This is a genomic window from Methylobacterium sp. J-070 (assembly GCF_022829385.1).
GTDB lineage: Bacteria > Pseudomonadota > Alphaproteobacteria > Rhizobiales > Beijerinckiaceae > Methylobacterium.
On sequence record NZ_JAKSXX010000123.1, the window covers coordinates 277,436 to 331,304 of the forward strand.

Here is a 53,869-nt window from a genome sequence, read left to right on the forward strand (position 1 = left end):
GCGCGAAGGAAGCGGAGGGGATTCATAAAGGCTGTACCCGGACCAGGGCTGCAACCATAACGTGAGTTCATTAAGAGCGGCTTGCCGGGGAAGCGCGGGTGTTCGCGATCCGATGCCGGTATCCGTCCGTGTGCAGATCTGCACAGACGATCCGGCCGCCGGTCGATTCGCCGGTCGGCGGAATGCCGGGAAACCCCGCCGCAGAATTTCGCTCGGCCGTGGGCGGCAGGGACTGTGTTGGATGGATCCGGATCGCCGTGCCGGTCGCGGCGAGAACGGAGCCCGCCCGTCCCCTGCTTTTGCGCGCGATGCGCTGGAACCTGCGCACGCGGCACCGAGAACCGGACCGCGTCAGGTTGATGCCGGCGAATTCCCGCGTAGTCTGCGAACCGATAAGGCCCTGCCGAAACGGGCCGCGTGGAGGAGGCGCACATGCGTTCCAAGTGGTCGCGGCGCGCGGTGCTGACGGTCGGGGCCGGCGCGGGCGCGGCGCTGCTGTCGCGGCCCGCACTGGCGCAGACCTACCCGATGCGCCCGATCCGCTTCGTCGTCGGCTACGCCCCGGGCGGCACGACCGACGTGCTGGCCCGCCTCATCGCCGAGCCGCTCGGACGGCGCCTCGGCCAGCAGGTCATCGTCGAGAACCGGCCGGGGGCCGGCAACAACATCGGCACCGATGTCGTCGTCCGAGCGGAGCCGGACGGCCACACGATCCTGCTGGTCAACCCCGCCAACGGGATCAACGACAGCCTGTACAAGAAGCTGAGCTTCAACTTCCAGCGCGACATCGCCCCGGTGGCGGGGATCACGCGCGCGCCCAACATCATGGAGATCAACCCGCGGCTGCCGGTCCAATCCGTGCAGGCGTTCATCGACTACTGCAAGGCGAACCCCGACTCGGTGAACATGGCCTCGTCGGGGATCGGCACGTCGCTGCACATGTCGGGCGAGCTGTTCAAGGCGATGACCGGCGCCCCGATGGTGCACGTGCCCTACCGCGGTGCCGGTCCGGCGATCATCGATCTGCTCGCCGGCCATGCCGACGTGCTGTTCGACAATCTGCCCTCCTCGATCGGGCACGTGCGCGGCGGCAGCCTGCGCGCCCTCGCGGTGACGACCGCCGAGCGCTCGCCGGCCTTGCCCGACGTGCCCACGGTCGCCGAGACGGTCCCGGGCTACGAGGCGAGCGCCTGGTTCGGCATCGGCGCCCCGCGCAGGACGCCGCCGGAGCTGATCGCGCGTCTCAACAAAGAGGTGAACGAGATCCTGGCGGAGCCGGCCATGGAGCGGAAGCTCGCCGACCTCGGCGGCACGCCGTTGCGCCTCTCGCCCGACGGTTTCGGCACCCTGATCGCCGAGGAGATCGCGAAGTGGCGCAAGGTCGTGGCGTTCGCCAACGCGACGGTCGACTGACCGGGCGCCCCGCGGATCAACGGGGCGACGCCGCCGGCACGCCGGGAGTCTCGACGACCGCGACGGGCTCCGGCGCGTCCCGCTCCCCGTGCCCGGGCTGCGGGCCGCCCGAGCGCCTGCGCGCGACCGCGTAGGCGATCTGCACCGCGATCAGGACGCCGATGAAGGCGAGCAGGGTCGCGCTGATCGGCTGCGTGACGAAGACCCTGAAGCTGCCCCGGCCGAGAAGCATGGCGCGGCGAAAGTTCTCCTCCAGCATCGGGCCCAGGATGAAACCCAGCATGAGCGGGGCCGGATCGAGGCTCAGGCGCATGAGGATGTAGCCGAGCAGGCCGAACGCCGCGGTGATGAAGACGTCGTCGAGGTTGTTGTTGACGCTGTAGGTTCCGACGCAGCAGAAGAACAGGATCGAGGGAAACAAGACCGTATAGGGCACCTTGAAGATCGACAGCCAGAAGCGAACGAGCGGCACGTTCAGGATCAGCAGGAAGCAGTTGCCGATCCACATGCTGGCGACCAGCCCCCAGAACAGGTCCGGGTGCTTGGCGATCATGTTGGGGCCGGGCTGGATGCCCTTGATGATGAAGGCGACCATCATCAACGCCATGACGGCGTTCTCGGGGATGCCGATGCTCATGAGCGGGATGAAGCTCGTCCGGGCGGCGGCTTCGTCCGCCGCGGCCTGGCCGGCGACGCCCTCGATCGCGCCGCTGCCGATCTCGTGCCGATACCGGCTCACCTTCTTGTCGATCGCGTAGGCGGCGAATTGCGCGATGACGGGGCCGCCGCCGGGCAGGATCCCCAGGACCGAGCCCACCACGCTGCCGCGCAGCGCGCTCGGGATGATGCGCTTGAATTCCGGCCAGCTCGGCATCAGGCGGATCTTGCCGTTGAACGGGGTGCGCTCCTCGCGCGCGTCCAGGTTCCGGCAGATCTCGGCGATGCCGAAGCAGCCGAGGGCGACGCTCACGACGCTCACGCCGTCGGCGAGGGGCGTGAGGCCGAGGGTGAAGCGCAGCGTCCCGGATTCGAGGTCCGTCCCGATCTGGCCGAGCAGAACCCCGAGCAGGCACATGGCGAGCCCGTTCAGCAGGTTTCCGGTGGTGACGAGGCTCACGCACACGAACCCGAGCAGCATGAGGGCGAAGTAATCGGCCGGCCCGAACAGGAAGGCTACCTGACCGAGAAGCGGCGCGAGGAAGGCCAGGACGACGATCGCGACCGTGCCGCCGATGAAGCTCGACACGCCCGCGGTGAACAGCGCGAGGCCGGTGCGCCCCTTCAGCGTCATCTGGTAGCCGTCGATGCAGGCCACGATGCTCGAAGCGTGCGGGATCTTCATCGTGATGGCGCTGACGCTGTCGCCGTACTGCGCCCCGTAGTAGATCCCGGCCAGCATGATCAGCGCGCCGTTGACCGGGATGGAATAGGTCAGCGGCAGCAGCAGGCTGATCGTCGCGAGCGGCCCCAGTCCGGGCAGCAGCCCGATCATGGTGCCGATCACGCAGCCGATCGCGCAGTACAGCAGGTTGCTCCAGGTGAGCGCCTGCTCGAACCCGAAGGCGAGGTTCGTGATCACATCCATCAGATCACCTGCAGGTTGAGGCCGAGCAGCTTCTGGAAGGCGAGCGCGATGACGACGAGCGCCACCGCGATGGCGAGCGACCGCTTCCACGACCGCGAGGTCGCCGCCGCGGAGGAGACGGCCACGAGCAGCACGATGCCCAGCACGATGCTCACGAACTTGGCCGCCACGACGAAGCAGACGAGGCTGAGCAAGATGACGCCGATGTTCCGCCACGCGAAGTCGAACGGCTTCGCGGGCTCGAACCGGGATTTGACCAGCGTGATCAGGCCCAGGAGGAGGAGCAGGGAACTGACCAGCAGCGGGAACAGGCCCGCGCCGGCATGGGCGAAGCTGCCGATCGGGTAGCGCAGCGCCGTCAGCCCGAAGCAGAGGGCGATGCCGCTGAGAACGACCCCGCGGACGGCATTCTGGTTGGCCATATCGGCGCTCCGGGCTGGGCGACGGCGCTGGCGCCGACGGTTCCGAACGAGGGAGGTGCCGGGCTCGGCCCGCCACCCGGGGGTGTAGGTCAGCCGAGGGACGGGCCGCGCGCCGTCGCCGCCAGGCCGCCGTCGATCAGGAGCTCGGTTCCGGTCACGTAGGCCGCGCGGTCCGAGGCGAGGAACAGCGCGGCCTCGGCGACGTCGAAGGCGTTGCCCATCCGGCCGAGCGGGCATTGGGAGGCGCGCAGCGCCTTCATCCGCTCCAGATCGCCCGCATAGGCGCCCGCGACCGTCTTCTCGATCCGGGGCGTGTCGATGAGGCCCGGGACGATCGTGTTCGCCCGGATGCCGTAGGGCGCGTTCTCCACGGCGAGCAGGCGCAGGTACTGGATCACCGCCGCCTTGGTGGCGCCGTAGGCGAGATGCGGATAGCCGACGTCCCGGAGGCCCGCGATCGAGGCCGTGGCGAGGATCACGCCGCGGTGGCGGGCGCGCATGCTCGGAACGACGGTCATCGCCGCGAGATGGAGCGCGGTGAGGTTCGCGTCCGATATCCGCCGCCAGTCGGCCGGCGAGGTCTCGGTCGACGGCCCCGCCTTTCCGATGCCGACGTTGAAGTAGAGGATGTCGATCCCACCGCGCTCCGCGATCACGGCCGTGAGGCAGGCGGCGAGGCCGGCATCGTCCGCGACGTCGACGCCCACGGCTTGCGCGCTTCCGTCCTCGCGGCGGATCAGGTCCCGGGTCTCCTCGGCCGACGCCAGGTCGCGGTCGGCGGCGACGACATGCGCGCCGGCCCGGGCGAAGAGCAGGCAGACGGCCTTGCCGATGCCCCAGCCGGCGCCGATCGAGCCGGCGCCGAGCACGACCGCGGTGAGCCCTTCCAGGTCGCGGGGACGCGCCGGCACGGTCCCGGCCGGCGTCACCGCGGCCTCCCCGTCGCGAAGCGGGCCTGTCGTGTCTGTCGGGCGGATTCCACGTGCACCCCCTGGTTGATAGCGGTGAGACCCCGAGCGGCGGCGTCGCGGGTGCGGCGCGCTACTGTTTCGGCACGCCGGCCCGCTCGATCACGGCCTTCCATTTCGTCAGTTCCGTATCGACCAGCCGGCCGAGATCCTCCGGCGTCCCGCCCTCGGGCGCGCCGCCGTTCTCGACGATGAACTTCGCGAAGCCGGGCTCCTTGAGCATGGCGTTCACGGCCGCGTTGACGCGCTCGACGATCGGCCGCGGGGTGTTGGCCGGCGCGAACAGCCCGAACCAGGCGCTGACGTCATAGTTCGACAGGTCGGCGCTCTTGGCGGATTCGGCGACGGTCGGAAGGTCGGGGGCCTGCGGCGAGCGCTTCAGCGTAGTCACCGCCAGCGCCTTGAGGTTGCCCGCCGTCACGTAAGGGTAGGCGGACGGCATGTTGTCGAAGATCATCTGGGTCTGGCCGCCCATGACCGACACGATCGCCTGAGCACTGCCGTGGAACGGCACATGGGTCATGGTCACGCCGGCCATCGACTTGAACATCTCGCCGGACAGGTGCGTCGAGGCACCGGTCCCGGAGGAGGCGAAGTTGAGCGTGTCGGGGTGGGCCTTCGCGTACGCGATGAGCTCGTCGATCGAGTTCACCGGCAGGGCCTTGTTGACGACCACGATGTTGGGGATCGTCTCGACGGACACGATCGGCACGAAGCTCTTGACCGGGTCGTAGCGCAGCTCCGTGTAGAGGTTCGGCGCGATGCCGTGAGACGAGACCTGTCCGAGGAAGAGGGTGTATCCGTCGGGCTTCGCGTTGGCGGCAAGCGCCGTGCCGAGCGTGCCGCCGGCGCCGGGCCTGTTGTCGACGACGACGGTCTTTCCCAGGGCGTTGGAGAGCCCCTCGGCGACCTTGCGGGCCAGGATGTCCGTGGCGCCGCCGGCCGAATAGGGAACGATGATCGACACCGTCCGCGCAGGCCAAGCCGGCTGGGCCCGCGCGGCGAGCGGCGCGAGCGCAGCACATCCGAGCGCCAGGCCCCCGAGGCCGCGCCGAGTCAGAGATGCCACGATGTCCTCCCGATGAGATCTGGTGTTCTTGGGTCTTGATGGTCTTGGGTCTTGATCGTCTTGGAACTTGATGGTTCTGGATCTTGGCGTTGCCGAATCTTGCGCGCGTCAGACCGAGCCGATCGTCATTCCGCCGCACACGTAGAGGACCTGGCCGGTCACGAAGCCGGCGCGGTCGGACACGAAGAAGCTGACGGCGTCGGCGACGTCGTCCGGGGTCCCGAGGCGCACCATCGGAACCTTGCCGATGATCGCGTCCGTGCGCGGGTCGCCCGGCGGGTTCACCGTGTCGAACAGGCTGGTCCGGATCGGGCCCGGCCCGACGGCGTTCACCGTGATGCCGTCCCGCCCGAGTTCCAGGGCCCAGGTCTTGGTCATCCCGTGCAGGCCCGCCTTGGTCGCCGCGTAGACGGTGCGGAGCTCCTTGCCCAGCGCGACCCGGCTCGAGATGTTGACGATGCGCCCGCGCCCGGCCGCCCGCATGCCCGGCAGCAGGGCCTGCGCGCAGAGGATCGGCGCCTTGAGGTTCACCGCCGCGACGGCATCGAGGCTCGCGGGATCGGTGTCCTCGAGGGCGGCGGGCGCCACGATGCCCGCGTTGTTGACGAGGCGGGTCACGGTCTTGCCCGCGATGGCGTTCGCGAGCGTCCGCGGCAACGCGGCCGCGTCGGACAGATCCGCTTCGACGAAGCTGTCGAGGTCGTCGTGCTCGGGTTTCACGATGTCGAGCACGATCACCTTGAAGCCGTCCGCGGTGAGCCGCCGGGCGATCGCGCCGCCGATGTTGCGGCTGCCGCCGGTGACGAGGGCGTAGTCGCGCATCGTCAGGCCTCGTACGGGATGGACTTGTCGACGAGGTCCCAGATGAAGCGGCCGCTCGGGCGCTGCTGCTCCTCGGCGATGTGCGCCACGAGCCCGGCCGTGCGGCCGATCAGCGAGAAGCCGCGCATCAGGTCGACGGGCACGCCCATCTCGCCGAGCAGGGCCGCGGTGGCGCCGGTCGCGTTGATGGTGATGTGCCTGCCGGCCCTCTGGTCGACCACCTCCGACAGGAGGCGGAGGGCGGCGATGTGACCGCCGTCGAGCCCGTTCTCCGCGCCGATCTCCAGGAGGCGGACCGCCCGCGGATCCTCCGGGCGGTGCAGGTGGTGTCCGAAGCCCGGCATGTGCACCTTGCGGGCCTTGTGGTCGTCCACGACGCGTTCCGCCAGGGTCCGCTGGGCGTCGGCGGGCAGGGCGACGAGTTGGTTCAGGATGCGGGCGTTGTTCTCGACCGTGCCGACGAACTGGCTGCCGACCGCCAGCAGGCCGGCGGCCACCGCGCCCTGCATGTTCTCCGGCGCGCTCATGTAGATCGAGCGGGTGGCGATGGCGCTCGGCGTGAAGCCGTGCTCCATCATGGTGATCATGATCGCGTTGAGGACGCGGCGCTCGCCCTCCGAGACGTCGCGCCCGAGGATGTGGGCGGCGGCCTCCGCGACGAAGTCGGGCGCGGCCCCGGGCTTCAGGATCTCGGCGACGAGATTCTTCTCGCGATAGTAGATCGCGTCCGTTGTGTGATGGCTCAGGGCCGTGGTGGGTGTCTTGGGGCTCATGGCTCCTGCCTCTTCTGAGCGGCGCGCGCGATGTGGTCTTCGACCAGGACCTGCTTCTGCAGCTTTCCGTAGTTGTTCCGCGGCAGGGACTTGTAGACGACGATCGATTTCGGCGTCTTCACCGAGCCGAGCCGGTCCTTGACGAAGCGGATGATCTCCTCGGGATCGGCCGTCATGCCGTCGCGGAGCTCGATCGCCCCGTGGACCGCCTCGCCCCACTTGTCGTCGGGCACGCCGAAGATCGCGCAGTCCGACACCGCGGCGTGCTGGCCGAGCACCGGCTCGACATCGGCCGGGTAGACGTTGAACCCGCCGGTGATGATCAGGTCCTTGGCCCGCCCCTTGATCGACAGGAAGCCGTCCGCGTCGAAGCTTCCAAGATCGCCGGTGTGCAGCCACCCGTCCCGGATCGTCTCGGCGGTCTTGTCCGGCTGTTTCCAGTAGCCCGTCATCACGAGGTCGCCCCGGATGGCGATCTCGCCGTACGCGCCGGTCGGCAGGATCGTGCCCTCGGGATCGAGGATCGCCACCCGGGTCAGCATCGTCTCCCGGCCGACGGTCGCCCGCTTGTCCGGGCGCGCCAGTTCCGCGGCCGAGATCATGGTGGCGATCTGCGGCGCTTCCGTCTGGCCGTAGGTGGAGGCGATGCAGGGGCCGAACACCGACTGCGCCTCGGCGATGGCGTCCGGACGCATCGCGGCCGAGCCGTAGACGAGGTTGCGCAGGTGCGGGTACGCGCCGCGCCGCGCCGCGGGCAGCGCCATCATCATGTAGATCACGGTCGGCGGCAGGAAGGTCGTGGCGATCTCCCCCTCGGCGAGGCAGTGCAGGATCTCGTCCGGCCGCGGCTGATCGAGCAGGACGAGGGTCCCGCCGGTGCCGAGCGTCGGCAGGATGTAGGTGGAGGTGCCGTGGGTGATCGGCGCCGCCGCCAGCAGGCGATCGCCGGCCTGCAGGCCCCAGGCGGCGACCTGAGTGGCGATGTTGGTGTTCCACGCGCGATAGGGTTGCATCACCCCCTTCGGCTTGCCCGTCGTCCCGCCCGTGAACTTGATCGCCTGCGTGGCGTGGAGCGGGAGCGGGTGGAAGCGCGGCGCCGACCCGGCGTGGTCGCCCGCGAGGCCCCCGGTCGTTCCCGCCCGGCCGTTCCGGTCCGCCACCAGGATCGTGCCCCCGGCGCCTTCGACCAGCGATCGGGCCGGTGCGTCCGCGATCACGATCGAGGCCTCCGTGAACGCGATGCCGAGCCCGATCTCGGCCGCCTTGTTCTTCGGATAGAGCGGGACCCAGACCTTGCCGGCCGCCAGCACCGCCAGCCACGCGACCACGTGCTCGACATGGTTGAAGCAGCAGATGCCGACGCGGGATTGCGGTTCCGGGTCGATCGCCTGCAGCCCGGTCGCCAGTGCGCCGACGCGCGCGGCGAGATCCGCGTAGGTCATCCGCGCGTCGCCGAACTCCACGGCGATGCGATCCGGGGTCCGGGCCGCCTGACGATGGAAGAGATCGATCGGATACATCGGTCAGGCCGCCTCGGTGCTGAAGCCGGCGTCCACGACGGCCCGGCGAAGGGTCTCGGCGATCCCGGCCCGACTGTCGCAGCGCAGATGGGAGATCGTGTTGGTGACGGACACCGCGCACACGACGGCCCCCGCCTCGAAGACCGGGATCGCCAAGGCGCCGATGTCCGGAATGATCAGCGCCTCGTTGACCACGTAGCCGTCGGCGAGGAACCGCGTGCAGGCCTCGGTCACGAGCGTGGCGGACAGGTGCCCGTATTTGAGGTAGCGCTCCGCCTCGCGCGCGATGATCTGTGTCCGGCTGGCGAGCGGGTGCGTCGCCAGCAACGCGAGGCTGGCGGCCCCGACCCCGAGGGGGCGCCGCGCTCCGACCTTCAGCGTGCTGACGAGGATCTGGGCGCGGCCCTCGATCACGTCGATGCACAGGGCTTCGCCGCACGAGGGCACGGACAGGTTGATGATCCCGCCGAGCCGCCTCTGCGCGCTCTCCAGCATCGGACGCAGCTTCTTGCGCAGTTGCAGGAATTCGAGATCCGGTCCGGCCCGGTTGACGATCTCGTAGGGCATCAGCCCCAGGACATACCGCTTCGTGTAGGGATCGAAGTTCAGGAAGTTCTCGTCGACGAGCGCGCCGAGCAGCCGATGGGCGGTGGCAACGTGGAGACCGGTGCGGGCCGCGGCCGAACTCAGGCCGACGCCCTTCTCGCTCCGCTCGGCGACAACAACCAGCAACGCGAGAGCTTTGGAGAGCGACGATCGAGAGCCTTCCTCGCGCGCTGCAGCTGTCTCCAGCAGCATCGTTCCTCCCGTTTACTCTTGTTCGTTGGCAGCAGTGTGCAGTCCCGCGTCCGGCACTGTCCAGCGCCGACTTTCCAGATTTCGAAAATTCCTTCTCGCCCTGCGAGAAGGTATCCCCGCCGGCCACACGCGTTCGCGGTCCGGTTCGACGGGACCGGAGGCGGAGCGGGATGCGGCCGGGGACGGGGAGACGGGATCCGGGTCGGGGGGGAGGTATTTCAGCGGCCGGGCTCAAGGTGAGCCGGCCGAGCCGCGACTGCCGCCACGATCACGCGGGTCCGATAATCCCGCCGCGCGTGTATCGGAATGGAATTTTTTTCGACGATGTTGCTTTCCCGAGGGTCGTCCCCGGACACTCCGTATTGATCGTCGTGACTTTATCGATCCTGCAGCTTGACGGCCCGCGGCAACTCAAGGAGATCTGCCATCCAGAGTGCCACGACGAAGGGCACACCGCGCGAGCGGCAGCTTGGAGGGGAAACGATGATCTTCGCAAGTCGTGCGGCAGCCGCCGCGCTGGTGATCACGCTCGCGGCGACGCCGGCACGGGCGGCGGATCCGATCAAGATCGGATTGACCGGCCCCTTTACTGGCGGCTCCTCCTCGATGGGCGTCTCGATGCGGGACGGCGCCAAACTCGCGGCCGCCGAGATCAACAAGGCCGGCGGCGTGCTCGGCCGCCCGATCCAGCTCGTGGAGCGCGACGACGAGGCCAAGAACGAGGTCGGCGCGCAGGTCGCGCAGGAATTGATCAGCAAGGAGAAGGTGGTCGCCACCGTCGGGTTCATCAACACCGGCGTCGCGCTCGCCGCCCAGCGCTTCTATCAGGAAGCGGAGATTCCGGTGTTCAACAATGTCGCCACCGGGACGATCATCACCAACCAGTTCAAGGAGCCGGATTACGACGCGAACTACGTCTTCCGGAACTCCGCCTACGACGTGCTCCAGGCCGGCCTGATGGTCGACGAGGCGCTCGCGCAGGGACACAAGAAAATCGCGGTCCTCGCCGACTCGACCAATTACGGCCAGCTCGGACGCGAGGATATCGAGAAGTATCTCGCCACGAAGAACGTGAAGCCCGTGGCGGTGGAGAAGTTCAACATCAAGGACGTCGACATGACGGCCCAGCTGCTGAAGGCGCAGCAGGCCGGCGCCGAGGTGATCCTCGCCTACGGGATCGGGCCGGAACTCGCCCAGATCGCCAACGGCATGGCCAAGCTCGGCTGGAAGGTCCCGATGATCACCAGCTGGCCGTCCTCGATGCAGAGCTTCGTCGACATCGCCGGCCCGAACGGCAACGGCGTGATCATGCCGCAGACCTTCATCGAGGATCAGACCCTGCCCAAGCGCAAGGCGTTCCTGGAGAACTACTACAAGACCTACGGCGTCACCAAGATCCCGACGCCGGTGGCCGGCGCGCAGGCCTACGACTCGATCTTCCTCCTCGCCGCGGCGATCAAGCAGGCCGGCAGCACGGACGGCGTGAAGATCCGCACCGCCCTGGAGAACCTGAACGAGAAGGTCGAGGGGGTCGTCACCACCTACGAAAAGCCGTTCACCGCCAAGGACCACAACGCGATCTCGCGCAACATGGTGGTGTTCGGGAAGGTCCAGGACGGCAAGATCGTCTACGCCAAGGCCGAGGACGCCAAGAACGCCGGCGTGGTCCGCGTCAAGGAGAAGACCTCGAACTGAGGTCCCGAAGGCCGCGCCCGGGCGCGGTCGCCCGCGAACTGCCCGACGGTCCCGCGGCGCCTGCCGCGGGACCGGACGTCCCTCCGGTGACAGCACAGCCATGGCCATCCTGCTCCAGCTCATCGCCTCCGGCGTCGCGGTCGGCATGATCTACGCCGCCATCGCGTTCGGCTATCAGCTCACCTTCGCCACCTCGAAGACGCTCAATTTCGGCCAGGGCGAGGCGCTGGCGCTCGGAGCCCTGTTCGGCCTGACCCTGGTGCCGTTCATCGGCTACTGGCTGATGATCCCGCTGGTCCTGGTCTTCGGCTTCGCCCTCGGGGCCGTGGTCGAGCGCCTCGGCGTGCGCCCGGCCGTGACGATCAAGTCCGAGTACGGGTGGATCATGGCGACCATCGCGCTCGGCATCATCTTCAAGAACGTCGCCGAGAACGTCTGGGGCCGCGACGACCTGAAATTCCCCTCGCCGCTGCCCGAGACCGCCCTCGAGGTCGGCGGCATCCGCATCCTGCCGATGGAGCTTCTGATCGTCGCGGGGGCGCTCCTGATGATGCTCGCGGTCGAGATCTTCAATCGCAAGTCGATCTGGGGGAAGGCGGTCGTCGCCACCTCCAACGACATCGACGCCGCCGGCCTGATGGGCATCAACACGCAGCGCGTGATCACGCTGTCCTACTCGATCAGCGCCATGACGGCGGCCTTCGCGGGCGTGCTGGTGGCGCCGGTGACGCTGACCGGGGCGACCATGGGCTCCGTGCTGGCGCTGAAGGCCTTCGCGGTGGCGATCATCGGCGGCCTCGAATCCGGCCTCGGCGTCATCGTCGGCGGCCTGATCCTCGGCGTCGCCGAGACGCTGACGGGCTTCTACATCTCGACCGGCTACAAGGACGTGCCGGGCCTGATCCTGCTCCTCGTCGTCCTGTCCATCCGCCCCGTCGGCCTGTTCGGCAAGGCGGTCATCAAGAAGGTCTGAGCTTGACCGCCCGCGCATCCCTCCCGGCAGCCTGAGCCATGGCGCAGACCCTCGCCCCCGTTGGAGCGGCCGACCCGGCCGCCGCCCCGAGCCTGTCGCGCCACGTGGGCGCCCTCGGGGCCGTGCTGCTGGCGGTCGGCCTCGCCGCCTTCCCGCACGTCGTCACGAGCTCGTACTACATCCATCTCGTGGTGGTGATCGCCATCTACGCGATCCTGATCCTCGGGCTCGACATCGTGGTCGGCTATACCGGGCAGGTGAGCCTGGGGCATGCCGGCCTGTTCGGCGTCGGCGCCTATGCGGCGGCGGTGCTGTTCCTGCACTTCAAGCTCGGGGTGTGGTGGGGCATCCTGGCCGGGATCGGCGTGACCTCGGCCTTCGGCGTGCTGCTCGCCGTGCCGGCCCTGCGGGTCACCGGACCCTACCTCGCCATGGTGACGCTGGCCTTCGGCACCATCGTGCAGATCTTCATCAACGAGCTGACCCCGCTGACCAACGGTCCCCTGGGCGTCACGCTGCCGCCGGCCCGGGTGCTCGACTTCTCGCTCCTCGGCCTCCAGGCGCCCTGGGGCGCGGCGGGGCGCCGGCTCGAATTCTACTATCTCGTGTGCCTCGCGCTGCTCGTGACCATCCTGGTCGTCAACCGGGTGGTGCGCTCGCCCTACGGACGCGCCTTCGAGGCGCTGCGCGACTCGCCGATCGCCTGCGACTGCATGGGCGTCAGCGTCTACCGCTACAAGGTCTACGCCTTCGTGATCTCCGCCGCGCTGGCGGGGCTCGCCGGCGCGCTGTTCGCGTGGTCGGAGCGCTACGTGGCGCCGAACTCCTACGGGTTCGAACTCACCGTGCTGTTCCTGCTCGCCGTCACGATGGGCGGGCGCAAGTCGCGGGCGGGGCCGATCCTCGGCGCCGCGATCGTCGTGATGATGCCGAACGTGCTGGCCGATATCGGGCTCGTGCGGATCATGGCCGGGCTCATCGCCCTCGCTGCCCTGGTGGTGGTCGGCCTCGCCTTCCTGCGCCGCCGGGAGAACCGGTTCGCCCTGCTGGTCCCGGTCGGCCTCTGCCTCGCCTTCTTCCCGGCGACCCTCGCGCTCGAATCCGTCACCGATTTCCGCCTGACGGTGTTCGGCCTGATGATCCTGTTCGTCGTCTACTACCTGCCGGACGGGATCGTCGGCTTCGTCCGCGGGGCCATCCCGGCCCTGCGCCCGGCCCACACCGCCGCCGGCAGGGACCTCCACGCCGCCGGCCCGGCGCTCAGCGCCCAGAGCGGCGGTGCGGGCGCCGATCCGCTGCTCACCGTCGAGCAGGTCCTGATGCAGTTCGGGGGCCTCAAGGCGCTGGCCGGGGTCGACCTCGCGGTGCGGCCGGGCACGATCCACGGGCTGATCGGCCCGAACGGGTCCGGCAAGAGCACCATGATGAACGTGCTGACCGGCATCTACCGGCCGACCGGCGGCAGCGTGACCCTGGCGCGCGGGCAGGGGACCCGGCGTCTCGACGGGCGCACCCCCTCCGAGATCGCCGCGGCCGGCATCGCCCGCACCTTCCAGAACGTGCAGCTGTTCCGCGAGATGACGGCGCTCGAGAACGTGCTGGTCGGGCTTCACCACAGCTTCCGCGGCACCCTGTTCGACGCGATCCTCGGCACGCCGCGCCGCCGCCGCGAGGAGCGCGAGCAGCGCGCCCGCGCGATGGCCATCCTCGATTTCGTCGGCCTGGGCGCGCTGGCGCAGGTCGAGGCCCGCAATCTCCCCTACGGCAAGCAGCGGCTCCTCGAGATCGGGCGGGCGCTCGCCCTCGACCCGGTCCTGCTCCTCCTCGACGAGCCGGCCGCGGGCCTCACCGCCCCCGACATCGCCGAACTGACGACGATCATCCGCAAGATCCGCGACGCCGGCATCACGGTGATCCTGATCGAGCACCACATGGACGTGGTCATGGGCCTGTGCGACCGCGTCACCGTCCTCGATTTCGGCCACAAGATCGCCGAAGGCAGCGCCCGCGAGGTGCAGGCCGACCCGAAGGTGGTCGAGGCCTATCTCGGCAGCCCCGTCGCCGACGAGGAGATGACCCATGCTTGAGGTCACCGGTCTGTCGGCCGGCTACGGCCAGATCGAGGTGCTGCACGGCCTCGACTTCCAGGTCCCGAAGGGGCAGGTCGTGGCGCTGATCGGCTCCAACGGCGCCGGCAAGACCACCACCATGCGCGCCCTGTCGGGCATGATCCGCCCGCGGGCGGGCTCGATCCGCCTGAACGGGCGCGAGATCGGCGGCCTCGACAGCCACGCCGTCGCCCGCATCGGACTCGCCCATTCCCCCGAAGGCCGGCGCGTGTTCCCGACGCTCTCGGTGGAGGACAACCTGACCCTCGGCGCCTTCCCGCGCCTGACGGGCTCGCGGCCGAAGGGCGACGTCGCGGCCGACCGCGCGCGGGCCTTCGAGATGTTCCCCCGGCTGAAGGAGCGGCGCGCGCAGCTCGCCGGGACCCTGTCGGGCGGCGAGCAGCAGATGCTCGCCATGGGCCGGGCCCTGATGCTGCGGCCCGAGATCCTCCTGCTGGACGAGCCCTCGATGGGGCTGGCGCCCAAGCTCGTCGAAGAGGTGTTCCGGATCATCCGCCTGCTCAAGGCCGAGCAGGTGACGATGCTGCTCGTCGAGCAGTTCGCCATGGCGGCGCTCGGCGTGGCCGACCACGCCTACGTGCTGGAGAACGGCCGGATCCGCTTCCAGGGCCCGGCCCAGCAGATGCGCAACGATCCCGCCGTGCGGGCGGCGTATCTCGGCGGCAGCCATTAGCGCGGTTTCTCTCTGATGCCGGTCACGAAGCGCGACTCGCTATCCTCCCCCTTGCAGGGAAGCGGCGCGGGTGGTGTCGGAAGGCACCGCCGGGCCACATCCGGCATCACCCCCTGATCCCTCCCAGCGAGGGGCAGGAGCTTCGCGCCCAGACCGTCAGGCGCGTGATCCAAGTCAAACCGACAATGCTCTCGTCCCCTCCGATCCGAGGGCCGTGGACCCTGGCGGATCACCTGTCCGCCCGCAGAGGCCGGCCGTGCGCGCCGTTGGCCGGCGGGACACGCGTGCGGAGCGTCCCCTGCGGGCAGGCCCGGAATGAGACTTCGGGCCGCGGCGCGTGCAGCCGGACAGGCCCGCACCGTTCGGTTGCTGGTCCTGCGGTCCCCGTCTCCATTTCTTGTCGGTCCGTCTCACGGCGGCTCGACCATGGTCCGCAAATCGAATTAGATCAACTTCAAGTGAAAAGACTTTTTTCAGATAATCGAGTCAAATACCGAAAAGCATTTATATTCGTTTTTTGATTATAGATTATCAAATAAAGATCGAGAAATACGAAGATTCTTGACGTTTTGGCGAGGATCATGCCTATTTGGGCCGAGATCGACTCCCGGTCATCGGAATGTGATCTTCTCGCGGAATGGATACCGACCTCGCCAGACGCCGCTCGGATATCCTCAGCCGTAGCGGCGACCGGTTCGGCATAAGGCGATGCGGCCTCGGCAACGCGGTCACGAATCCGCTGTGATCCGACGATCTCAGCCAGCGCTCTCGGCAAGCCCTCCAGGGCTGCCGGGCCGCTCACGCGACGCGGTTTGTTCGGACGGAGCGGCCTCACGGTCGAACGGCCAAGTAATCGCAGCCCTCCATCCAACGATAACGATCAAATTCCGTGTGGCATGGGCATTATAGGACGATATTGTACAATGTAACGGCGATCGCATCAAGGCAAATAAAGATCTGAATTCCGGCGCATGATCTGGATCGAAATATGAACCTCTCCACAGTCGTTGAAGTCAGGCGCCCGACATCGGTGGACGAGATTCCGGGGTGGCATGCGGGCTGCTCCTGGTTGGCCGGGGGCACGTGGCTGTTCTCCGAGCCGCAGAGCGCGGTCGACACGCTGATCGACCTCGACCGCCTCGGCTGGGTGCCGTTGACGGTGACCGAGGCCGGCCTCGAGATCGCCGCCACCTGCCGCGTCGCGGACCTGCACGCCTTCGCGGGGCCGGAGGCGTGGCGCGCCGTGCCGCTGTTCCGCCAGTGCATCGATTCCTTCCTGATGTCCTTCAAGATCTGGAACGCCGCCACCGTCGGCGGCAACGTGTGCATGTCGCTGCCCGCGGGTGCGATGATCTCGCTCACCGCGGCGCTGGAGGGCGTCTGCACCCTGTGGCCCCGCGAGGGCGCGCCGCGGCGGGTTCCGGTGGTCGACTTCGTGACCGGCAACCACGCCAACGTCCTCCAGCCGGGGGAATTGCTGCGCAGCATCCACCTGCCCGCCGCGGCCCTGTCGAAGCGTACGGCCATGCGGCAGGTGTCGCTGACCAAGCTCGGCCGCTCGGCGGCCCTGATCATCGGGACGGTCGGCGCGTACGGCGCGGACTTCCTGCTCACCGTCACGGCCGCCACGCCCCGGCCCGTGCAGCTGCGCTTCCCTGCTTGCCCCTCGGCCGAGGCGTTGCGCGACGCGCTCGACGCGCGCCTGCCGGGCGACGCCTATTTCGACGACGTGCACGGCTCGGCCCCCTACAAGCAGCACGTCACGCGATACCTCGCCGAACAGATCCGCTCGGAGCTCGCATGACCCAGTATTCGATCAACGGCCGGCGCTACGACGCAGCGCCGCATCCGGGCCAGTGCCTGCGGACCTTCCTACGCGATCTCGAGGTCTTCGGCGTCAAGAAAGGCTGCGATGCCGGCGATTGCGGCGCCTGCACGGTCCATATCGACGGCAAGCCGTTCCATTCCTGCCTCGTCCCGGCCTTCCGGGCCGAGGGACGCGAAGTCACCACGATCGAGGGCCTGTCCGGCTGCGGCAACGATCTGCACCCGATGCAGCAGGCGTTCCGGGACGCGCAGGCGTTCCAGTGCGGCTTCTGCGCGGCCGGCATGATCATGACGGCGGTGACGCTGACCGACGCGCAGAAGGCCGACCTTCCGCACGCGCTCAAGGGCAATCTCTGCCGCTGCACCGGCTACCGCGCCATCGACGACGCCCTGCACGGCCGCTGCAACATCGAGGCGGATCTCCCCGGTCAGGCGCTGGGCGCCAGCCTGCCCAACCCCTTCACCGACGCGATCCTCACCGGTGCCGCCCGCTACACGATGGATGTGGCGGTCGAGAACCTGCTGCACCTGAAGGTCCTGCGCTCGCCCCATGCGCATGCGCGGATCGTGACGATCGACAAGGCGGCGGCGCTCGCCGTGCCGGGGGTCGTGGCGGTCTACACCTGGGAGGACGTGCCGAAGCGCCGCTTCACCTCGGCGCTCCACGAGGATCACCTCGTCGACCCCGACGACCTCCTGCTCCTCGACAACGTGGCACGCTTCGCCGGCCAGCGGGTCGCGGCGGTCGTCGCCGAGTCCGAGGGGGCGGCCGAGGCCGGCTGCCGGGCCCTGCAGGTGACCTACGAGGTCCTGCCGGCGGTGTTCGACCCGGTCGCCGCCATGGCGCCCGGCGCGCCGATCCTCCACGACAAGGACCACGTCGACGCCAACACCAACATCTACTGCACTCTCCAGGGCGAGATCGGCGACGTGGCGCGGGGCTTCGCCGAGGCCGACGCGGTGCACGAGGAGACCTATTCCACCACCCGCGTCCAGCACACGCACCTGGAGACGCACGGCTCGATCGCCTGGAAGGGCGAGGAGGGCCGCTGGCATGTCCGGACGAGCTCGCAGGCGCCGTTCGTGGTGCGCACGAAGCTCGCCTACGTGATGGGCTTGTCGCCCCGGGATATCCACGTCTTCACCGAGCGGGTCGGCGGCGGCTTCGGCGGCAAGCAGGAGATGGTCTCGGAGGATCTCGTCCTGTTCGCCACGATGAAGCTCGGGCGCCCGGTGAAGTGGGAATGGACCCGGGAAGAGGAGTTCATCGGCGCCACGACGCGCCACCCGATGACCACCCGGGTGAAGATCGGCGCCCGCCGGGACGGCACGCTGACGGCGCTCGACGTCGAGGTCTATTCCAACACCGGCGCCTATGGCGGCCATGGCGGTGAGACCCTGGGGGCCGCGATGGCGAGCCCGATCGCCGTCTATCGCTGCCTCAACAAGCGCGGCATCGGCCACGCGGTCTACACCAACATGGTGCCGGCGGGGGGCTTCCGCGGCTACGGCTCCTCGCAGACCACCTTCGCGATCGAGTGCGCGATCGATTCCCTCGCCCGCAAGCTCGGCATCGACCCGTTCACGATGCGGCGGAAGAACGCGGTCCAGCCGGGCGACAACATCGAATCGATCTGGAAGGCGCCGAGCGACGCGAGCTTCGGCAGCTACGGCATCGGCGAATGCCTCGACATCGTCGAGCGCGCCCTGGCGGCGGGCAACGGCGTCGCCAAGCCCGAGGGGGCGGACTGGGCCGAGGGCCGGGGCGTGGCGCTCGCCATGCTGGAATGCGGGCCGCCGACGGAGCACCGCTCGGGCGCCGAGATGCGGCTCCTGCCTGACGGGACCTACCATCTCGCCTGCGGCTCCACCGAGATGGGCAACGGCATCACCACAGCGCACAAGCAGATCGCCGCTTCGGTGCTCGGGACCCGCGTCGAGGCCATCGACATCATCAACGCCGACACGGACCGGACCCCCTACGACACCGGCACCTTCGCGAGCACCGGCACGGTGGTCGGCGGCAAGGCGGTCCACCTCGCCGCGCAGGCGATGGCCGAGGACGTGCTGGACTTCGCCAGCCGGCATGCCGGCGTCCAGCGGGATCAGTGCCGGCTGGACGACACCGGCGTCATCTGCGGCAACCGGCGCATCGCACTCCCCGACCTCCACGCCGAGGGGACGAAGGTCGACCACCGCTTCATGGCGACTCGGAAGGCCTACCTGTCGCCACGGACCATCGCGTGCAACGTGCAGGGCGTGCGCCTCGCGGTGCACCGGGTGACCGGCGAGATCCGGGTGCTGCACTCCGTCCACGCCGCCGATATCGGCCGGCTGATCAACCCGATGCAGTGCCGCGGTCAGCTCGATGGCGCCGTCGCCATGGGCTACGGCTGGGCGCTCGTCGAACACATGGTGCACGACGAGGCGGGCCGGATGGTCAACCCGCAAATCCGCAACTGCCGCATCCCGACCTACGCCGATACGCCGCGCACCGAGATCCATTTCGCGGAGACGATCGACAGCATCGGGCCGCTCGGCGCGAAATCGCAGGGCGAGTGCGGCATCAATCCGGTGGCGCCGGCCGTCTCGAACGCGCTGGCCGACGCCACCGGGGTGCGGTTCACCGACCTGCCGTTCACGCCGGACCGCCTGTTCGAGAAGCTGTCGGCAGCATGAGCGCGCGCGCCTCCAGCGTCAGCATCGTGACGCAGACCTCGGTGCGGCCGGAGTGTACCGAGGCGTTCGCCCAGTGGCAGAGCGGGACCAGCGCGGTGGTCGCGTCGTTCCCCGGCTTCATCGAGCAGCGCCTGATCCCCCCGCATCCGCCGCTGCAGGTGGATTGGGTGATCCTGCAGCGGTTCAGCAGCCTGGACCACGCCAAGGCTTGGCTCGGCTCCGACGAGCGGCAGACCCGCATCGAGGGCGCCACGCCGATGCTCGTCGGCCGCGACGACGTCCACATCGTCCAGGACGACGCCAGCGCGGCCCGCACCGCGCCGGCCAGCGCGGTGATCAGCACCCGCGTGAAGCCCGGCATGGAGGCCGCCTACCGCAGGTGGGAGCAGAAGATCGCCGCGGCGCAGTCGCGGGCGCCCGGCCTGCAGGGCTACCGCTTCGAGCCGGCCGTGCCCGGGGTTCAGGAGGACTGCGTCGCGATCCTCCGGTTCGATGGCGAAGCGAACCTCCGCGCCTGGCTGGAGTCGCCGCAGCGTCAGGCGCTGGTCGCCGAGGCCGCGCCGCTCACCGCCGAGTTCCACACCCGGACGGTCCAGAGCGGCTTCGAGCAGTGGTTTCGCGACGTCGTGCCGGCGGGGGGCGCAGCATCCCCCGCGTGGAAGATGAACATGATCGTCGTGCTGACGCTCTACCCCACCGTGTTCCTGTGGGGGTTCCTGGTCGGCACGCCGATCCTGAGCCGGACCCTGCGGCTGGACTTTCCGATCGCGCTGTTCATCGGCAACGTCTTCAGCGTGCTCGTGACCGCGATGCTGGTCCCGCGGACCGCCCGGAGGCTGCGCTGGTGGCTGTCACCCGATCCGGAGCGGCGGTCCCGCGTCGATCTGCAGGGCGCCGCACTCCTGGTCGCCGCCTATGCGGCCATGATCCTCGCCTTCTGGATGCTGTCTTGACCGTCGCCGGCGCGACGGGGCCGGTCCGCGCGCGGCCTCGGATTGTGGACCGGCGCGTCAGGCTCCGGTCGCGTCCCCGGGTGTGCGCGCTATACGCGGCGGGGCTGCTGCGCCTGGCCTGCGGCGGATCCGGGCCGACCGGCGCAGCCCGCGCCGAGCCGGCGGCCGATCCGCCCCGGGCGGCGGGTCAGGATCGCGTCCAGACGCACGCAGAGAAGCCCGGCGCGGCGCAACGGGCGTCGACCCGGGCGGACAGTCAGGAGACGGGGATTCCGCTCGCGGCCGCGACCGTGATGGCGGCCCCGCCGCCCTCGGCCTTCAGCTTCGCCGACACGGTGGTCAGCTACCGGTTCCAGGGTCCAGCGGCGGAGCCCGGCCTCTTCGTGGGACGCCCCGACGGCACGGCGAAAGGCGGGTTCGCCCCCCAGGCGGTGCCGAAGAACGTCATCAACTTCTTCCACACCGATTCCTGGGACTACGGCACCACCCTGATCTCCCTCGACATCCTCCGGTCCGGATCCCAGGATCCGGCGGGCGACAAGCGGATCACCGCCAAGGACGATGGTGCGACCGAGATCTACCTGATCTACTGGGGGGTCCTGAGCCTCAACAGGATCTTCGAGACGCAGACCCTGGCGGTTCCGGGCCTCGTCCGGGATGTCGGCCTCTCGTTCGGAGCCGACATCAACAGCAAGGACACGACCTTCGACTCGGAAAAGCGCGCTGGCACCTTCGGCCTCAGCTTCGCCTTCGACGTGCCGACCGGGTTCGTGGACCTGAAGGTCCAGGCCTACAAGGAGTTTTCCCGCAACGGCTTCGCCGGCGCCGGCTCCATCTACGGCCGCGTCCCGGGCTTCGATTACTCGCATTTCCGCAGCGTCGAGTACAAGATGACGCCGGAATTCGAGGTCACCTACACCATCCCGCTGCCCTTCACGGGGCTTCCGCTGTCCCTGGCCGGCTTCAACACGATCATCCTGCCCAAGGGGCGCTACGGTGGGATCAACGAGAACGACACGCAGATCGAGTTCGTCTCGCAGACCAATCTGGTGCTGGATGTCGGGCAGTTGTTCGCGCGGGTGCCCAACCGGGTCGAGATCTTCGCCGGGTTTCAGTACTGGCACAACAAGTTCGGTGCCGATCCGCGGCGCACCATCAACACCGAGGAGAAGGCGCTGATCGCGGGCGTCGCCTACCATCTGAATTGAGGCCGGCGCGCGCCGCACGGCGGCGCATCGCGGATCGGTCAGGGCCGGAGGTCGCCGGGCGACAGGCCGAAGCGTCTGCGGAATCCGCGGTTGAATGTCGGGATGTCGGTGAAGCCGCACGCATACGCGATGGTGGCGATCTTCAGCTTGCTGTCTTGCGGGGCCGCCAGCCGCCGGCGCGCGAGATCGAGGCGCGCGTCGCGGATCGCGGTCGCGATGCCGCCGGATTCCGCGAACGTCCGGTACAGGCTGGACCGGGATATCCCCAGGGCGGCGTGGATCTCACCCGGGCCGAGATTGGGATCGCGCATCCGGCGGGCGATATGCGCGCGGGCCAGCGACCCGACGGCCGCCTGGGACAATTCGCGGCGCGGCTCCTCGGTCGCGCCGCCAGCGAGGCGGCCGAGCAGGTGCAGCGCGCCCTCGACCGCGGCCTGCGCCTCGTCCGCGGACATCCAGGCGATCGACCCGGCGACCGAACGCAGGCAGGCCCGGAACTCGGCGCCCGCCGGGTCCCGGGTGAGGCTGCGGCCGGCGAACGCGTCGGCGCGGCCGATCCAGGCTTCGAAGGTCGCGCGCGGGACCGCGAGCCGGATCTCCTCGTAGGCGCTCAGGGTGCCGGCGACGAAGGGCCGGTTCAGCGACAGGAAGTTGATGTCGCCGGCGTTGATCTGTGCGCCGCGCCCATCCTGTTCCTGGTAGCCGAGGCCGTCGACGGCGAGGCCGATCACCACCATGGCGGCCGCGTTGCGGTCGACATGACGGGACCGGAATTCCACCTCGACCGGGCTGCTCACCGTATGCGTCAGGGACCAGTCGGCCGACGCGACGCTGAGGCGCTTGGCCGAGAAACGCTCCCGCGGATGACGCTGTCCGATATCCCCGAACGGCGCCAGGGCCGTGCAGCGCCAGAACTCGAAGGCCCGCTTCGGCTCGATGTGACGCGTGGTCTCGATCAGGCTCGGGACGAGCGTCGGGCCGCTCCCGACCGCGCAGCGACCGGCCTGCGAACGCCGATTCGGCGCGCCCTCTATCGTCGAACCGCTTTCCATTCCGGCCACGAGTGCCCTGGACACCTGTGAGACTCCCGCGACGCCTCCGCGGACACCCCAATGAGTGTATCATTCGGATCCTGACGGATTGGCAACCTAGGAGCGACGTCCCGTCGTGGACGTGCCGGTCCGGCGGCCGAGCCCTTCCGTCCGTCCGGTCGTTATTGTAAATTTGAAACCATGCGCGGCCCTCCACTGGTGAATGCGAGGCGGCGCGGGCGCCCGCCGGGGCAGACGGTTCCCGTCCAGGTTCAGCTTCGCCTGACCTGCGAACAGGCGGCCGCCCTCGATGCGCTTCGGTCACAGGATGGATCCGGGAACCTCCACCGTTCCGAAGCGATCCGTCGGATCCTGGCCGAACACCTGAAAGCGAAAGGCTATCTGAAATGACGGAACCCGGCGGTCAGCCCGACAAGATGGCTGAAGTCGCCGTGCTTGCCGCGGCGATCGCCGATCGCATCCTCGATCAGCACGAGGCCGGCGTGCCGATCCCGCCGGAACAGTTCCGCATGCTCGTCCGTGCCGCCCGGATGCTCCTGGACAATGGCGTTCTCTGGCCCTCCTCCGTGGAGTATGTCGTCATGGAGGTCGCCAAGCGGGTCGACGCGATCAGGGCGGCCGCCTCCGGCCAAGCTGCGGCGCTGAGCGGTGACGACGTCGTGATGCATCTGACGCAGGCGCTGGATACCAGGAAGCGTTCGTAACGGCGGTCCGGTTCGCCGCGCGATCGAGAGCGGCGCCCGGTCCACGCTGTGACGCGCCCGCTTCCGGCCTACCGGTGCCCGTCCCGGGGGAGCGTGCCGTGAGACGGGCGATGTCCGATCCCGCGGCCGTCTGCGGGTCTGGCCGCCACGGAGACGGCCCCGGCTTTCCACAACCTCGTAGAATTCCGGGATATTTTACGACAGTTATTCGCTCTATTAACGGCCGTTAATCAGTTTTCGCGGTACGAGTTGGGTCGGCCATGATTCAAGATGCCCTCCGGGCGGCCCGGGAGTTTCATGCGGAGCCGGATGGCAAGCGCTGGTTTCTGGCGCGCGACCCCAAGACGGGCCAGCCCTTCGTGATCCACCATCTCGGGAAGGGTCGGCTGACCATCGAACTCGACCTCGGGTCGTTCCTCGTGCTGTTCGAGGGGCGGGAAAGGGAAGGCCTGTTCAGGCTGATCGGGTCCCTGCTGCCTAACGATGGTCCGGCGCTGCAACAGGGAGGCAATGTCGTCCGTCCGTCGCGGTTCCTGTCGCGCGGGACACCGGCCGGGCAGCGCTGAGCGGCGCCGGAACGGCCCGGAGGAGCCCGGCCGCGCGAGTGGCATTCGTTCCGCCCGCCTTCGGGTCGGGTCGCCGTGGCGGACTGGCGTGCCCGGCGGAAGGTCGTGACACCGCGGCGCCTGCGAGGATCGGGATCACCCGACGCGAAATCACTATTCGTGGGCGTGTTTTTCCACACATACGGCCGTAAGATAGTTGATCAATCTTCAGATCGTTCGAAGCGCAATATCTGACGCCAAGAACGACTGAGGGAGCCAAGCAATGCTCAAGATCAAGGTTCTCGGCGCCGCCGCCGTCCTCGTCGCCGCTCTCGGCGCGACCTCCTCGGCCCAGGCCTACGACGGCTGCGGCTGGGGCTTCCATCGGAACGCTTGGGGCTCCTGTCGCCCGAACGACCGCCCGGTGGGCTATGACGGCCCGCGTGCGGTCTACGCGTACGGCCCGGGCTACGCCTACGGGTACGCGTATCGCCCCGGGTATCGCTTCCACGTCCCGGGCCTGACGGTCTCGTTCCGGTAGTCGCCGACGGTCGGATGCAGCATCTCCGCCGGCAGGCCGACGCCTGCCGGTGGCGTACCGCGCGACCCGCCACGGGCTCCGGACCACCATCCCGGAGGCGGCGTATCGCCTGTTCCGGCCCGGCGGTGTCCGGCGCCGAGCGAACGATCGACCCCGGGAGCGGATCCCCGGCCGCCGCTCCGGCGTTCTCCATCCACACAAGTCGCGCTGTGGAGGATCGCCGTGGGACTCGCCGCTTTCGTCTTCTTCGTTGTCCCGTGGATGGCCGTCGCGGTCTGGATGTCGATGCGCCCGACCAGCGCCCGGCTGGGCGCCCCGGCTGCACCCTGGCGCCCGCTGACGAACTATGCGCCGCCGCAGCGGGATCAGCAGGGCGCGCCGGAGCGGCAGACCCTCGAATCGGCCGGCGCCCACGACGGCAAGCACGCCCCCATCGAGGTCGGGTAGGCCCGCAGGCGCGAAGCCCGCGACCCCGGCGGGCGGATCAGCCCTCGGCCTGCAGCAGGTGCAGGGTGAAGCGGCCGCCCTCCGTCTGCCACAGGGCCCGCGGCCGCCAGCCGCTCGCGGTCGCCAGCGTCCGGAACGCGTCCGCCGTGTACTTGTGCGACGTATCGGTCCGGATGCTCTCGCCCGCCGAGAACGCGATGGTGTGGCCGCCCAGCCGGTACGTGGCGGGACGGATCGCCACCAGATGGGCCTCGACCCGCAGGGGATCGGGGCACAGCCGGATCTCGTGCCGGAAATTGTCGCGGTCGAAATCGGCACCGGACTCGCGGTTGAGGCGCGTCAGGATGTTGCCGTGAAACGCCGCCATGAGCCCGTCGGCGCCGCCATAGGCGCGCTGCAGGCGTTCGGGGTCGCTCGTGCCGTCCGCGCCAACGAGGAACAGGCTCGGGCCCAGTGTCGCCCGGGCGCGGTCCAGGAACAGGGCGGCCTCCCGCGGCTCGAAGTTGCCGATGCTGGTGCCCGGATAGAAGCCCAGGATCCCGCCGGGTCCCGCCGCCACGGGCAGCCGCACCGGTTTCGAGTAGTCGGCGCAGACCGGCATCATGGCGATGCCCGGGTAATCCGGTGCGAGCCGCCGGATCGCGGCCTCCAGGTAGTCGCCCGAGATGTCGATGGCGACGTAGGTGGACGGGCTGGGCAGCGCGTCGAGCAACGTCCGGATCTTGCGGCTGGCGCCGCTGCCGAACTCGACCACCGTGACCCCCGGTGCGACGTCCCGGGCCACGGCGGCGGCGGCCCGGGGCAGGAGCGTCGCCTCCTGGGCGGTCGGGTAGTAATCGTCGGTGTGGCAGATCCGGTCGAACAGGTCGGAGCCGGTCTCGTCCCAGAGATATTTCCCCGGCAGCGTCTTCGGCACGGCCGTCAGGCCCGCGAGGGCGTCTCGGAGGAACGCGTCGCTCATGGCTGCACCGTCGGGCGGGTCGCCGTGAGGACGACCAGGGCGAGGCGCTCGACCGCGTCGTAGACCGGCGTCGCCAGTTCTTCGCCGTACGCGTCCGGATCGCACTCGCGGTAGGTCCAGTCCAGGCCGGCGCGGCTGCAGAGTTCGGCCACGTCGCCGCGGAACGGGTCCTCGCCCGCGACGATCGCCGCACCGGTGAACAGGACGAGGCTGCCGCCGGGCGCGAGGCGCTCGACCGCCTGTTCCGCCACGGCAAGCGGGAGGCCCGCGCCGAGGGGGCCGCCGCCGTGGCGGTAGGCGCGTTCGGCGCCGTCGATCATGAAGGGCGGGTTCGACACGATGAGGTCGAACGGCCCGGCGACGTCGCGCAGCATGTCGCTGCGGCGCACGTCGACCCCCGCCGTCCCGGCGAGCCGGGCGTTGACGCGCGCCGCCCGCAGGGCCGCTTGGTTGATGTCGACGAGCACGACCTCCGCCCCCGGGGCGCGTTTGGCGATGCAGATCCCGGCCGCCCCCGAGCCGCAGCCGAGATCGACCGCGCGGCGCACCGGTCGCGTCCGGGCCTCGAGATGGGCGATGACCGCGGCGGCGAAGCGCATCGTATCGGGCCCGAAGAACACCGCGTCGGCGGCGCTCGGCGGGTAGGAGGAGTGGGCGAACAACGCGCCGTCCAGGCTGGAGAACCGGATCGTGGGCCGCAGCAGCGGGCCGTCCTCGGCGACGGCGCCCGCTTGCCGCATCAGCGTCAGGAGCGGTTCCGGCAGCAGGTCGCCGCGGAACGGCCGGCTCCAGCCGAACACGTCGCGCAGGCTTCTCGCCTCGGCGTTCCGCGGGCGGGCATTGACGTGGGCGTGCGTCGCGGGCGTGACGGTGGTGAATTTGTAGCCGGTCTCGCGCAGGGCGCGGGCGAGGGCGAGCACGGCGTCCTCGTCCTGCGGGAACGGTTCGGATCGCATCATCGGCCGCTCCTCGGCTGTCCATCTGCGGGGCCAGGAAGGCGCCGGACGCGAGATCCTCCGGCACCTGCTGCGCGTCCCACGACGGGGCGTCCTCGCCCCGCGGGAACGGGCAGGCTCTCGTAGCGCCCCTCGGCGGGCAGCCGCGCGAACTGGCCGAGCCGGTCGAACACCCGGGCCGGCACCGCGAAGCGCCGGGCACGGCGACTGGCGCCTGGATGCAGCCCGACCAGGGAGAAACCCTCCCCGCCGAGGTTCAGGGCGGCAGGCGGATCCGCCGGGCCGGACGCGACCCGGGAGTCGCAGGTCTGGCCCGGGCGCTGGTCCTTGTCGGAGCGGGTTTGGACCCGGTCCCACGGGTCCGTCTCGAAGGCGTCCTCCGAGAGGGTGTGGTGGCCCCCGAACGGCACCCCGAAGAGGCTCGGCTGCGCGCGGTTACGGCAGATGACGGCCAGGCGTGCCGGATCGATGCGGGTGTCGTCCCATCCGGACCTGATGTCGCGGGCGACGATCATCTTCATCCGGCCGCGCGAGGGCGCGGTTCTCGCGCCGACGCCAGGGAAGGGCCCAGGTGAAGGAAGTCCCGGAAGCGCTCGGCAGCGGGATGCGCGTCATCGTTGGTCGGAAGCTGCATGGGGAAATCGTGTCACGCCACCGCTATCGGGCAGGACTGCACGCATCGCCGCCCGATCGGCCGCGTTGTCGTTCCGAACTGGATGCCCTGAAAACCGGGTGCGGCAGGGCCTGTTCCCCTCTTAGGCGGATATTTCTACGGATTGATCTATGTTAATACTGGGTATCTGCGGTGTGAAACAATTGAATACTCTGTGACCGAACGTCCGGTTTCCTACGGTACACGGCGTCCGGCGGCGTCGGGTCTTCGCGCGGCGGGCTGGACGCGGTCGCGATCCGGATCACCGCGTGCGCTGCAGCGGCCGCGCTCACGCCGTCGTGCGCGGCCGGCGGGGCGCCGTTAACCGACCGCTTACCATGCGAACCTAGCGCAACCGTCAGGAACGGCGCGCCCGCGCCGGCTGAGCGCTGACGATGAACGCCGTCGAGTTTCTGTATTCCTGGTATGCTTCGGCCGCGGCACATCTCGATCTGTTCGGATCACTGGGCCTGGGCCTTGGTTTTACCGCCGGCATCATGCCGCGCCGCGACCGGATCCTCTTGGCTTCGGCGGCTTGCGCGGCGTGTTTCGGCGCCCATTACCTGACGCTCGGGGCACTCACCGGCACGGCGATGTGCGCCATCGCGGTCCTACAGAGCCTCGTCTCGCTGCGGTGCGGAGCGACGCCGCGGCGCGAAAGCTGGGTGACGCTCCTGTTCGCGGCGAGCACCCTCGCGGCGGCCGGCCTGACCGTCGCCACCTGGAGCGGGGTGCCGTCCGCCTGCGCGGCGCTGGGCACGCTGCTGGCCACGGCGGCGCGCCTGCACGCGGCGCCCCAGACCATGCGGCTGCTGTTCCTCGGAGCCTCCCTGTGCTGGGCCGGGCACAACTTCATGGTCGGCTCGGTCTTCGGCCTGACCTGCGACGTGCTGACGATCCTCGGCCTCGCGATCGCAGGGCTGCGTGCCGTCCGCACCGGCCCGGTCGCGGCGGCGGCTCCGGAGGGCCTGCGGGCGTAGGCCGGGCTCCTGCGGCGATCCATCCGGGAAACCGCGCGGGGCCGCCGGGTTGCCCCGTCGGCCGGGGGCGGATTGTGGCCCTGGAGACGGCCGGAGGTTTCCGTTCTTGCCCGAGGCGACCTATCCCCCGCTCGACGTGCTCAAACCCGTGGCTGACGGCGTGTGGATCGTCGACAGCGGCCCGCTCGGCGCCCTCGGCATCCCGCTCCCCGTCCGGATGACGGTCATCCGGCTCCACGATGGCGGGATCTGGCTGCACTCGCCGACGCGCTACGACGCGCGCCTGCACCGGGACATCGCGGCGCTGGGGCCGATCCGCCATATGGTGGCGCCGAACGTCGCGCACTGGACCTTCCTGAAGGACTGGCAGGCGCACTGCCCGGAGGCCCTGGTCTGGGCGGCGCCGAACCTGCGCCAGCGCAGACAGGTCCGCCGATCCGGCCTGCGCCTCGACCGCGTGCTGGACGACGCGGCGCCCCCGGAATGGGCGGCGGATCTGCGGCAGGCCGTCGTCCCGGGCGGCCTCTCCTTCCGGGAGGTGGCGTTCTTCCACGGGGAGAGCCGGACGCTCATCCTGACCGATCTCGTCCTCAACTTGGAGCCGGCGAAGATGCCGGTGCTCCTGCGGCCTTTCCTGCGCCTCGCCCGCATGACGCCGCCGCACGGGCAACCGCCGCCCTACCTGCGCCTCGTCATCCGCTTGCGCCGGCGCGCGGCCGCGCAGGCGGCCGCGCGCCTCGTCGCGCTCGATCCGGAGCGGGTCATCTTCGCGCACGGCCAGTGGTTCGCCCGGGATGGCGCCGCGCGCCTGCGCCATGCCCTGCGCTGGCTCGGCGCGTTCGCCTGACCGCGCCGGTCCGACCCGTCGCGGATCTCCCTGCCTGAGGCGGGGCCGCTGCCGCCGGGTCAGGACTCGACCGGGTCGCCCCTCACCCTCGGGGCCCGGTCGAGCGCGATCGCGCGGGGGCCGCCCGCGACCTCCGGTCGGATCAGCGCGCCGGGACCGTCCTCCCGGTCTGCGGATGGTTCCCGCCTTGGCTCTGGCCCCCGGCCCGGCGCCCGCAGGCGGCGTACACGCTCTCCACGCTCGTGCGGGCCGTCCGATCGACGGCCGCCGTATCGGGCTTCATCGCCCCCTGCCGGGTATCGGTCCCGAGGCACGGAGGGGTGGCACGCACCGCATCCCCACCAAGGGCCGCCGCGCCACACGATCAGCTGTCGTCCGTCGCGCCGTCTTCCGGGTCGGCGCCCTCCAGGGATTTCGCGAGTTCCGTCAGGACCTCCTCGACCATGGGCGGCCAGGGCGCGTTCTGCTCGTCCATGAGGCGCGCGGCGCTGACCAGGGCCGCAATCTGCTCCTCGTAGACCGGCCGCCCGACGAGCTGCGCGTAGCGCACCCGGGCGGCGAGCGCCGTTGCGAGGCGCTGAACCTCCGCGATCTTCTCGCTCGGCGCGCCGCTGCCGTCGCCCATCCGTCCATCCCCTCGGATCCTCGCGGGTCCTCATAGGCCATGGCCGCAGCCCCGTCAGGGGGCGGCACGGCGGCGGATCCGTCGCCCCGCGCCGGGTCCGGTGGGAACTTCCGGGTTCCGGCTGCGTCGGTTTCACGCAGATCCACGCAGGCCGTCCTGGGAGGTTCACATGCGCACATCCCCGATCCTCGCAATCGCCGCGGCACTCGCCCTCGGCTCTTTCGCCGCCGCGGCGGAGCCCGTGAGCCAGACCGGCACGGGCGGCGGTCCGAGCACGGCCGCGAAGGCCCCCCATACCGCCTCGACCGGCCAGACGGTGCCGAACCCAAGCGCCCTCAACCCGAACGAGACCGGCAGCATCGAGCAGCGGGATACGCTCGAGCAGCGCAACGACGCGATCACCCGCGGCATCTGCATCGGCTGCTCGCGGTAGGGCGCGCTCAGCGGCAGGGAGATCGGGGCCGGCGGCGGCGGCGACGTCCCGGAGCGGCTCTCGATCCATGCGTGCGCGACGGCTGTTCACGGCCGCGACCCGGGCGCGTTCGGGCCTTGAACGGAGGCGCGCCGTCGACCAGATCAGCGATCCCACCCACACCACGAACAGGAGTCGAAGCGTGGCGAACCCGACTGTCGATCAGGCGACAGAGAAGACGTATTTCGGCCAGACATTGTCACAGCATGCGGAGCGGATCAGGAAACTCGCAGCGGAGCGCGGCCTGACCGGCGAGACCTTCGAGCGCGTGACCGCGAAGGCCGTCGAGATGATCCCGACGATCCGGCTGACCGACGCGGGCAATCGATAGCGCCGGACCGGGGCCATTCAACCCTCGGCCCGCAGGCTCTTGATGATGCGGCCGGCGATCTTGCGCACGGCCGCATCGTCCCGCGCCTCGCCCTCGACCTTGTCCCAGAGGTGATCCAGGCTTCCCTCCAGTTCGTCCAGCAGTTCCGGATGGCGCCGGGCAAGGAAGCGGACCGTCCCGAACAGCAGGTGCTCGGTCGCCATCTCCCGTCGACGGGCCTCGACGAGCGGGTCCAGGTGCGGCGTGGGGTTCGTATCCGTCATGGAGCTCCAACGATCCGCCGGCGCGGCGGTTCGGCCCGCCCGGCGCGGTCGGACGCCGCGGAGCCCGCGCGCGGCGGGCCGGAACCGCCGCCGCTGCCCGTCATCGAGGGCAGGGAGCGTCTGCGCGGGCGGGCGATGCGGTGAAGCGCCGGTGGCCGGCCCCCGACCGGACCGCTCAGCGCCGCAATGCGCCGAACCACGCGGTCAGCGGCTCGGCGAAAGCGGCCCACGTCCGCGACCAGACCGTTCCGGGGCGTGCGTCGTCCGGCCGGCCCCCGGCCATCAGGGCCGCCACCAGCGCGTCCTCGCGCGCCTTGCATTCGTCCAGGGCGTTGCGCTCGTCTCCGGCACGGCTCTGGCCCGAAGGCTGGTGCGCGGAGGCGTCGCGCAGGCAGCGGTGCCACGCCAGTTCCAGCGCGCGCGGGTCGGCCGAACTCGCCGCCGGGGCCGCCTGCGCCGAGGGGCCGCCCAGGACGAGCGTCGCGAACAGGCTGAGCATCGGCATGCGCATGACCGCTCTATGCCTGATTCCCGGATCGGCTGGAAAGAACGGATCGGCAACAGTCCGGCGCGCGCGGCGCTCCCGTCAGCTGCTCCGGCGGGGCCGGGCCGCCCGGCAGGCGTGGTCCATCAGGACCTCGGCGCTGGAGCCCGGCATCCTGTAGGCCAGGAGGATCATGCCCGCCCGCGGGTCGTTCGCATCGGCATCGACCGCCGCGAAGGTGACGTCGCGCAGCCGGTCGCGCCAGCCGGGCACGCGGGCAACGGCCTCGAAGGGGTTGAACTGCTCCACCGCGTCCGCCGGAACCCGCAGGGCGAGGAAGGACGTCCCCGCGAAGGTCTCCGGGAACGGGGCCCAGGTCGCACCGACGGCTTCGCCGTGGGTCGTCAACGCCGCCCGCACGATCCCGTGCATGCAGTCGAGGTGGATGTGCAGCTGGTCCTGGCTGCGGCCGCCCACCGAATTCACCTCGAGGCCGATCGCCCCGGCCGGCAGCCGGCCCTGCACGGCGTCCGAGACGTCGCGCCGGGCCGCGAGCGCCGCGCGCCAGTAGGCGACTCCGCGGGGACCCTGAAGCACCGGCGCCTCGATCCCCGATACGTCGTCGGTCGGCATCACGACCATGTGGGTCCGCCGGCTCGGGACGCGCAGCACCGCGGTTCCCGGGCGCTCGCCGTCGCCGAGGTCGACCGACAGGCAGGGAAAGCTCCGGCCCGTGGCCCGCTTGGCGAGCACGCAGCCCTGCAGCGCGACCCAGAGCACGTCCCGCGTCGGATCGGCCGCGACGGCGGCCGGCGTCGCGATGAATGCGACCAATGTCGCGATGGCAGCAATCCGGCGCATGATCGGCGTTTACGGTCCTTGGCAGCGGTTATGCTACAGACAGGTGCGGGCATGACCGTATGCCCCAGCTGTCAGCACAATGTTACGGGGCATCAATGCCGATTTCGGACGCGCGGTGGCTCGACGGGGTGCGGCTCGCCGCCTGGGCTCTGGTGATCCTCATCGTCGCCGTCACCCTGGTGCCGATCGGTCTTCGGCCGGTCGTGACCGCCAACCCCGGGATCGAGCGCAGCGCCGCCTACGCGCTGGCCGCCCTGCTCATGATGGCGGGCTACCCGCGGCACTGGCTTCTGATCCTGACCGGCAGCGTCCTCCTGGCCGGTGGGCTGGAGGCGGCCCAGACCCTGACGAGCACGCGCCACGGTCGGTTCGACGACTTCGCCGTGAAGGCCGCGGCGGCGCTGGCCGGCGGGGGCGTCGGCCTCGCGCTCACGGGCCTGGCCCGCCGGCGCCTGACCGGCCGGTGCGCGGATGAGCCTGCGCGTGAGGGCGCGGCCCGCGCCTGATCGGCCGCGGCGCGCGGGGCGGCCCCGGACGGACCGGGCCCGCTCGGCGGGGATTTGGATGCACGCACCGGAAACCGCCGAGCTTGCCGAACGTTGCCTTCGGGGGCTCACATGCGAGGTGCGGCATGTTCGGAGCAGCCAAACTCACGGGACGCTTCTGGTTTCGCAAGACTTGGACGGGCAAGCTGGTCCTGCTCGTCGAGGAAGAGGCGCCGCGGTGGCTCAGCCGCCACGGCGCAACCAAGCTCCGCTGGCGCGACGCGCGTCTCCTCGATCTGGCGGAGGCCCCGATGCGCACGCTGATGACCCTGGAACGGACCTACCGGGCGGAGTTCGCGGCCGGGCCGGGGCGGGTGCTTCAGGCGGTGGTCCCGACCGGGAAGCGGGGCGCGATCGCGACGCCGCTGGGCGACGCCTCCGGCGCCTGAACGGGGCGGGTGAAGGGCGCGGGCCGAGCTGGGGCAAAGCTCGACCCGCCTGTCGTTCGGCTTTGCAAACCCCAAGCCGCAGCGACACCGGACGACACCACCCCGGGGTTAACGGATCCTGAAGCCGCCCGACCGAGCGTTCGCGCGCCCACGACCTCGTGCGCGCAGAAAAGCCGCACCTGCGCCCACCGCAACGGGCATGGTCCAGCGCTGCGAGCCGACTGATCTATGTTGGTATTTGCGCGCAGATCTGGTCGATAACAGCGAGATTTGGATTTCTTCTTGCAATGTGGACTTGACTGTCGCGAAGAGACCCCACGTTCATGGGGGACTCATTCGTGAGAGGCGTCAATGGAAGACAACACTTCAGTCCCGAGCCACGACCAGATCGATTTCGTCGAGCTGACCGCCGACATCGTTTCGGCTTACGTGGCCAACAACTCCGTTCCCGTGCCCGACCTGCCGACGCTTCTGTCGGGCGTTCATGCTGCGCTGACCGGCCTGGGCCAGTCCTCCGCGCCCGCCGAGCCCGACTTCAAGAGGGCGACGCCGGCGCAGATCAAGAAATCTATCACGCCGGACGCGCTGATCAGCTTCATCGACGGCAAGCCGTACAAGACGCTCAAGCGTCATCTCACCGGCAACGGCATGACCATTGAGCAGTACCGGCAGCGCTACGGGCTTCCGCCGGACTATCCGACGACGGCGTCGACCTACTCGGCGATGCGGGCCGAGTTCGCCCGCAATGCCGGGCTGGGCCACAAGCGCAGGAGCCCGACCGCGAAGCGCGCCGAGTCGTCCGAGGCGGCGTCCGCTCCGGAGACCGAGACCCGGGCCGCGCCCGCGAAGCCGGCGAGGGGCCGCAAGTCCAAGACGAAGGAGACGGCTGCCTAGACACGTCGACCCGGCGCCGGCCAGACCGGGCCGGCGCCGCTTTGCGTCGGCGGCGTGTGGCCGTCTTGGGCCTGGCCGCGCGCGGGGCGCGGCCGGTGCCGGTGCGGTGCGGCCGATCCCCGGCGAATCGCCGGTCCCGGGCCGACCTCCCGGGGCGCGGAACGTCCGGGCCGGCGGGCCGTTGGCCCGTGTCATCGTCAGGAGTTCCGCTTGAACCGGTTGATCCCCGCCCTTCTCCTCGCCGCCACCGCTGCCGGCGCGCCCGCCGCGGCGCAGGACAGGACCGGCACCGCACCGGAGCCGAAGGCCGAGACCGCCGGCAAACCCGCCGCCGACACCGTGGAGCCGGGCAAGACCGCGACGGATGCGGTGACCAATCCGGCCGCCGTGCCGCCGACCGAGGGCGCGGTCGGCACCGGCAAACCGCCGGCCACGAACGCGGCGCCGAAGCCCGACCGATAGATCCGTCCGGCATGCCGCCGACGTGGCCGAAGCAGGGCGGCCCTGGCGGGCGCGGCGCGCCGGACCCTGCGCCACGATCGGGGGCCGCCGATCCGCCCGGCCGCCGCACGCTCCGGTCGAAACCCCCCGCGACCGCGATGCGTCCCCAGGGCAGCCCCGCGATCGCGTCTGTATGCACCGGACCCGGCGATCATCGGGGTCGACGGCCTCTGGCGGCGGCCGGTGCGCGGGACGGCCGAACCCGCGGGCTGCGCTTGCCCGGCGAGGTTCTCGTCCATAGATCCCCCCGATGACGGCATTCCCCTTCGACAACAGCTACGCCCGCTTGCCGGAGCGTTTCTTCGCGCGGCGCACCCCGACGCCGGCGGAGGCCCCCCGGCTGATCCGGCTGAACCGCGACCTGGCCGACGAACTCGGTCTCGATGCCGGATGGCTCGCGGGCCCCGAGGGCGTCGCGGCGCTCGCGGGGAACGCGGTTCCGGAGGGCGCCGACCCGATCGCCGCGGCGTACGCGGGGCACCAGTTCGGGCAGTTCGTGCCGCAGCTCGGCGACGGCCGCGCGGTCCTGCTCGGCGAGGTGATCGACCGGAACGGGCGCCGCCGCGACATCCAGCTGAAGGGATCGGGCCCGACGCCCTTCTCCCGGCGCGGCGACGGCCGTGCGGCGCTGGGGCCGGTGCTGCGCGAGTACCTTGTCAGCGAGGCCATGGCGGCGCTCGGCATCCCCACCACCCGGGCGCTCGCCGCCGTCGCGACCGGCGAGCCGGTGGTGCGCGAGACCCGGTTGCCGGGCGCGGTCCTCACCCGTGTGGCCGCGAGCCATATCCGGGTCGGCACCTTCCAGTACTTCGCCGCCCGGGGTGACGCCGAGGCCCTGCGGGCGCTGGCCGATCACGTCCTGGCCCGGCACTACCCGGAGGCGGCCGAGGCCGCGAACCCCTATCGGGCGCTCCTCGACGGCGTCGTCGCCGCCCAGGCCGAGCTCGTGGCGCGCTGGCTGCTCGTCGGCTTCGTCCACGGGGTGATGAACACCGACAACATGGCGGTCGCCGGTGAGACGATCGATTACGGGCCCTGCGCCTTCCTCGACGCCTACGATCCCCGGACGGTCTTCAGCTCCATCGACCGGAACGGGCGCTACGCCTACGGCGAGCAGCCGCGCATCGCCCTCTGGAACCTGACGCGCCTGGCCGAGACCCTGCTGCCGCTGCTGGCCGACGACGAGACTGCGGCGGTCGCCGAGGCCGAGGCCGCGCTCGCCGGCTACGCGCCGCGTTTCGAGGCGGCCTATCACGGCGGCCTCGGCCGGAAGCTCGGGCTCGGGTCGCTCCAGCCGGACGACCCGGCGCTGTCCGGCGATCTCCTCAAGCGGATGGCCGAGAACCAAGCCGACTTCACGCTGACGTTCCGGACCCTCTGCGCCGCCGCGGAGCGGCCGGAGGCCACCGCGGCCGTGCGCGACCTGTTCGTCGATCCCACCGCGTTCGACACCTGGGCCGACCGCTGGCGGGAGCGGCTGGCTCGGGAGGATCGCGACCCGGCCGCCACGGCCGCCGGGATGCGCGCGGTCAACCCGGCCTTCATCCCGCGCAACCACCGCGTGGAGGCGATGATCGAGGCGGCCGTGGAGCGGAACGACTTCGAACCCTTCGCGGAGTTGCTGGAGGTGCTGTCCCGCCCCTACGCGGACCAGCCCGCCCATGCCCGCTACGCCGAGGCCCCCGAGGGCGGTGGGGTGGGCTACCGGACCTTCTGCGGCACCTGACGGAGCCGGCGGCGCCGGTCCCTCCCACACCCGACCGGGGGCGGCGGGCCGCGCCGCCCTCAGGCGCCCGGCCAGGCGTAGATCTCGCGCAGGCCGTCGTCGTGCCGGAACCAGTGCGTCCGGGTCGCCGGGTTGAACCCGTGATCCTGGTAGGAGGCGGCGATCACCGAGACGAGGGCTTCGGCCGCGCGCCGATCATCGATGTCGTAGGCCAGCAATTGCGGAACTTGCCCGTTCGAGCGGGCCAGATCGCGAACGAAGATCGAGTACGACATGGTGTTCAGAGTCCTCCACGGATGCTGAATTCTGCAGGGGAATGCTTCTCCCGCTCGGCCGTTCAACCGGGAGTGTCGTCAAGGTTAAGCGGTTTTAACCGGATTTCGCGCATTTGATTTATTATGTGTCGGAACGCCCGCTCCCGTGGGGCCGACGGTCCGGCGAAGGCGAGGGCGTCGGGACGCAGACGACTTCGATCCGCCGGCAAAACGCGATAGGGACGCCTCGCTCGGCGCGCGGGGAACTTCGGGACGATGATGAAGCGGATCCTCGCCGGCCTCGTCGCGCTGCTCATCGCCGCGCCCTGCGCGTCGGCAGACGCCGTCGTGGTCGCCTCCAAGATCGACACGGAGGGCGGGGTCCTCGGGTCGCTCATCCTCCAGGTCCTGAAGGCGAAGGGCATCCCGACGGTCGACAGGACCCAGCTCGGCGCCACCGCGATCGTGCGCCGGGCCCTGATCGAGGGCCAGATCGACCTCTATCCGGAATACACCGGGAACGCGGCCTTCTTCTTCGGGCGGCCGGGCCTGCCGGTCTGGAAGACTCCCGAGGCGGCCTACGAGACCGCCCGGACCCTGGACCGCGAGGCCAACGACCTCGTCTGGCTGGCGCCGGCCTCGGCCGACAACACCTGGGCGATCGCGGTGCGCACCGACATCGCCCGGGCCAACGACTTGAGGACCATGAGTGATTTCGGCCGCTACGTCGCCCGCGGCGGTCCGATCAAGCTCGCCGCCTCGTCGGAATTCGTGTCGGATCCGGCCGCGCTCCCGGCCTTCGGCCGGACCTACGGCTTCACGCTCAAGCCCGACCAGCTCGTCATCCTGTCGGGCGGCGACACCGCCGCCACGATCGCGGCGGCGGCGCGCGGCACGTCCGGGACCAACGCCGCCATGGTGTTCGGGACCGACGGCAGCCTCGCCGCCGCCGGCCTCGTGGTGATGGACGACGACCGGAGCGTCCAGCCGGTCTACCAGCCCGCCCCGGTGGTCCGCGGCGCGGTGCTCCGGGCCCATCCGGACATCGCGACGGCCCTCGACCCGGTCTTCCGCAGGCTCGACCTGGCCACGCTGCGGGATCTCAACGGCCGCGTGCAGATCGGCGGCGAACCGGCTTCCGCGGTGGCGGCGGATTTCCTCAGGCGGAACGGCTTCCTGCCGTGAGCAGGTTCCGCAAAAGCGCCCCGCGATTTAGCAGAACCCGCATTCGATCGTAACCTTGAGTGGGTGGCCGCGAGCGGCCCCTCGCGCGGAGCATCGGGATGGGCGAAACCACTGCGACCCTGGAACGCCCCGGCGCGCGCCGCCTGGGCGCGATCCGTCCCGGCCTCGATCCGCTGGGCTCAGTCTTCGCCGCCCTGATCGGGCTGAGCCTTCTGACGCTGCCTCTGATGACGGCGCGCCCGAACAGGATCGCCGCGGGGGAATCCCTGATGGCCTGGTCGGCGCTGCCGCCCGGTCGGGTCCTGGCGCTGGGCGTCGTGCTCGGCCTCGCCGCCCCCTTGCTCGTCCTGCGCATCGGGCCGCGCCTGCGCGTCGTGGCCGCCGGCGGCGCCCTCGTGATCCTCTGCCTCGCGGCCGGCTGGGCCGCCGATCACCTGACGCTCCCCGGGGATCGCTACGGCCGCGTCTCGCCGGATGCGGGCTGGTGGCTCGGCTTCGCGACGGCGGCCCTCGCCCTCGGCGACGGTCTGGCCCGTCTCAGCCCGGGGCCCGGGATCCGGATCGCCCTGCTGGCGGGGTCCGCCGTCCTGTCGGGGCTCGCCCTGCGCTCCGGGTTCTGGGACCATCTCTCGATCCTGCGGGAATATGCCAGCCGGTCCGACACGTTCGGCCGGGAGGTCCGGACCCATGCCGGGCTCGCCCTGTCGTCGGTCGCGGCCGCCGCCGCGGTGGCGATCCCGGCTTCCATCCTGGCCCGCCCGGTCCCGGCCGCGCGCACGGCGCTGCTGTCGATCCTCAACGGCGTGCAGACCATCCCCTCCATGGCGCTGTTCGGGATGCTGATCGCGCCGCTGGGCTGGATCGGCCGGACGGTTCCCGGTGCGGCGGATCTCGGCATCGCGGGGATCGGCGCGGCGCCGGCCTTCGTGGCGCTGTTCGCCTACGCGCTGCTGCCGGTGGCCGCCGCCACCGTGGCGGGCCTCGACGCCGTGCCCGAACCGGTGCGCGATGCCGCCCGGGGCGTCGGCATGACCGGGCGGCAATGCCTCCTCCAGGTGGAGCTGCCGCTCGCCCGTCCGGCGATCCTCACGGGGATCCGCATCGTTCTCGTCCAGAACATCGGCCTGGCGGTGATCGCCGGCCTCGTCGGCGGCGGCGGCCTCGGCGTGTTCGTCTTCCAGGGCATCAGCCAGAATGCGGGCGACCTCGTCCTGCTCGGGGCGCTGCCCACGGTGGCGATGGCGGGCGCCGCGGCGATCCTGCTCGACGCCGTCATCGACCTCGGCCGCGGGCCGGAGCGGAGGCGGTGATCGACCTCGCGCATGTCAGCCGCAGCTTCGGCGCCCGCACCGTGGTCGACGATGTCAGCCTGCGGGTCGAGGCCGGGGCGATCCTGACGGTGGTCGGCACCTCCGGGTCGGGCAAGACGACGCTCCTGCGGATGATCAACCGCCTCGTCGAGCCGAGCGCCGGCACGGTCCGGATCGCCGGCCGCGACGTCCGGAGCGTGCCGCCCCACCTCCTGCGCCAGGGGATCGGCTACGCCATCCAGGGGCACGGGCTGTTCCCCCATCGCACCGTCGCGGAGAATGTCGGGGTCGTCCCGCGCCTGCTCGGCTGGGACCGCCGACGGATCGCCGCCCGGGTCGACGAGCTGCTGGGCCTGTTCCGCCTCGATCCGGCGCTCTACCGGGACCGGCTGCCGGCGGCGCTCTCCGGGGGCGAGCAGCAGCGGATCGGGGTCGCCCGGGCGCTCGCCGCCGAGCCCCCGATCCTGCTGATGGACGAGCCCTTCGGTGCCCTCGACCCGATCATCCGCGGCCGGGCTCGGGAGGACCTGCTGGCGATCCAGAGGCGCTTCGGCACCACCATCGTCCTGGTGACCCACGACATGGACGAGGCGCTGCGCCTCGGCGACCGGGTCGCCGTCATGGACGCGGGCCGCCTCGTGCAGGAGGCTAGCCCCGCGGCGCTGATCGGCGCGCCGGCATCCGCGTTCGTCGGCGCGCTCCTCGGCGGCGGCGACCGGGCGTTCCAGCTCATGTCCCTGCGGGTCGTGGACGACCTCGTCGAGCCCGGCGCGGCGCCGGGCACGCCGATCCCGGCCGGAACCTCGGTGCGTGCGGCCCTGGCCGAGAGCCTCTGGTCGCGGCGCGCGGCCCTGCCGGTCAGCCGGGACGGCGTGATCCTGGGCCGGGTCACCCGCGCGGCGCTCGAAGCGCAGGGCGCCGGGCCGTGAGCCGAGCCCCGCTCGTGCTGAAGGTCGCGCTGCTGGCCGGGCTCGGCGCCTTCCTGGTGGCGCCGGACGCCTTCGCGCCGCTGTTCCGGCCGTTCGCCCCGGGCGACAGCCCGCCGATCTACGCGCAGACCCCGCTGCTGCGGCTGGCCGTCAACCACATCGTGCTGGTCGCCGCCGCCACCCTGGCGGCCGGCCTGCTGGCCGTGGGCTTCGCCATCGCCGCCACGCGGCCGGCCGGGCGCGATCTCCTGCCGTTCGCCCGGGCCGTGGCCAATCTCGGCCAGACCTTCCCGCCGGTGGCGGTCCTGGCGCTGGCGGTGCCGGTCGTCGGGTTCGGCACGGTCCCGACCCTGATCGCCCTGGTCCTGTACGGGCTGTTGCCGATCTTCGAGACCGCGCTGACCGGCCTCGGCGGTCTCGATCCGGCGCTGCTGGAGGCGGCCCGCGGCATGGGGCTGACCGGCCGCCAGAGGCTCGTCCAGGTGGAGCTGCCGCTGGCCCTGCCGATGATCCTCTCGGGGATCCGGGTGTCGGCCGTCATCGGCCTCGCAACGGCGACGCTCGGGTCGACGGTGGCGGCCAGCACGCTCGGCGAGGTGATCGTGTCGGGCCTGCTCACCGGCAACACCGCCTACGTCCTGCAGGGGGGCCTCACCGTCGCGGCGATGGCGATCCTCGTCGATGCGGGCTTCCTCGCCCTGCAGCGAAAAGCAACACGGCGGGCTGGATTTCGTTCCTAAATTGGCTAGAAGGCCAGCGGGGCCGTACGCGCGGCCCTGGGGCGTGGAACCCCCTTGTCTGAGGGTGGGTGCCGACCGGAACGGCACCGAAGCCTCGACCATACGGTCGGGGAGCCTGCGGCGTATGTCCAGGCGTCCCGGCGCTAAAGGTCGTAGGGGCCGTTCAGACACGGTTTTCCAACTCCCCGACTCGGGATGGTCGAGGGCTTGTGTGCGGGGGCGTACCGCAGACAAGGACCAGCCGGGAGGATGGGCCGTGGGTTCCAGGGATCCCGAATCGCCGTTGCCCCAGCTCGCCGAGCTTCGCGCGGTCTACGATGCCCGTTCGGGCGTGCCGGATGATCGCCGCGACCGGAGCGCCGCACGGCACTCGAAGGCCCTGCTGGAGCGCATCCTCGTCGTGTTGGGCGGGACGCGGGACGGTGCGGGCGCGCGCCGCGAGCCAGCCAGGTCGCCCCCCGGACCGTAGCCGGAGCGACCGGACGCGGTCCCGATTCGCAGGAGCTGCGGGACAGGCGGCCCGGCTGGGCGCTAAGAGGCGTCCCATGACGCCCGCCGATCGAGACCGGTTCGAGAAGTGCCTGACCCTGGCCGAGCGGGGCGTCACGGCGGGCGAGCGCGCGGCCGGCCTCGCCGCTGCCGAACGCATCGCCGATGCCGCCGGCCTCACCCTCGCGGAGGCGATTCGCGCCGTCCGCCAGGGGCCGGCGACGGGATCCGCGTCCCGGACCTCTCGACCGTCGCGGCAGCCCTACGCCTGGGCCCAGCCCAAGGCGGCGGTGACCCCGGTCACGCTCGAGGAATTGCAGCGCCAGAAGGCCGAGACCGAGGCGTGGCGCAAGCGGGTCGCGACCGCGGCCGCCCGACGGCGCCGGGCGGAGCGCGCCGAACAGGAGGCCTACGCGGCGCAGCGGCGCGCCGAGCAGGCCGAGCGCGACCGGGATTGGGCCCGCGCCCGCGCCCGCGCCGGGTCGTCCCCCGCGGCGGACGAATCCTGAGGGCTCAGCGAGACCGACGAGCCGGCGCGCGCCGGGCCGGACGGCCGCGATGCCGGTGGCGGATGCGGGGCCTCGGCGTGGCCTGCGGCTCCGCGACAGCGGGCGGGGCCGCCGCGACCCCGTCATGGGCCGCGACGACGCGGCGGGCCTCCTCGACGCTCATGTCGCAGGCGCTCGTCATACCCTGCAGGGCGCCCAGAGCGCGATTGTATTCGGGCAGGTTGGTGCATCCGGGCACGCCCCACCCCCAGGCGGCGCCCGGCGCGCCTCCCAGGGCCGCCAGCATCGCGACGGCAAGACACTTCCGCAACACGGCCCATCCTCCCACGGTCGAGACCCGGATCGCGGTCCCCGCAGGAGGGCAACGCCGGTGTCCTGGCGAAAGGTTCGTGCCGGCCGCCGCGACCGGGCGGGGCGCCGGTCAGGCCCGGTCCGCCCCCGTGCGCGACGGGCTGCGGTCAGGCGGCTTCGAGGAGGAAGTTGGCGCGGCGGAACATCAATTCGCGCCGGTAGAAGTACACGCCGCCCCGTCGCATCGCCTCGTGCGCCGCATCGATGTCGAAGCCGAACGGCCTGTCCCGCGACGTGTCGATGCAGCTTACATAGCGCCACTGGACGCCGTCGATCATCAGGGGGATCGGCTGATCCTGACGGACAGCACAGAACTGCTGTTCGTCCGAACCCTTGACGAAGATGTAGAACGTCTTCCGCGCGCACATCCGAACCTCCAGGGACTCGGTGGTGTATCCGCTACGCAACGGTCAAGATCTAAACTGATTCGGGCGAAATGGTCAAGCTTCTGCCATGTTTTCGCCACGGATGAGACAGCGCGTATGTGGGACATCGGGCGTGCTCGGCGCCGGCGCGGCGGTCAATCGGCGGCCTCCTGGAGCGGCTTGCCCTTGTCGACCACGTAGACCGACAGGATCTTCACGGTCCTGTCGCCCACCACCGTGTAGCCGGCATGGGGCACGCCGCGCCTGTTGATCCCGCGCTCCCCCGTGGGCCGCTCCTTCGGCGCCTGGCCCTGCACCTGGGCGAGACCGCCTTCCAGCACGTAGTAGGCTTCCTCGCCGTTATGGAAGTGCCGCCGCGAGGTCGCCCCGGGCGGGATCTCGACGAGCTGCATGATGATCTCCCGTCCATCATCGCCGGAGACGGGCGAGCGGCCGAGCTCGGTCCGCTTGACCTCCTGGGCGGCGGCGGCGCCCGCGAGGAGCAGGGTGCCGACGGCGCAGAGGCGCGTCAGGGCGAGGCGGCGGTGGCGTTTCATGTCATCCTCCATTTCAGGCAGGATGGCATGCGCCCCGCCGGCCGAGAATGGCCGGGCCGCGCCCGGCGGTTACACCGCACGGGTAGGACCCATCGGGGACGGGGCTAGAGGCAGCCGACGCGCCGGAGGGCGCCGATCAGCTTCCGGCCGACGCGGTATCCGTTCAGGGCCTCGGACCCGAGGATCCGGACGTTCTCGGCCCCGGCGGTCCGGCCGTAGAGGAACAGGTGGAAGTTCTGTTCCCGCTGGTCCAGGCTCCCGGCGCTGACCTGGCCGCAGAACGCGACCTCCTCGCCGGCCTCCGTCGCGATCGGCCGCACCTTGCGGAAGCGGACGCGCCAGGAGTCCGGGAACTCGGCGGCGACCCTGACCCGCATCTCCACCTCGGGCGAGATGCCGAGTCCGGAGAGATCCGGTGCGGTCAACCCGAGCGCATCCTGCCCCTGGACGGCCGCCGGGACGAGCAGCAGCGCCGCGAGGGCGCCGAGCGGCGCGGTCCTCACCGGCGCGCACCCATCGCTGGCGTCCGTGCGGCAGGGCGCCGGGTCCGATCCGGGGGCATCGGCCGGACCTTCGGCCTATCGACGGGCTGTCGGCTCATCCAGTCCTGAATAGAATCCGGGCCACGGGCACCGCACATTGGATCACGAAGACGGGTTTCGCGAAAGCCATGACGAGCGCCCGACAATGCTCGAAAGCAGAGGCAGTAGCTTCCGGCGCGGGTCGACGGCCGAGGGCGCCGGCCCGATCCTAGAACCCGCTGCGCGGACCGAGCCCTATCCCACGTAGCCGAACGCGACGGCGGGTTCGGCCGCGGTCTCGACCCACACGCTCTTGGTCTGCGTGTAGGCCATCAGCGCCTCGTACCCGGAGGAGCGGCCGAAGCCGGAGCGCCCGAAGCCCCCGAACGGCGAGGCCACGTTGATCGTCTTGTAGCCGTTGACCCAGACGGTGCCGGCCCGCAGGGCGGCCGCGACCCGGTGGCCCCGCCCGGCCTCGCCGGTCCAGACCGCGCCGGCGAGCCCGTAGGGCGTGGCGTTGGCCAGCGCGACCGCCTCCGCCTCGTCGTCGAAGGGCAGGACCGCCAGGACCGGCCCGAACACCTCGTCCCGGGCGATCGCCGCGTCCGGCGCGACGCCGTCGAGGATCGTGGGGCTGAAATAGAACCCGCCCGTATCCCGCAGCGCCGCGGGGCAGCCCCCGCCCGCCGCCAGGGTGGCCCCGGCCCCGGTCGCGGCCTGGACCATGCCGGTGATTTTGTCGAGCTGGCGCCGGTTGTTGATCGGGCCGATCTGCGTCGCCGGATCGGTCGGCATGCCCACCGGGATGCGTCCGGCGGCGTGGGACAGGCGAGCGACGAACTCCGCGTGGATCGCCCGGTGCACGAGGAGGCGCGAGCCCGCCACGCAGCTCTGCCCGGCGCCCCCGAAGATCGCGGCCTGCGCGCCGGTCAGCGCGCGGCCGAGATCGGCATCCGCGAACACGATGTTGGCCGACTTGCCGCCGAGTTCCAGGACGCTGGGCACGATGTTGCGCGCCGCGGCTGCCGCGATCCGCGCGCCGGCCTCGGCCGAGCCGACGAACACCACCAGGCGGGTGTCGGGATGGGCCACCGCCGCCGCGCCGGTGGTCGGGCCGGCGCCCGCCAGGACCGAGACGAGGCCGCGCGGCAGCCCCTCGGCGCGGTCGCAGAGCGCGCCCAGGGCCACGGAGGTGAGCGGGGTCAGCTCCGAGGGCTTGAGCACCACGGCGTTGCCGGCGCAGAGGGCCGGGGCAATCTGCCAGCCCGCGGTGAACAGCGGCGCGTTCCAGGGCGTGATCTGCACCACGGTGCCGTGGGGCTCGTGCCGGGTGTAGTTCAGGTGCGAGGTCGGGACCGGGATGACCGCGCCGTGGAGCTTGTCGCACCAGCCGGCATAGTACTCGAACATCTCGGCGACCTTGGCGACCTCGCCGCGCGTGTCGCGGATCGGCTTGCCGGCGGCGAGGGTCTCGAGCTCGGCCAGCGCCTCGGCGTGCCGCCGGACCAGGGCGCCCACCGCCCACAGCGCCCGGCCGCGGGCGGCGGCACTCAGGCCCCACCAGGCGCGCTGGGCGTCGCGCGCGGCCGCCATCGCGGCCTCGACCACGTCCGGTCCGGCATCCCGATAGCTCGCCAGCAGACCGCCGTCCGCCGGGTTGACGAGATCGAGCCCCGCGCCGGTGCCGGTCATCACCGCCCCGGCCACGACGCTGCCGATCCGGCCCCCCGGAAGGACATCGGACAGGAGGGCCGCGACCCGTTCGGCCGCGGGGGAGTGCGTGAGCCCGGACATCAGCGGGTGCCTTCGCGATCGCGGTAATCGGCCATGCGGGTGAAATCGGCCGTGTCGGGAATGCGCGCCCGCGTCCGCTGCCAGATCCGCCCGACCTCGGCGGCGAGGGGCAGGTCGACGGCGCACGCGGCGGCGAGGTCCAGGGCGAGGCGCAGGTCCTTGCGCATCAGGCCCGCGGAGAAGCCGCTGTCGAAGGTGCCGGGCACGACCCAGCGCGGGACCATCGCCTCGCTGACGGCGCTGCGGCCGGTGGCGGTGTTGACGACCTGGACCGCCTCCTCGGCCGACAGGCCCGCCGCCTCCGACAGCCGCAGCGCCTCGCCGGTGGTGACGAGATGCGCGGCCACCAGCAGGTTGTTGACGAGCTTGACGATGTTGCCGGCACCGGACGGGCCGACATGCGGCGCGCGCGCCGACAGCGCCTCCAGGACAGGCCTGGCCAGGGCGTAATCCGCCGCCGTGCCGCCGATCATCATCGTCAGGGTGCCCTCTGCGGCGCCGGACGGGCCGCCGCTGACCGGCGCGTCGAGGAGCCCGTGCCCGGCCGCAGCCAGGCGCTCGGCCAGGCGCCGGGTCGTGCCGGGATCGGAGGTCGAGGTGTCCACGACCACCACCTTGCGGTCGTGCCGGGCCAGCAGCCCGTCCTCGGCGGTCACCACGGCCTCGACGTCCCGCGCCAGCGGCAGCGAGAACACCAGCGCGTCGGCGCCGCGCAGCACGTCACCGAGGGCATCCAGAGGGGTCACGCCCGCCGCCGCGGCGGCGGGGCCCCGGGCCGGGTCGATGTCGTAGCCGAGGACCCGGAAGCCCTTGCGGACCAGGGTCGCGGCCATGCCCAGGCCCATGTTGCCGAGCCCGACGACGCCTACGGTTTCAATCGCCATGCCGATGCGCCCTCACGCCTCGCGAGCTGTTCAGGGGGCAGGCGTTTTCACAATCATCGATTTTCGCACGCGGCGTGCGAATTCACAGTACGGTCGCGGTCACGCGGGCCGTGACTTGAAGGCGACCATCCGCTCGGCGAGCCAGCCGACGAGCCGGGCCATGCCCTCCGGCAGCCGCCGTCCGGTCCGGACCACGAGATGGGCGCTCGCCTCGGACAGGAGGGTGTCGCGCAGCGGTATCGCGGCGAGGACGTCCGCCTGGAGTTCCGCCGCGACGACGAAGCGGGGCAGGAAGGCCACGCCCATCCCGGTCGCGACGAAGCGCCGGTGCAGCGCGAAGGACGCCGTCTCCAGCCGCGGCACGAGCCGGAACCCGCCATCGGCCTCGACGCGGCCGAGCAGCTGCCGGACGCCATGGTCGGGCGGCAGCAGGGCGGCCGGCTCGGTCGCGAACGCGCGGAGCGGGACGGGGGCCGCGGCACCCGCGAGAGCATGCCCCTTCGGCAGGACGGCGAGGAGCGGCTGGCGGGCGGAGACGATGCCGGAGACATCCGGGCGGGCCGGGGGATTGTAGGCGAGGCCGATATCCGCCTCCCCCTGTGCCACCGCGGCCAGGATCCCGTCGGTGGTGCCGCTCTCGACCTGATAGGTCAGGCCGGGATGGGCCTGCGCGAAGCCCGCGAGGGCGTTGTCGAGGAGGTCGATCAGGAAGCCGGCGCCGCAGCGGAGGCGGATCGTCCCCTGCTGGACGCCGCGCAGGCGCTTCAGCCGGTCGTCCAGGAGCGCCGCCTCGTCGGCCTGCCGCTGCGCGTGCTCGGCGACCATGCGGCCGGCCTCCGTCGGGACCACGCCGCGGGGCAGGCGTTCGAGCAGCGCCTCGCCGACCTGCGCCTCCAGATCGATGACCTGCCGGCTCACCGCCGAGGCGGCGACGTTCAGGCCCTCGGCGGCGGCCCGGACCGAGCCGGCGCGCACGACGGCGAGGAAGTAGCGGAGGGCGCGGTCGTTCATGGCGGGCGCCACCGTGCCGGCGGCGGGCGGAGCCATCAAGCCGCCGGAGGCGGGGCGGGGGCCGCGGCCATGCGGCCGCGGCGGTCGACGGCGACGGCGCCCCGGGCGACGACCAGCACGGGCTCCTGCCGCTCGACGACCGCCTGCGGCACCCCGGCCGCCTCGAAGGCGACGAGGTCGGCCCGGACCCCCGGCGCCAGGACGCCCGGCCCCAGCCCGGCGACGCGCGCCGGCACGGCGGTGATCGGGTCGAGCAGCGCCGTGAGAGCGGCGTCGCTCCTGAGATCGAACCGGTAGGCGGCGAGCTGAGCGCGCGCGATCATGCTGGTGACCGAGGACGGGTTCCAGCAGTCGCGCACGTTGTCGGTCCCGAAGAAGACCGCGACGCCGAGCTCCTGGAGGCGCGGGATCGGTGGGCAGCGTCGGCCGCCGGGCACGCTGCTCAGGATCGCGACGCCGGCCCGGCACAGTGCCTCCGCGATCCTGCCGAGCCGCAGGTCGTCGGCATCCGCGAGGGCGAAGGCGTGGCTGATGGTTACCTGCCCGGAGAGCCCGGCGGCGATCGTGCGGGCCACGATGGCGTCGATCTCGTCGAGGCCGGTCTCGCCGCCGTCGTGGAGATGGATGTCGACGGCGCGGCCGTGGCGTTCGGCCAGGGCGAAGACGGTGTCGAGCGGCCCGTCCCGATCCCCGTCGATGCCGACAGGGTCGAGGCCGCCGATCAGGTCTGCCCCCATCCGCAGGGCTTCGTCCAGATACGCCGCCACCCCGGGCGCAGCGAGGATCCCGCTCTGCGGGAACGCGACGATCTGGATCTGCATCCGGTCCGCCCAGCGCGCGCGCAGGTCGAGGATCTGCGCGAGATGGTCCAGCCGCGTCACGTCGTCGATGTCGACATGGGTCCGCAGGCTCGTGGTGCCGCCGCGGATCATGCGTTCGAGGAGCGCCTCGGCGCCCTGCCGGGCGAGGGGGATGCGGGTCGCGCGGCGGAACGCCTTCTAATCCGCGATGATCGCGCGGACCGACGCGTCCGCCCGGTGCGGCCGCCAGTCCAGGCCGAGCATGCATTTGTCGAGGTGGACGTGCCCGTCCGCCAGGCCGGGGAGCACCAGGGCGCCGGCGAGATCGATGGCCTGCCCGGCGGCCGGCAGGGGCTCGTCCGGCCCCCAGAGCGCGGCGACATGCCCGGCCGCGATGTCGATGGCGATCCGGCGGCCGTCGGGCGTGGCCGCGTCGAGGAGGCGCAGGTCGCAGGCCGTGCCCCGCTGCGCACCGGTTGTGGGCATCGACCCCGACCCTCCTGTCCCGGCCGCCGCGGACGCGCCGCCCGGGCCGCGATCGTTCAAGCAAGACGCGGTCCCGCGCCGTGTTCCGGGATCGGCGGGGGCGCCGAAGTGGGCCTATCCCGAGCGGCCGGCCGTCCAGCGCCCCGAGCAGGCAGTCAGGCCGGACAGCGTCCAGCGGCCGCTGCCGGCGGTTCCGCGCAGGCGGCCCGATACGGCGACGTTGGCGAGGCCCTGGCGGATCGTCCCGCTGATCCGGCCATCCGGCGCGGCGCGACCGGAGGCGTCGATGCCCTGACCCCCGGCGTCGTCGACGGTCCCGTCCCGGATGACGATCGGGTAGCGGTAGGGCCCCGTGCAGGTCCCGCTGTCGGCCGTCGCCACCACCGACCAGGCCCCGTCGAAGCGGCTGGCCGCGTCGGCCCTTCCGGGTGCGGCGGCGAGGCCGATCAGCACGGCGGGCACGAGCGCGATGCGATGAAGTCGGGTCATGGTCTCCTCTGTCGAATGGCGGTTGGGGGAGGCTGTACCCTCAGCGCGGACGCGAGGGGTCGTGGCCGTCCGCGCCGAGGTAGAGAACCATCAATTCGCCAGCGGCCCGGTCGGCATAGGTGTCCGGATCCTCGCCGGGCCAGGGCGGGACGAGGTCGGTCGCCAGGCGGCCCTTCAGCAGGTCCTGGAGCTCACCGGGCGTGAGACCCGCCGCCGTCGCCGCGTCCAGGGCGCGGACGGCGTGGAGGTCCGCCCCGGGCCCGTCGCCCCCGCGTCCCGGGGCCTTCGCCTCAGGCACGAAGGTCCGGGCCGCGCGGGTCGCCGGGCGGGACGTCGGGACCGAAGCCCGGATTCGGCTGGTTCGGAGGAACGTCGACGGGCGCCGAGGGCTCGTCCGGCCCGAGGGGCCGGTCGCCGGGAAACGGCTCGGTGCCGGGCGGGGGCGCGGCGGGCGTCGGGTCCAGCGGGCCGGGATCGGCCATCACGTTCCTCGCGGGTCTGGTCTCGGGAAAGGCAACGGGCCGGACGTGCGCCCGGAGCGGCGCGAACGCCCGGCCTCGCGGCCGTGCCGGACGCCGATTGGGCGAAGCGCCCGGCACAACCTCGTGAACACCGTCGGGACCCGTGAGCGCGTCACCGTGCGTCCCGTCCTGCCGATATGGGTGCGAACTGTCTCACGACACTGAGAAAATTCTACCGGTACGCGGTTTTATCCCGCCTTCCGGAGGACCGCGCCGCGCCCGGCCCGCCTCCGGTCCCCGGACGCGGGCGATCCCGGTCGCGCCGACCGCGCCGACGATCTGAGCCAGGATGTAGGGCAGGACGTGCCCGTTGGCGCAGCGGCCGGAGGCCCAGAGCCCGAGGGTGACGACGGGGCGTCTCACGGCATCCGGAGCTTTCGTGACGGGGGCCCCGCCGACCTGCGGTGTCCGCGGGGATGGGCGCGCGATCCGCAGGGCGTTTCAGGCGTCTCCGAGCTCGCGCGCGAGCCGCTCGCGCGCCCGGCTGACCCGGCTCTTCACGGTGCCGCTGGGGCAGCCGATGAAGGCGGCCGCTTCCTCGTAGGACAGGTCGTCGACCGCGATCAGCAACAGGGCCTCGCGCTGGGCCGGCTCGAGCCGGTCGAGCGCCGCCTGCATGTCCCGAACGTCGAGCTTGTGCTCCTGGTCGGCGGCCTGGGACAGCCGGCCCGCATGCAGGCCGGCGGGATCGGGCACCTCGAGCCGATGCTTGATCCGCCCGTTGAGGTAGCCGTTGCGCAGGATCGTGAAGAGCCACGCGATCAGCCGGGTCCCCGGTTTGAACCGCGCCTGATGCTCCCACGCCTTCAGGAGCGTGAACTGAACGAGGTCGTCGCTCTCGACCGGGTCGCGCGTCAGCGACAGCGCGAAGCGGCGCAGGTGCGGCACCGCCCCGATCAGGTCGGCCCTGAACCGGTTCGAGGCATCCGCCGCCTCCGCGGCATCGAGCGCCTCCGCCAGGCGCTTCAGCACCTGACCGAGGCGCGAAGCTTCGTCAACAGACACAACTTCTGGGTAGATTTCCCGCAGATCTGTTCGGGACCGGGCCTGCGCGCATGTGATGATGGCATCCACGATGGCAGGCGTCGTCAGATGTTCGTCGACGTTCAGCACGGAAGAGACACTCACGTCAGTCGGGAAGCGGCGCGTGTCTTGGACAGGCGGCCTTCAGGATCGGCGACGATTAATCTCTGAACGAAATCGCCCGCGTCAATGATGCAGGTATACCAGGAAAAGCGCCTTTTGGATGGAACCGGCTTGTGCGCAACCCGTTTGTGCCGGCTGCCCGCGAGCCGATGCGGTCCGGGCGGCGATCGGGACGGTGTCTGCGGGACGGGCGGGGCGAGCGGTGACGGTAGGTGTCGACAGGCATGAGCTCCGGCAGATCATCGCCGGCCTGAGCGAGGGCGTGATCCTGGTCGAGCCCGACCAGACCATCGCGTACGCCAACGCGGCTGCCCTCGCCATGCACGGCGCCGACAGCCTGGACGAGCTCGGCCAGACCGTGGACGCCTACCGCGAGCGCTTCGCCCTGCGCTACCGCAACCACGTCACCCCCAACCACTACCCGATCGAGCGCGTCGTGGCCGGCGAGCAGTTCCACGACGTCGTGGTCGAGGTCCGGCGCGCCGATGCGCCGGAGGCCGATTTCGTCCACTGCCTGCGCAGCCTCGTGGCGACCGACCGCGACGGCAACCCGAGCTGCCTGGCGCTGATCCTCAAGGACGTCACCGACCAGTTCGAGGCCGAGGCGCGCTTCGAGGCGGCTTTCAACGCCAACCCGGCGCCCGCGGTGATCACCCGCCTGTCCGACCTGCGCCACGTCAAGGTCAATGCCGGCTTCCTGGAGATGACCGGCCACACCCGCGACGCCGTCATCGGCCGCAGCGTCTACGAGGTCGACGTGCTCGCCGGCGCGCGCGACCGCGAGTTGGCCGTGTCCCGCCTCAAGGAGGGCGGCACGATCCCGCAGATGGAGGCGTGCCTCGACCTGCCCGACGGCGGCTCGCGCTTCGTCATCGTGGCCGGGCAGCCGATCGCGATGGGCGACGCCCCGTGCATGCTGTTCACGTTCGCCGACCTGGAGCTGCGCCGCAAGGCCGAGACGGCGTTGCGGCAGAGCGAGGCGCGCTTCGCCAAGGCGTTCCGGATGACGCCGGTGCCGACCGTGCTGGCGCGGGCGGACGACCTCCACGTCACCGGCATCAACGCGGCCTTCACCCGGGTCTTCGGACTGGGCGAGGATCGGATCCTCGGGCGCAGCCTGGCCGAGGCCGGGCTGTGGGTGAACGAGAGGCAGCGCCTGGACGTGGAGGCTGCGCTGGAGCGCCACGGCTATCTGCTGGGCGCCGAAGTGTGCCTGCGCCACGAGGGCGGGGCGAGCCTCGATTGCGTCGTCTCGGCCGAGCGCATCGAGATCGAGGACGACCCGTTCGTGCTGCTGGTGCTGCAGGACATCACCGCGCGCAAGCACACCGAGCGCGAGCTGTTCGGGGCGATCGAGGCGGTGATGGCCGACACGTCGTGGTTCAGCCGGGGGCTGATCGACAAGCTCGCCAACCTGCGCCGGCCGGACGTCGGGCGGTCGGACGCCTCCGTCGTCGACCTGACGGTGCGCGAGCGCCAGATCCTGAACCTGATCTGCTCGGGCCTGGGCGACGACGCGATCGCCAGGAAGCTCGGGCTGTCGCGCAACACGGTGCGCAATCACGGCGCCGCGCTCTACCGCAAGATCGGCGTCCACAAGCGCAGCGAGGCGGTCGTCTGGGGGCGGGAGAACGGATATCCGCTGCACATGTCGGGAGCAAAATGACTAAGATACCAGTATAGACTGATCATTGAATTCGGTTCCCGGCCTATCATCTCACATGCGGTCCAGAGGTTCTCGAACACGGCGGAGCTCGCATGACCGAAAACAGGGATTTCACTTCAGCCGAGCATCGCAAGGGTTCGGTCAAGGAGGCCCTCGGCAAGCTTACGGGCGATGCCGGGATCGAGGCCGAGGGCCGGCGTCAGAAGCGCGGCGCCCAGGCCCCCAAGGCCACCGGAACCGAGCGCGGCAAGTCGAACCGGGACTGACGCGCATCCAACCGGCGCCTCGACGCGAGGCGCCCTCCAACCACACCACCACAGAAGGACAACGACATGGTCGATACGGATCGGATCACGGGCGCCGCCAAGGAACTCGGCGGCAAGGTGCAGGGTACGGTGGGTGACCTCACCGGCTCCAAGCGGGACTCGGCCGAGGGCCGCGCCCGCGAGGCGGCCGGCCAGGCCGAGAATCTCTACGGCCAGGCCAAGGATACCGTCCGCGACGCGGCCGAGCACGTCTCCGACACCGCCCGCGACATCGGCGGCAGGATCCGCGACACCGTGGGCGGCCTCGTCGGCTCCGACGACGTCGAGGACCGCGCCCGCCGGGCCCAGGGTGCCGCCGAGGACCATTTCGACCGGACCCGGCGCTCCGTGCGCCACGCGGCCGACGCGGCCTCCGACTACGCCGAGGAGGCGTACGAGCGCGGCGGCCATTACCTGCGCCGCGGCACCGGCTCGGTGAGCCATCAGGTCGCCGAGTTCCCCCTCGCCTCCCTGCTCATCGCGGGCGCCGTCGGCTTCGGCCTCGGCCTGCTGGTCAACGCGACCCGCGACTGAGCCGCCAGCTTCGAACCCCAACGACCTTCGACGACCGACCCAACCGGAGTGAAAGCGTGACCATCCAGACGACCACAGCCCCCCTGGCGACCGCGGCGGCCCACGCCGACACGCGTGCCGTTCTGCTCAACGAGGTGTCGTGGGGCGCCATCTTCGCCGGCGCCGTCACCGCCCTGGTGACCCAGGTCATCGTCAACCTCGTGGGCGTCGGCGTGGGCCTGGCCTCGGTCGGCACCACCGCCGCCGACAATCCCTCCGCCTCGACGGTCTCGCTGGGCGCGGGCGTCTGGTTCGTGGCCTCGGGCATCGTCGCCTCGCTGGCCGGCGGGCTCATCGCGGGGCGCCTCTCGGGCAAGCCCCTGCCGGGCGCGGCCGCCCTGCACGGCCTCGTCTCCTGGGCGGTCACGACCCTCGTCGTGCTCTACCTGCTGACCTCGGCCGCCAGCGGCCTCGTCGGCGGGACCCTCGGCACGGTCTCCGGCGCCCTCGGCGGCGCCGGCAACCTCGTCGGCGGCACCATCCAGACCGCCGCCCAGGCCGCCGCGCCGTCGCTGTCGAAGATCTCGAACCCGCTCGACGGCATCGAGCAGAAGGTCCGCCAGCAGGCGGCCGGCCAGGACCCGCAGGCGGCGCGCGATGCCGCGGTGGCGGCGGTGCGCGCCGTGCTGACCGGTGATGCCGCCCAGAAGGAGCAGGCCAAGACCCGGGCCGCCGACGCGCTTGCCAAGGCCCAGGGCGTC

65 protein-coding genes (2 of these 65 cut by a window edge) are annotated in these 53,869 nt (G+C 71.2%); 32 read left to right on the plus strand and 33 right to left on the minus strand.

The features are described 5' to 3' along the window. Positions 1-26, minus strand: partial view of a putative bifunctional diguanylate cyclase/phosphodiesterase gene (locus MKL01_RS11805; protein ID WP_243905400.1) — the start only. The gene continues 1,924 nt to the left of window position 1, outside the view; the window shows 26 of its 1,950 coding nt (coding positions 1-26); the start codon lies at positions 24-26; the stop codon falls past the left edge of the window. A gap of 406 nt (positions 27-432) precedes the next feature. On the opposite strand from MKL01_RS11805, the gene MKL01_RS11810 reads away from it, so the two are divergent. Next, positions 433-1,413 (plus strand): Bug family tripartite tricarboxylate transporter substrate binding protein, encoded by a 981-nt coding sequence (locus MKL01_RS11810; RefSeq protein ID WP_409566241.1) that lies wholly within the window; start codon positions 433-435, stop codon positions 1,411-1,413. Positions 1,414-1,429: 16 nt separating this feature from the next. Here the strand turns inward: MKL01_RS11810 and MKL01_RS11815 are convergent, their stop codons facing one another. The 8 genes from MKL01_RS11815 to MKL01_RS11850 form a co-directional block, all read right to left on the minus strand. Then, the gene (locus MKL01_RS11815) at positions 1,430-2,998 is read right to left on the minus strand and encodes a tripartite tricarboxylate transporter permease (RefSeq protein WP_243905401.1); all 1,569 of its coding nucleotides are present in this window, start codon (positions 2,996-2,998) and stop codon (positions 1,430-1,432) included. Then, on the minus strand, positions 2,998-3,420 hold the full coding sequence (locus tag MKL01_RS11820; RefSeq protein ID WP_243905402.1) for a tripartite tricarboxylate transporter TctB family protein: 423 nt from the start codon (positions 3,418-3,420) through the stop codon (positions 2,998-3,000). Before MKL01_RS11820 ends, MKL01_RS11815 begins: the two co-directional genes overlap by 1 nt. Positions 3,421-3,509: 89 nt before the next feature. After that, the gene (locus tag MKL01_RS11825; RefSeq protein WP_243905403.1) at positions 3,510-4,349 is read right to left on the minus strand and encodes an SDR family NAD(P)-dependent oxidoreductase; all 840 of its coding nucleotides are present in this window, start codon (positions 4,347-4,349) and stop codon (positions 3,510-3,512) included. Positions 4,350-4,461: 112 nt separating this feature from the next. Further along, on the minus strand, positions 4,462-5,457 hold the full coding sequence (locus tag MKL01_RS11830; protein ID WP_243905404.1) for a Bug family tripartite tricarboxylate transporter substrate binding protein: 996 nt from the start codon (positions 5,455-5,457) through the stop codon (positions 4,462-4,464). 108 nt (positions 5,458-5,565) lie between these two features. After that, positions 5,566-6,279 carry an SDR family NAD(P)-dependent oxidoreductase gene (locus MKL01_RS11835; RefSeq protein ID WP_243905405.1) on the minus strand — a complete coding sequence of 238 codons (714 nt, stop codon included), beginning with the start codon at positions 6,277-6,279 and terminating at the stop codon, positions 5,566-5,568. Between the two features lie 2 nt (positions 6,280-6,281). Further along, positions 6,282-7,052 carry a citryl-CoA lyase gene (locus MKL01_RS11840; protein WP_243905406.1) on the minus strand — a complete coding sequence of 257 codons (771 nt, stop codon included), beginning with the start codon at positions 7,050-7,052 and terminating at the stop codon, positions 6,282-6,284. Beyond that, entirely contained in the window at positions 7,049-8,572 is a 1,524-nt protein-coding gene (locus MKL01_RS11845; RefSeq protein ID WP_243905407.1) for a class I adenylate-forming enzyme family protein, read from the minus strand. The genes MKL01_RS11840 and MKL01_RS11845 overlap by 4 nt, the downstream gene beginning before the upstream one ends. Before the next feature lie 3 nt (positions 8,573-8,575). Next, entirely contained in the window at positions 8,576-9,370 is a 795-nt protein-coding gene (locus tag MKL01_RS11850; RefSeq protein WP_243905408.1) for an IclR family transcriptional regulator, read from the minus strand. A gap of 483 nt (positions 9,371-9,853) precedes the next feature. Between MKL01_RS11850 and MKL01_RS11855 the strand changes: the two genes are divergently transcribed. From MKL01_RS11855 to MKL01_RS11870, 4 genes are all read left to right on the plus strand, one after another. Continuing rightward, complete coding sequence (locus MKL01_RS11855) at positions 9,854-11,065, plus strand: ABC transporter substrate-binding protein (protein WP_243905409.1); 1,212 nt, start codon at positions 9,854-9,856, stop codon at positions 11,063-11,065. Positions 11,066-11,165: 100 nt separating this feature from the next. Beyond that, the gene (locus tag MKL01_RS11860) at positions 11,166-12,038 is read left to right on the plus strand and encodes a branched-chain amino acid ABC transporter permease (protein ID WP_243905410.1); all 873 of its coding nucleotides are present in this window, start codon (positions 11,166-11,168) and stop codon (positions 12,036-12,038) included. A gap of 38 nt (positions 12,039-12,076) precedes the next feature. Beyond that, complete coding sequence (locus tag MKL01_RS11865) at positions 12,077-14,125, plus strand: branched-chain amino acid ABC transporter ATP-binding protein/permease (RefSeq protein WP_243905411.1); 2,049 nt, start codon at positions 12,077-12,079, stop codon at positions 14,123-14,125. Further along, positions 14,118-14,840, plus strand: coding sequence for an ABC transporter ATP-binding protein (locus tag MKL01_RS11870; protein WP_243905412.1), 723 nt, complete (start codon positions 14,118-14,120; stop codon positions 14,838-14,840). The genes MKL01_RS11865 and MKL01_RS11870 overlap by 8 nt, the downstream gene beginning before the upstream one ends. 454 nt (positions 14,841-15,294) lie before the next feature. On the opposite strand, the gene MKL01_RS11875 is transcribed toward MKL01_RS11870, so the two are convergent. Continuing rightward, the gene (locus MKL01_RS11875) at positions 15,295-15,642 is read right to left on the minus strand and encodes a hypothetical protein (protein WP_243905413.1); all 348 of its coding nucleotides are present in this window, start codon (positions 15,640-15,642) and stop codon (positions 15,295-15,297) included. Between the two features lie 228 nt (positions 15,643-15,870). Here MKL01_RS11875 and MKL01_RS11880 point away from each other — a divergent pair, with 228 nt between their 5' ends. From MKL01_RS11880 to MKL01_RS11895, 4 genes are all read left to right on the plus strand, one after another. Beyond that, a complete protein-coding gene (locus MKL01_RS11880) occupies positions 15,871-16,644 on the plus strand; it encodes an FAD binding domain-containing protein (protein WP_313901458.1) in 774 nt (257 codons plus the stop codon). Next, on the plus strand, positions 16,641-19,346 hold the full coding sequence (locus MKL01_RS11885; RefSeq protein ID WP_243905415.1) for a molybdopterin-dependent oxidoreductase: 2,706 nt from the start codon (positions 16,641-16,643) through the stop codon (positions 19,344-19,346). The genes MKL01_RS11880 and MKL01_RS11885 overlap by 4 nt, the downstream gene beginning before the upstream one ends. Beyond that, positions 19,343-20,299: an antibiotic biosynthesis monooxygenase gene (locus tag MKL01_RS11890; RefSeq protein ID WP_243905416.1), complete on the plus strand. Its 957-nt coding sequence runs from the start codon at positions 19,343-19,345 to the stop codon at positions 20,297-20,299. Before MKL01_RS11885 ends, MKL01_RS11890 begins: the two co-directional genes overlap by 4 nt. An 80-nt stretch (positions 20,300-20,379) precedes the next feature. After that, positions 20,380-21,507 (plus strand): hypothetical protein, encoded by a 1,128-nt coding sequence (locus MKL01_RS11895; protein WP_243905417.1) that lies wholly within the window; start codon positions 20,380-20,382, stop codon positions 21,505-21,507. 38 nt (positions 21,508-21,545) lie between these two features. Here MKL01_RS11895 and MKL01_RS11900 read toward each other — a convergent pair whose 3' ends face one another. After that, on the minus strand, positions 21,546-22,583 hold the full coding sequence (locus MKL01_RS11900) for a helix-turn-helix domain-containing protein (RefSeq protein ID WP_243905418.1): 1,038 nt from the start codon (positions 22,581-22,583) through the stop codon (positions 21,546-21,548). 362 nt (positions 22,584-22,945) lie between these two features. Between MKL01_RS11900 and MKL01_RS11905 the strand changes: the two genes are divergently transcribed. From MKL01_RS11905 to MKL01_RS11920, 4 genes are all read left to right on the plus strand, one after another. Beyond that, positions 22,946-23,263 carry a hypothetical protein gene (locus MKL01_RS11905; RefSeq protein ID WP_243905419.1) on the plus strand — a complete coding sequence of 106 codons (318 nt, stop codon included), beginning with the start codon at positions 22,946-22,948 and terminating at the stop codon, positions 23,261-23,263. Between the two features lie 260 nt (positions 23,264-23,523). After that, on the plus strand, positions 23,524-23,829 hold the full coding sequence (locus MKL01_RS11910) for a hypothetical protein (protein ID WP_243905420.1): 306 nt from the start codon (positions 23,524-23,526) through the stop codon (positions 23,827-23,829). 262 nt (positions 23,830-24,091) lie between these two features. Further along, positions 24,092-24,349 (plus strand): GCG_CRPN prefix-to-repeats domain-containing protein, encoded by a 258-nt coding sequence (locus MKL01_RS11915; RefSeq protein ID WP_243905421.1) that lies wholly within the window; start codon positions 24,092-24,094, stop codon positions 24,347-24,349. A 222-nt stretch (positions 24,350-24,571) separates the two neighbouring features. Continuing rightward, positions 24,572-24,796, plus strand: a complete 225-nt coding sequence (locus MKL01_RS11920) for a hypothetical protein (protein WP_243905422.1) — start codon at positions 24,572-24,574, stop codon at positions 24,794-24,796. A 37-nt stretch (positions 24,797-24,833) separates the two neighbouring features. Here MKL01_RS11920 and egtD read toward each other — a convergent pair whose 3' ends face one another. Genes egtD through MKL01_RS11935 form a run of 3 tightly spaced genes read right to left on the minus strand, consistent with a single transcriptional unit; the run spans position 24,834 to position 27,234 of the window. Further along, the gene (gene egtD, locus MKL01_RS11925) at positions 24,834-25,757 is read right to left on the minus strand and encodes an L-histidine N(alpha)-methyltransferase (protein WP_243905423.1); all 924 of its coding nucleotides are present in this window, start codon (positions 25,755-25,757) and stop codon (positions 24,834-24,836) included. Further along, entirely contained in the window at positions 25,754-26,716 is a 963-nt protein-coding gene (locus tag MKL01_RS11930) for a methyltransferase (RefSeq protein WP_243905424.1), read from the minus strand. The genes egtD and MKL01_RS11930 overlap by 4 nt, the downstream gene beginning before the upstream one ends. Then, positions 26,713-27,234, minus strand: a complete 522-nt coding sequence (locus tag MKL01_RS11935) for a YqcI/YcgG family protein (RefSeq protein ID WP_243905425.1) — start codon at positions 27,232-27,234, stop codon at positions 26,713-26,715. The genes MKL01_RS11930 and MKL01_RS11935 overlap by 4 nt, the downstream gene beginning before the upstream one ends. Before the next feature lie 526 nt (positions 27,235-27,760). Between MKL01_RS11935 and MKL01_RS11940 the strand changes: the two genes are divergently transcribed. Beyond that, positions 27,761-28,345 (plus strand): YgjV family protein, encoded by a 585-nt coding sequence (locus tag MKL01_RS11940; protein ID WP_243905426.1) that lies wholly within the window; start codon positions 27,761-27,763, stop codon positions 28,343-28,345. 106 nt (positions 28,346-28,451) lie between these two features. Continuing rightward, positions 28,452-29,192 (plus strand): DUF4336 domain-containing protein, encoded by a 741-nt coding sequence (locus MKL01_RS11945; protein WP_243905427.1) that lies wholly within the window; start codon positions 28,452-28,454, stop codon positions 29,190-29,192. Between the two features lie 364 nt (positions 29,193-29,556). Here MKL01_RS11945 and MKL01_RS11950 read toward each other — a convergent pair whose 3' ends face one another. Continuing rightward, complete coding sequence (locus MKL01_RS11950; protein WP_243905428.1) at positions 29,557-29,817, minus strand: hypothetical protein; 261 nt, start codon at positions 29,815-29,817, stop codon at positions 29,557-29,559. A 169-nt stretch (positions 29,818-29,986) separates the two neighbouring features. Between MKL01_RS11950 and MKL01_RS11955 the strand changes: the two genes are divergently transcribed. Further along, entirely contained in the window at positions 29,987-30,250 is a 264-nt protein-coding gene (locus tag MKL01_RS11955) for a hypothetical protein (protein WP_243905429.1), read from the plus strand. A 181-nt stretch (positions 30,251-30,431) separates the two neighbouring features. Continuing rightward, positions 30,432-30,620 carry a hypothetical protein gene (locus MKL01_RS11960; protein WP_243905430.1) on the plus strand — a complete coding sequence of 63 codons (189 nt, stop codon included), beginning with the start codon at positions 30,432-30,434 and terminating at the stop codon, positions 30,618-30,620. Positions 30,621-30,637: 17 nt separating this feature from the next. Here MKL01_RS11960 and MKL01_RS11965 read toward each other — a convergent pair whose 3' ends face one another. The 3 genes from MKL01_RS11965 to MKL01_RS11975 all read right to left on the minus strand — a co-directional run bounded on the left by MKL01_RS11965 (position 30,638) and on the right by MKL01_RS11975 (position 32,228). Further along, positions 30,638-30,883 (minus strand): hypothetical protein, encoded by a 246-nt coding sequence (locus tag MKL01_RS11965; protein WP_243905431.1) that lies wholly within the window; start codon positions 30,881-30,883, stop codon positions 30,638-30,640. A 175-nt stretch (positions 30,884-31,058) separates the two neighbouring features. Next, complete coding sequence (locus tag MKL01_RS11970) at positions 31,059-31,394, minus strand: hypothetical protein (RefSeq protein WP_243905432.1); 336 nt, start codon at positions 31,392-31,394, stop codon at positions 31,059-31,061. A 75-nt stretch (positions 31,395-31,469) separates the two neighbouring features. Next, a complete protein-coding gene (locus tag MKL01_RS11975) occupies positions 31,470-32,228 on the minus strand; it encodes a CDP-diacylglycerol diphosphatase (protein ID WP_243905433.1) in 759 nt (252 codons plus the stop codon). A gap of 95 nt (positions 32,229-32,323) precedes the next feature. Between MKL01_RS11975 and MKL01_RS11980 the strand changes: the two genes are divergently transcribed. The 5 genes from MKL01_RS11980 (at position 32,324) to MKL01_RS12000 (ending at position 36,283) form a co-directional block, all read left to right on the plus strand. Then, a complete protein-coding gene (locus tag MKL01_RS11980) occupies positions 32,324-32,734 on the plus strand; it encodes a hypothetical protein (protein WP_243905434.1) in 411 nt (136 codons plus the stop codon). 125 nt (positions 32,735-32,859) lie between these two features. Beyond that, positions 32,860-33,162, plus strand: a complete 303-nt coding sequence (locus tag MKL01_RS11985; protein ID WP_243905435.1) for a hypothetical protein — start codon at positions 32,860-32,862, stop codon at positions 33,160-33,162. A 351-nt stretch (positions 33,163-33,513) separates the two neighbouring features. After that, positions 33,514-34,056 carry a MucR family transcriptional regulator gene (locus MKL01_RS11990; protein WP_243905436.1) on the plus strand — a complete coding sequence of 181 codons (543 nt, stop codon included), beginning with the start codon at positions 33,514-33,516 and terminating at the stop codon, positions 34,054-34,056. Positions 34,057-34,266: 210 nt separating this feature from the next. Beyond that, entirely contained in the window at positions 34,267-34,518 is a 252-nt protein-coding gene (locus MKL01_RS11995; protein WP_243905437.1) for a hypothetical protein, read from the plus strand. Between the two features lie 289 nt (positions 34,519-34,807). Further along, complete coding sequence (locus MKL01_RS12000) at positions 34,808-36,283, plus strand: protein adenylyltransferase SelO (RefSeq protein ID WP_243905438.1); 1,476 nt, start codon at positions 34,808-34,810, stop codon at positions 36,281-36,283. 59 nt (positions 36,284-36,342) lie between these two features. On the opposite strand, the gene MKL01_RS12005 is transcribed toward MKL01_RS12000, so the two are convergent. Next, on the minus strand, positions 36,343-36,558 hold the full coding sequence (locus MKL01_RS12005) for a hypothetical protein (RefSeq protein WP_243905439.1): 216 nt from the start codon (positions 36,556-36,558) through the stop codon (positions 36,343-36,345). Between the two features lie 255 nt (positions 36,559-36,813). Here MKL01_RS12005 and MKL01_RS12010 point away from each other — a divergent pair, with 255 nt between their 5' ends. From MKL01_RS12010 to MKL01_RS12035, 6 genes are all read left to right on the plus strand, one after another. Continuing rightward, entirely contained in the window at positions 36,814-37,722 is a 909-nt protein-coding gene (locus tag MKL01_RS12010) for an ABC transporter substrate-binding protein (protein WP_243905440.1), read from the plus strand. Positions 37,723-37,820: 98 nt separating this feature from the next. After that, a complete protein-coding gene (locus tag MKL01_RS12015) occupies positions 37,821-39,032 on the plus strand; it encodes an ABC transporter permease (RefSeq protein ID WP_243905441.1) in 1,212 nt (403 codons plus the stop codon). Beyond that, complete coding sequence (locus MKL01_RS12020) at positions 39,029-39,961, plus strand: ABC transporter ATP-binding protein (RefSeq protein ID WP_243905442.1); 933 nt, start codon at positions 39,029-39,031, stop codon at positions 39,959-39,961. Before MKL01_RS12015 ends, MKL01_RS12020 begins: the two co-directional genes overlap by 4 nt. Further along, positions 39,958-40,701 (plus strand): ABC transporter permease, encoded by a 744-nt coding sequence (locus MKL01_RS12025; RefSeq protein WP_243905443.1) that lies wholly within the window; start codon positions 39,958-39,960, stop codon positions 40,699-40,701. Before MKL01_RS12020 ends, MKL01_RS12025 begins: the two co-directional genes overlap by 4 nt. A gap of 256 nt (positions 40,702-40,957) precedes the next feature. Continuing rightward, entirely contained in the window at positions 40,958-41,170 is a 213-nt protein-coding gene (locus MKL01_RS12030) for a hypothetical protein (RefSeq protein WP_243905444.1), read from the plus strand. A 76-nt stretch (positions 41,171-41,246) separates the two neighbouring features. Beyond that, a complete protein-coding gene (locus MKL01_RS12035) occupies positions 41,247-41,699 on the plus strand; it encodes a hypothetical protein (protein ID WP_243905445.1) in 453 nt (150 codons plus the stop codon). A 4-nt stretch (positions 41,700-41,703) separates the two neighbouring features. Here the strand turns inward: MKL01_RS12035 and MKL01_RS12040 are convergent, their stop codons facing one another. From MKL01_RS12040 to MKL01_RS12105, 14 genes are all read right to left on the minus strand, one after another. Beyond that, entirely contained in the window at positions 41,704-42,012 is a 309-nt protein-coding gene (locus MKL01_RS12040) for a hypothetical protein (protein ID WP_243905446.1), read from the minus strand. Positions 42,013-42,157: 145 nt separating this feature from the next. Next, complete coding sequence (locus tag MKL01_RS12045; RefSeq protein ID WP_243905447.1) at positions 42,158-42,418, minus strand: hypothetical protein; 261 nt, start codon at positions 42,416-42,418, stop codon at positions 42,158-42,160. Between the two features lie 152 nt (positions 42,419-42,570). Next, the gene (locus MKL01_RS12050) at positions 42,571-42,972 is read right to left on the minus strand and encodes a cupin domain-containing protein (protein WP_243905448.1); all 402 of its coding nucleotides are present in this window, start codon (positions 42,970-42,972) and stop codon (positions 42,571-42,573) included. Between the two features lie 104 nt (positions 42,973-43,076). Continuing rightward, positions 43,077-43,475 (minus strand): hypothetical protein, encoded by a 399-nt coding sequence (locus tag MKL01_RS12055; RefSeq protein ID WP_243905449.1) that lies wholly within the window; start codon positions 43,473-43,475, stop codon positions 43,077-43,079. 273 nt (positions 43,476-43,748) lie between these two features. Then, a complete protein-coding gene (locus MKL01_RS12060; RefSeq protein WP_243905450.1) occupies positions 43,749-45,287 on the minus strand; it encodes an aldehyde dehydrogenase family protein in 1,539 nt (512 codons plus the stop codon). Beyond that, on the minus strand, positions 45,287-46,171 hold the full coding sequence (locus MKL01_RS12065; protein ID WP_243905451.1) for an NAD(P)-dependent oxidoreductase: 885 nt from the start codon (positions 46,169-46,171) through the stop codon (positions 45,287-45,289). Before MKL01_RS12065 ends, MKL01_RS12060 begins: the two co-directional genes overlap by 1 nt. A gap of 99 nt (positions 46,172-46,270) precedes the next feature. Continuing rightward, entirely contained in the window at positions 46,271-47,218 is a 948-nt protein-coding gene (locus tag MKL01_RS12070; protein WP_243905452.1) for a LysR family transcriptional regulator, read from the minus strand. After that, positions 47,218-48,156 carry an amidohydrolase family protein gene (locus MKL01_RS12075; RefSeq protein WP_313901459.1) on the minus strand — a complete coding sequence of 313 codons (939 nt, stop codon included), beginning with the start codon at positions 48,154-48,156 and terminating at the stop codon, positions 47,218-47,220. The genes MKL01_RS12070 and MKL01_RS12075 overlap by 1 nt, the downstream gene beginning before the upstream one ends. Before the next feature lie 24 nt (positions 48,157-48,180). Continuing rightward, a complete protein-coding gene (locus MKL01_RS12080; protein ID WP_243905454.1) occupies positions 48,181-48,468 on the minus strand; it encodes a hypothetical protein in 288 nt (95 codons plus the stop codon). A 114-nt stretch (positions 48,469-48,582) separates the two neighbouring features. After that, positions 48,583-48,957, minus strand: coding sequence for a hypothetical protein (locus MKL01_RS12085; RefSeq protein ID WP_243905455.1), 375 nt, complete (start codon positions 48,955-48,957; stop codon positions 48,583-48,585). Between the two features lie 40 nt (positions 48,958-48,997). Further along, positions 48,998-49,255 (minus strand): hypothetical protein, encoded by a 258-nt coding sequence (locus MKL01_RS12090; RefSeq protein ID WP_243905456.1) that lies wholly within the window; start codon positions 49,253-49,255, stop codon positions 48,998-49,000. Continuing rightward, the gene (locus tag MKL01_RS12095; protein WP_243905457.1) at positions 49,248-49,439 is read right to left on the minus strand and encodes a hypothetical protein; all 192 of its coding nucleotides are present in this window, start codon (positions 49,437-49,439) and stop codon (positions 49,248-49,250) included. Before MKL01_RS12095 ends, MKL01_RS12090 begins: the two co-directional genes overlap by 8 nt. A 192-nt stretch (positions 49,440-49,631) precedes the next feature. Next, positions 49,632-49,841, minus strand: coding sequence for a hypothetical protein (locus MKL01_RS36190; protein ID WP_409566242.1), 210 nt, complete (start codon positions 49,839-49,841; stop codon positions 49,632-49,634). A 78-nt stretch (positions 49,842-49,919) separates the two neighbouring features. Next, entirely contained in the window at positions 49,920-50,483 is a 564-nt protein-coding gene (locus tag MKL01_RS12105) for a sigma-70 family RNA polymerase sigma factor (RefSeq protein WP_243905458.1), read from the minus strand. 343 nt (positions 50,484-50,826) lie between these two features. On the opposite strand from MKL01_RS12105, the gene MKL01_RS12110 reads away from it, so the two are divergent. The 4 genes from MKL01_RS12110 to MKL01_RS12125 form a co-directional block, all read left to right on the plus strand. Beyond that, positions 50,827-52,290 (plus strand): helix-turn-helix transcriptional regulator, encoded by a 1,464-nt coding sequence (locus tag MKL01_RS12110; protein ID WP_243905459.1) that lies wholly within the window; start codon positions 50,827-50,829, stop codon positions 52,288-52,290. 92 nt (positions 52,291-52,382) lie between these two features. Then, positions 52,383-52,556 carry a CsbD family protein gene (locus tag MKL01_RS12115; RefSeq protein ID WP_243905460.1) on the plus strand — a complete coding sequence of 58 codons (174 nt, stop codon included), beginning with the start codon at positions 52,383-52,385 and terminating at the stop codon, positions 52,554-52,556. A 66-nt stretch (positions 52,557-52,622) separates the two neighbouring features. Beyond that, positions 52,623-53,129, plus strand: a complete 507-nt coding sequence (locus MKL01_RS12120; RefSeq protein ID WP_243905461.1) for a CsbD family protein — start codon at positions 52,623-52,625, stop codon at positions 53,127-53,129. 56 nt (positions 53,130-53,185) lie between these two features. After that, positions 53,186-53,869, plus strand: the 5' portion of a protein-coding gene (locus MKL01_RS12125; RefSeq protein WP_243905462.1) for a PhnA-like protein. Its footprint extends 240 nt past the window's final position; 684 of the gene's 924 nt are visible here — the first part of the coding sequence; it begins with the start codon at positions 53,186-53,188; its stop codon lies beyond the right edge, outside the window.

Coding starts and splice junctions, on each gene's coding strand:
- MKL01_RS11810 (WP_409566241.1), top strand. CDS start 433: ATGCGTTCCAAGTGGTCGCGGCGCGCGGTGCTGACGGTCGGGGCCGGC.
- MKL01_RS11815 (WP_243905401.1), bottom strand. CDS start 2,998: ATGGATGTGATCACGAACCTCGCCTTCGGGTTCGAGCAGGCGCTCACC.
- MKL01_RS11820 (WP_243905402.1), bottom strand. CDS start 3,420: ATGGCCAACCAGAATGCCGTCCGCGGGGTCGTTCTCAGCGGCATCGCC.
- MKL01_RS11835 (WP_243905405.1), bottom strand. CDS start 6,279: ATGCGCGACTACGCCCTCGTCACCGGCGGCAGCCGCAACATCGGCGGC.
- MKL01_RS11840 (WP_243905406.1), bottom strand. CDS start 7,052: ATGAGCCCCAAGACACCCACCACGGCCCTGAGCCATCACACAACGGAC.
- MKL01_RS11845 (WP_243905407.1), bottom strand. CDS start 8,572: ATGTATCCGATCGATCTCTTCCATCGTCAGGCGGCCCGGACCCCGGAT.
- MKL01_RS11850 (WP_243905408.1), bottom strand. CDS start 9,370: ATGCTGCTGGAGACAGCTGCAGCGCGCGAGGAAGGCTCTCGATCGTCG.
- MKL01_RS11855 (WP_243905409.1), top strand. CDS start 9,854: ATGATCTTCGCAAGTCGTGCGGCAGCCGCCGCGCTGGTGATCACGCTC.
- MKL01_RS11860 (WP_243905410.1), top strand. CDS start 11,166: ATGGCCATCCTGCTCCAGCTCATCGCCTCCGGCGTCGCGGTCGGCATG.
- MKL01_RS11865 (WP_243905411.1), top strand. CDS start 12,077: ATGGCGCAGACCCTCGCCCCCGTTGGAGCGGCCGACCCGGCCGCCGCC.
- MKL01_RS11870 (WP_243905412.1), top strand. CDS start 14,118: ATGCTTGAGGTCACCGGTCTGTCGGCCGGCTACGGCCAGATCGAGGTG.
- MKL01_RS11885 (WP_243905415.1), top strand. CDS start 16,641: ATGACCCAGTATTCGATCAACGGCCGGCGCTACGACGCAGCGCCGCAT.
- MKL01_RS11890 (WP_243905416.1), top strand. CDS start 19,343: ATGAGCGCGCGCGCCTCCAGCGTCAGCATCGTGACGCAGACCTCGGTG.
- MKL01_RS11905 (WP_243905419.1), top strand. CDS start 22,946: ATGACGGAACCCGGCGGTCAGCCCGACAAGATGGCTGAAGTCGCCGTG.
- MKL01_RS11910 (WP_243905420.1), top strand. CDS start 23,524: ATGATTCAAGATGCCCTCCGGGCGGCCCGGGAGTTTCATGCGGAGCCG.
- MKL01_RS11915 (WP_243905421.1), top strand. CDS start 24,092: ATGCTCAAGATCAAGGTTCTCGGCGCCGCCGCCGTCCTCGTCGCCGCT.
- egtD (WP_243905423.1), bottom strand. CDS start 25,757: ATGAGCGACGCGTTCCTCCGAGACGCCCTCGCGGGCCTGACGGCCGTG.
- MKL01_RS11930 (WP_243905424.1), bottom strand. CDS start 26,716: ATGATGCGATCCGAACCGTTCCCGCAGGACGAGGACGCCGTGCTCGCC.
- MKL01_RS11935 (WP_243905425.1), bottom strand. CDS start 27,234: ATGAAGATGATCGTCGCCCGCGACATCAGGTCCGGATGGGACGACACC.
- MKL01_RS11940 (WP_243905426.1), top strand. CDS start 27,761: ATGAACGCCGTCGAGTTTCTGTATTCCTGGTATGCTTCGGCCGCGGCA.
- MKL01_RS11950 (WP_243905428.1), bottom strand. CDS start 29,817: ATGGGCGACGGCAGCGGCGCGCCGAGCGAGAAGATCGCGGAGGTTCAG.
- MKL01_RS11955 (WP_243905429.1), top strand. CDS start 29,987: ATGCGCACATCCCCGATCCTCGCAATCGCCGCGGCACTCGCCCTCGGC.
- MKL01_RS11965 (WP_243905431.1), bottom strand. CDS start 30,883: ATGACGGATACGAACCCCACGCCGCACCTGGACCCGCTCGTCGAGGCC.
- MKL01_RS11970 (WP_243905432.1), bottom strand. CDS start 31,394: ATGCGCATGCCGATGCTCAGCCTGTTCGCGACGCTCGTCCTGGGCGGC.
- MKL01_RS11975 (WP_243905433.1), bottom strand. CDS start 32,228: ATGCGCCGGATTGCTGCCATCGCGACATTGGTCGCATTCATCGCGACG.
- MKL01_RS11980 (WP_243905434.1), top strand. CDS start 32,324: ATGCCGATTTCGGACGCGCGGTGGCTCGACGGGGTGCGGCTCGCCGCC.
- MKL01_RS11985 (WP_243905435.1), top strand. CDS start 32,860: ATGTTCGGAGCAGCCAAACTCACGGGACGCTTCTGGTTTCGCAAGACT.
- MKL01_RS11990 (WP_243905436.1), top strand. CDS start 33,514: ATGGAAGACAACACTTCAGTCCCGAGCCACGACCAGATCGATTTCGTC.
- MKL01_RS12000 (WP_243905438.1), top strand. CDS start 34,808: ATGACGGCATTCCCCTTCGACAACAGCTACGCCCGCTTGCCGGAGCGT.
- MKL01_RS12005 (WP_243905439.1), bottom strand. CDS start 36,558: ATGTCGTACTCGATCTTCGTTCGCGATCTGGCCCGCTCGAACGGGCAA.
- MKL01_RS12010 (WP_243905440.1), top strand. CDS start 36,814: ATGATGAAGCGGATCCTCGCCGGCCTCGTCGCGCTGCTCATCGCCGCG.
- MKL01_RS12015 (WP_243905441.1), top strand. CDS start 37,821: ATGGGCGAAACCACTGCGACCCTGGAACGCCCCGGCGCGCGCCGCCTG.
- MKL01_RS12035 (WP_243905445.1), top strand. CDS start 41,247: ATGACGCCCGCCGATCGAGACCGGTTCGAGAAGTGCCTGACCCTGGCC.
- MKL01_RS12045 (WP_243905447.1), bottom strand. CDS start 42,418: ATGTGCGCGCGGAAGACGTTCTACATCTTCGTCAAGGGTTCGGACGAA.
- MKL01_RS12050 (WP_243905448.1), bottom strand. CDS start 42,972: ATGAAACGCCACCGCCGCCTCGCCCTGACGCGCCTCTGCGCCGTCGGC.
- MKL01_RS12060 (WP_243905450.1), bottom strand. CDS start 45,287: ATGTCCGGGCTCACGCACTCCCCCGCGGCCGAACGGGTCGCGGCCCTC.
- MKL01_RS12065 (WP_243905451.1), bottom strand. CDS start 46,171: ATGGCGATTGAAACCGTAGGCGTCGTCGGGCTCGGCAACATGGGCCTG.
- MKL01_RS12070 (WP_243905452.1), bottom strand. CDS start 47,218: ATGGCTCCGCCCGCCGCCGGCACGGTGGCGCCCGCCATGAACGACCGC.
- MKL01_RS12080 (WP_243905454.1), bottom strand. CDS start 48,468: ATGCCCACAACCGGTGCGCAGCGGGGCACGGCCTGCGACCTGCGCCTC.
- MKL01_RS12085 (WP_243905455.1), bottom strand. CDS start 48,957: ATGACCCGACTTCATCGCATCGCGCTCGTGCCCGCCGTGCTGATCGGC.
- MKL01_RS12095 (WP_243905457.1), bottom strand. CDS start 49,439: ATGGCCGATCCCGGCCCGCTGGACCCGACGCCCGCCGCGCCCCCGCCC.
- MKL01_RS12115 (WP_243905460.1), top strand. CDS start 52,383: ATGACCGAAAACAGGGATTTCACTTCAGCCGAGCATCGCAAGGGTTCG.
- MKL01_RS12120 (WP_243905461.1), top strand. CDS start 52,623: ATGGTCGATACGGATCGGATCACGGGCGCCGCCAAGGAACTCGGCGGC.